The sequence below is a fragment of the Cylindrospermum sp. FACHB-282 genome, assembly GCF_014697195.1.
Classification (GTDB): domain Bacteria; phylum Cyanobacteriota; class Cyanobacteriia; order Cyanobacteriales; family Nostocaceae; genus Cylindrospermum.
The window spans coordinates 57672-115342 of the sequence record NZ_JACJRJ010000011.1; the positions used below are offsets into that span (position 1 = coordinate 57672).

Genomic DNA, 57671 nt, shown 5'->3' on the forward strand with positions numbered 1-57671 from the left:
ATGTAGAGATGTTCCCTGCAACGTCTCTACACTCGCCCTTAGAGTGTCGGGAAGGGGGTTGAGCGATTAGGTCTTTTGTATTCCTTAAAAGCGATCGCACACTTTGAAAAATGGCAGAATTAATGGGATGATCCGCTTGTAGTCGGGTTCGCCCTTTTTCGCCACAACATCTGGAGAGCAACTTGCCAAAACCGATTCATTCCACGCAACCACCACTAAAATTTATTCCTCAGCGTTTTAACCCACTTATACTTAAAACTCTCCATTGGTTGCTGCCATTCTTCCTCAGATTTCGCACTCGGCCTTGGCTACCGGCGGGTATTCTCCAGATAGAAGCTAAGAATGCCGAAGTATTAGCCGAACTCTACCAAAAATTCCAGGCCGGGAAAGTTCGCTTTTTGATTGCATTTCGCCACCCAGAGGTAGAAGACCCCCTATCTATGATGTATCTGCTTTCGCGCATTGTGCCACAGGTAGCGCGTCAGCAAAATATTCCCCTGCAATATCCGCTTCACAGCTACTTTCTTTATGATCGGGGAATGACCTTGTGGGCTGGTAATTGGCTGGGTTGGTTGTTCTCTCGCGCTGGGGGTGTACCAATTCGGCGTGGGAAACGCATAGACCGGCAGGCTATTCAAACAGCGCGAGAATTGTTCGCTAATGGGAAAATGCCGATCGCAGTTGCACCAGAAGGCGGTACTAATGGACATAGTGGGATAGTAAGCCCCTTAGAACCTGGTGTAGCCCAGTTGGGGTTTTGGTGTGTAGAAGACTTGCAAAAAGCTAACCGTTCCGAAGAAGTTTTCATTTTACCTGTCGCCATCCAGTATCGCTATGTGGAAGCACCTTGGGGAAAACTCGATTGGTTATTGAGTAAATTAGAAGCTGATAGCGGCTTATCAGTCCAGGAAATTGATGAATCTGCCAACCAAAACCGCGAAGACATTTTCTATCAACGCCTCTGTCGCTTGGCTGAACATCTAATTTCTGAGATGGAAGAGTTTTATCGTCGCTTCTATCATCAAGACATCCCCAAAACCATCTCCATTGAAGCATCTGCCAGTCCCAATGAGGTATTAATTGCCCGACTACACCGCTTAATGGATAAAGCCTTACACGTCGCCGAGCAATATTTTGGAATCCAGCCACAAGGTAATTTTATTGACCGTTGTCGCCGCTTAGAAGAAGCAGGATGGAGTTATATTTACCGGGAAGATTTGGCAGATATTCAGGCTTTATCACCCCTCAAACGCGGACTTGCAGATTGGATTGCTGAAGAAGCAGATTTGCGACTACAGCACATGAGATTAGCAGAGAGTTTTGTGGCAGTTACCGCCACCTATATTCAAGAACAGCCTACAGCAGAACGGTTTGCGGAAACTGTTTTACTCATTTTCGATATGCTTTCCCGCATTAAAGATTCAACCCTTCCAGGGCGTCCCCGGTTAGGTTGGAAAGGGTCACAAATCACCATAGGTAAGCCAATTTCTGTTACTGAACGCTGGCTAAATTCTCAAGCCGACCGTCAGGCATCTAGGCAAGGTGTGAGCGATTTGACACAAGAATTACAACTTGCTTTAGAAAGCTTGATTAGGTGAAATGCCCTATTCCCCTTCCCCAATAGAGAAGGGGAAAATTTCCAGCCTCTCTCCCTATCCCCGAAAAAAAAATCTACGATTCATCTAAACTGATCTCTGAGTCGTCATCATCATGATCGTAAGGGATATCATCAAGATCAATCATCTCTGAGATTTCTTCTACTTCATTGAGATATTCAGATTCTACAGGTTCACGCGGTATTAAACGACCGGTAGACTTTAGCCATTCTAAAAGAATAAACTCATTACTTGTACGAATTACAGTGGCTCGTTGGTTACGAGGTTCTTCACGCAAAGGACCGTTAGGCATAATAAAAATTCACTTTGAATTGGGAAAAATTAGAGTGGCTGAAACTATTGGGCACTCATCAGTATAAAAAGCTATGAAGAGCAAGGTTTTCAGCTTTTACCCCCGTCACTTGCCTACTTGGCATTAAAAAAACCTGACAAGTGGATAATACTTTCAGTCTAAATCATCTTGACAAAAAAATCCTAATTTTCATATCATTACCAGCTTTGCTGATCCATTGCACAAGGGCGGGCTGTCCGTCCCACCCCACAAGAGGTATACTGATCTTCTTAATGTATAAGGATTTTGGTATGTCGCCCTGGACTAGTTTAATAACTGCTCTTGCGCTCTTGCTCTACTTTGTGGTAACAATTAATGTCGGCAGAGCCAGAGCTAAATACAAAGTGCCGGTGCCGCAAATGACGGGAAATCCCGACTTTGAGCGAGTGTTGCGCGTCCAGCAAAATACTCTAGAGCAGTTGGTTTTGTTTTTTCCCGCTCTGTGGCTGTTCTCTTTCTACGTTAACCCATTGTGGGGTGCTGGTATTGGTGGGGCTTGGCTTGTAGGTCGCGCTGCTTACGCCTGGGGATATTATCAGGCTGCTGAAAAGCGGGTAATTGGCTTTGCTATCAGTTCTCTCAGCGGTATAGTGTTACTTCTGGGTTCGCTGATTGGGATTATACAATCTTTAGTGCGGGTGTAGTTTGATCTTAGCAGTGGACTCTCGTGACCCCTGTCCTAAGGGATATCAATTGCTGAGGAAGGGGAAGTGCAAAAAACTAACTCGCCGCTAATTCACCCCATCCAATATAAGGTAATTTTGTGGCGATCGCCTTAACTTGATCAGCATTGGCTACCAACTGTCCGCAAGCGTCCCAAGTCCCAGAAATGAAGGTACTTCTTGTGCCTTCACCAATTGCAACTGGGGCTGTGTAATCACCAATTTGCACTTGCAATTTTTCTAAATCTATGGTGGTTGGGGCTTGAGGATTAGCTGCTACTAAATCTTGTAGTTGTTTGACTATCGCCGCCTCAGAGGTAACGCAAGGTATCCCCATGGCGACGCAGTTACCAAAAAAGATTTCGGCGAAGCTTTCACCGATGACGGATTGAATTCCCCATTTAGCCAGGGCTTGGGGTGCGTGTTCTCGTGAGGAACCACAGCCAAAGTTACGATTGACTATTAAAATTTTCGCCCCTTGATATTGGGGTTGGTCAAAGGCATGTTCGCCGTTTAGGGCTTTTCGGTCATCGATAAACACGCCTTCGCCTAAGCCATCAAAGGTTACGGCTTTTAAATAGCGGGCGGGTATGATGCGGTCTGTATCAATATCGTTACCGATTAAGGGGACACCGCGACCGGATACTGTTTTAACTTCACTTACCATAATTTTAAGTTTTAGTTGAATTTTTACCCCCCTTGATGAAACAGCGGGGAGGGGTTGGGGATGGGGTTATAGTAAGTCGCGCACGTCGGATACTTCGCCTTTGATGGCGGCGGTGGCGACCATTGCGGGACTCATCAATAAGGTACGACCGGAGGATGAACCTTGTCTACCTTTAAAGTTGCGGTTGGAGGAGGAGGCGCTGATTTGTCTTCCTTGAAGTTTGTCGGGATTCATGGCTAGACACATGGAACATCCAGGTTCGCGCCACTCAAATCCAGCTTCTTGGAAGATTTTATCTAGTCCTTCGGCTTCGGCTTCTTTTTTGACTCTTTCGGAACCGGGGACGACGAAGGCTTTGACTCCTTCGGCTACATGACGACCTTTGGCGATTTTGGCGGCTTCCCGTAGGTCGCTAATGCGTCCGTTGGTGCAACTTCCAATAAAGCAGACATCAATTTTAGTCCCTTGGATGGGTTGACCGGGGAACAAATCCATGTAACTGTATGCTTCTTCGGCAATAAATCGGTCTTCTTCTAGGAGTTCGTCGGGTGTGGGGATTTTTTGATTGACGCCGATACCTTGACCGGGTGTGATTCCCCAGGTAACGGTGGGGGGGATTTCAGCGCCGTTGAAGACTACAACATCGTCATATTCAGCATCGCTTGCACTGCGGATGGATTCCCACCAGGTGATCGCCTGATCCCAATCTGCACCTTTGGGGGCAAAGTCTCTATTTTTCAGATAATTGTAAGTAACTTGGTCGGGATTGACGTAACCGCATCTAGCACCGCCTTCTATGGCCATGTTGCAGACTGTCATCCTTTCTTCCATGTTCATTTGCTCAAAGGTGGTGCCGGCAAATTCATAAGCGTATCCTACACCACCTTTTACGCCAAGGGTACGGATGATATGCAAGATTACGTCTTTGGCGTAGACACCAGGTTTGAGGATGCCGTTAACTTCGATTTTCCGTACTTTTAGTTTAGATAAGGCTAGGGTTTGGGAGGCGAGTACGTCCCGCACTTGGCTGGTACCAATGCCAAATGCGATCGCCCCAAATGCTCCATGACTAGAAGTGTGGCTATCTCCACAGGCGATGGTCATTCCTGGTTGGGTAAGTCCCAATTCGGGGGCGATGACGTGTACTATACCCTGATTGCCTGAACCAATGTTATAAAAGGTAATTTTATTTTCTTGACAACTGTTTTCTAGAGCCTGGATCATTTCCTCTGCCAAGCTATCGACAAAGGGACGTGCCTGGTTCTCTGTGGGCACTATATGATCTACTGTGGCTACAGTCCGCTCTGGGAAAAGTACTTTTAGATTGCGCTCCCGGAGCATGGCAAAGGCTTGGGGACTGGTAACTTCATGAATAAGATGTAGCCCGATAAATAGTTGTGTCAGCCCTGATGGAAGTGTACCAACGGTGTGTAAGTCCCAAACTTTATCAAACAGGGTACCTTTGCTCATACGCCAAATCAATATTTAAGGAGTCGAATCTTTGATAATATCAAAGAATGTATTGTATTGGACAATTTATTAAAATCTTTTTCGCCCGCCAAAACCAGTATATATAAATTTAGAGCAGACCAGAAGCTTGCTCTAAAACAATTAAACTTATTCACTTAAATGGGCAGTACCAGACTCGAACTGATGACATCCTGCTTGTAAGGCAGGCGCTCTACCAACTGAGCTAACCGCCCGTTTTTATCACTTATTTAATATAGCAAAGGATTGTGCGATCGCGCAAGTATTTTGGGAAAATATTTTTTCTCCTATACTAACTCAGTACTCTGCACTTAGGACTTAGGACTTAGTAGGATGCCCTCTGGTAGAACCCATGATCGCATTACTTTGTATGCTCTGCCGGTGGTGGCGGGTGTGAGTTTCTGGCAGACTCGCAGTGGCAATATCACTTTGTTGGTTGCGGGGGGGTTTTTGTTTGGGGGGCTGATGTTTGGCCCTGATTTGGATATTTACTCTTTGCAATTTCAACGCTGGGGGTTTTTGCGCTGGATTTGGCTACCTTATCAAAAAAGCCTGCGCCATCGTTCTTTTTTATCCCACGGGCCAATTATTGGCACGATGCTGCGGGTTGTTTATCTGGGGAGTATTCTGGGAATTTTGGCGGTTGTTGGGGCTAAGTTGGGGAATGTTACTTTTAATTGGGCGGATTTGGGGCGATCGCTTTTTCTTTATCATGGAGAATGTTTCGCCCTGTTTTTGGGGTTGGAATTTGGCGCTATGAGTCATTCTCTGAGTGATTGGGGTAATTCGGCTTATAAGCGGGTGCGAAAACAAGGAATCCAAGCTTTGCTGCCAAGTGGCAAAATTAAGAAGCGTAAAGTTAAAAGTCGCAGTCGTCGTGCTACGGGAAAGCGGCAATAGTGCTTTAAGGCAGAGGAACGCTGAGGGAAACGCAGAGTAACGCAGAGGTTTTTTATGGACTCTCATCAAAATCAGACATTAGGGGCATTGCAAGAGTTAATTGAGGTGGTGGCAAAATTGCGATCGCCTGATGGTGGTTGTCCTTGGGATTTGGCACAAACGCCCGAAACGCTGACGCCTTATGTGATTGAGGAAGCTTATGAGGTGGTAGATGCGATTAAGAGTGGTGATCAAAAGGCGATCGCAGAGGAGTTAGGTGATTTACTATTACAAGTGGTACTGCAAGCCCAAATCGCCAGTGAATCTGGGCAGTTTTCTCTGAAAGAAGTTACTCAAGGCATTTCTCGAAAGTTGATTCGTCGTCATCCCCATGTTTTTGGTGATGTGACGGTAGCGAGTATGGATGAGGTGCAGCAAAACTGGCAACAAATCAAAGCTGAAGAAAAGGGGGAAGCATCCCCAGAAGCGCAAAAACTCAGTGACAAACTCAGTCGTTATGGGCGTACTCTTCCCCCGTTAACAGCGGCGATGAAGATATCTCAAAAGGCTGCTGCTGCTGGTTTTGAATGGCAAAATATTGATGAGGTATGGGCAAAGTTTCATGAGGAATTGGGGGAGTTCCAACAGGCTTTAGCTGAAGAAACCCCAGCACGACAACAAGCTGAATTAGGGGATTTGCTATTTGCGATTATTCAGTTAGCCCGTTGGACTAATCTTGAACCAAGCGCGGCTTTACAGGGCACAAGTCAGCGTTTTATCCAACGGTTACAAAAAATGGAGGCAGTTGTTAACCGCCCCTTTTCTGAGTACAGCTTGGAGGAATTAGATGCTCTGTGGCAACAAGCAAAGGCTCAACTTGCTTGATGAAAATCAGGTAAATTAGGAACTGGAGACTGGGTAATAGTTTTTACCAATTACCAATTACCAATTACCAATTACCAATTACCAATTACCAATTACCAATTACCAATTACCAATTACCAATTACCAATTACCCATTACCCATTACCCATTACCCATTACCGCCCATTGACAAAATTCAAGACTCTTTAGACTTAAACCACTTCTCATAGAGGGTTTGATAAGTGCCATTTTCTCTGAGACTCAGCAATGCACTATTGATTTGTTTGCGGTAGGGGCTGTTATTAGGTAGGACAATGCCATAACTTTCTTCACGGAAGATGCTGCCAACAACTTCTACTTTTCCTTTGCCTTCATTGGCGGCATAAAAGAGGATCACGGGAGCGTCGAATACTACAGCATCGGCTTTTTTTTGCAACAAAGCATTATAAGCTTGCTCAATTTTGGGGACTTCTAAGACGGAAATTTTATTTTCTCGCAGGTATATTGCCGCTGTGCTGCCAGATGTTGTGGCCACTATTTTGCCGGGGAGATCGCTGATACTTTTGATATCTCCCTGAAGCTGCTGCACGGTTAGGGAAGTGGTAGCGATCGCTGTAAAGTAGGTGACGAAGAGAACTCCGATAAACATCCAGATAATCGCTATTAGCCTACCAAGTGGGCCTTTGGGCATTTCGTCGGCTTGGGTGGCTAATGTTGCAGCTGCCCACCAATAAGCTTTAAAAATGCCAGGAAAGTATTCTTTAGCAATCATTCCGTCTTCGTGTCGGCGCTCAAACCACCAAATGATGTGGGCGGAAATGACAATTAGCACCAAAGCAACCACAATTAGCTGCAAGAAGGCGGCTGAGAAAAATATTTGTAAAATATTGGGGACACCACCGCTGTTTGCTTCTGGGTTTCGCACTAGAATCTGAAGTCCGGCTGCAAACATTGGTAAGGAGAAATCAAAATTCTGCTGTCGTTCGGCTGTAATGGAAATGGCAGAAATCCCCAAGTTAGCTGTGCCGTTTTTTACGGCTGAGAGTAAATCGACTACGGTTGGATATTCAATAAACTTAGACTGCAAACCTAGCTGTTTGGTGATGCTGCGCCAAAGATCGATACTGAATCCCGATAGCTCTCCTTTTTGATCAAAGACAAAGGGTGGTATGGCCCGTGTTGCTACTAGTAAGGGTTGTGTAGGTTGGGGTGTTTGGGCGAGTACTGGATGCCCTACCAGCAATAGCACCAGCAGTCCGGCTCCTAATCCTAGGCAAATATGCGGTATTAGGGAATGGCTGTTTTTGTTTTTGCTGTGATGTCTGAAAAAGTAGGTAATAAATCTGTTCCACTTAGCCATGACTTGGCGAAATTTACTAGCGATCGCATTTACCATAATAATTTTTTTGGGGTTGCAAGCAATACAATATCTGTAGTCGCTACCCCATAGCAAATATCATATTTTTATCCCCCCTTGATTCCCTACAACAAGCAGAATCAGGGGGGATATTCGCTAGTTAAGTCTCAAAAAAGCGCCTGAACATTCCGCCAGTGGCTCTACAGTTTGATGGTCACAGTTTTGACTTCGGTGTATTGTTGCAGTCCATATTCGCCCAATTCCCGACCAATGCCAGACTGCTTAAACCCGCCAAAGGGTGCAGCGGCGTCAAATACATCGTAGCAATTAACCCAGACTGTACCAGCACGAAGGTTATTGGCGATCGCGTATGCCTTGGTAATATCCTTAGTCCATACACCCGCTGCGAGTCCGTACATCGTGGCATTCCCTCGTTGAATTACCTCATCAATGTCTTTAAATTTGATGATGCTCATCACAGGGCCGAAAATTTCCTCTTGGGCAATCTTCATCTCATCGCGGACATCGGCGAAAACTGTAGGTGCGATGAAGAAACCCTGTTCTCCCACTCGATTACCACCACAAAGCATCTGGGCACCATCTCGCATCCCAGACTCAATGTAACTCATCACTTTGTCAAATTGTTCTTTATCTACTTGGGGCCCTTGTTCTGTTTGCGGATCGAAGGGGTTGCCGACAATGCGCTGCTTGGCATTTTCTACAGTCCTGTCCACAAAATCGTCGTAGCATTTTTCTTCGACGAATACCCGCGAACCGGCACAACAGCACTGCCCTTGGTTCAGGAATAAGCCATTATAAGCACCTGCAATTGCTGCATCCATGTCAGCATCGGCAAAGATGATGTTGGGACTTTTGCCACCGAGCTCGAGAGTAATGCGCTTGAGGTTGCTCTTGGCAGCTGCTTCCATAATTAGATGCCCTACCTCTGTGGAACCGGTAAAGGCAACTTTGTCAATATCCATCTGGCGGGCGATCGCACTTCCCGCTGTTGGCCCATACCCTGATAAAATATTCACCACACCAGGGGGGAACCCAGCCTCAATAATTAACTCACCCACTCGCAACGCCGATAAAGGCGTCTGTTCAGCGGTTTTGAGAACCACAGTATTGCCAGTTGCCAAAGCCGGGGCTAATTTCCAGGCTTGCATCAATAACGGAAAATTCCAAGGTATAATCTGACCTACCACACCCACAGGCTCATGGCGAGTGTAGCAGAAGTACGACCCGCTAATTGGGATCGTTTTACCTTGGACTTTGTCAGCCCAACCAGCATAATAACGGTAGCAGGCAATTACTAATTCTAAGTCGTCCAAAGACTCTTGTAGTGGCTTGCCATTATCTAAAGTTTCCAACCGTGCCAACTCATCAGTATTTTGCTCAATTAGATCAGCTAGTTTGTAGAGTAACTCACCGCGATCGGTGGCTGACATCTTTCTCCATTCCCCACTCTTAAAGGCATTACGGGCTGCTTGTACTGCGTTATCTACATCCGGGGCGTCTGCTTCTGCCACGGAGCAGATTACTTCACCGGTAGCAGGGTTGATGGTTTCAAATCGTCGCCTGCTGACACTTTCTACCCACTCATTGTTAATTAGCAGCTGAGTTGGGCCGATTTTTACCTGTTGTTCTGGTACTGTTGCTGTAACCATCAGGTTCTCCTTAAGCTTTTTTAGGAAAAATTGCTTAAATCTATTAATTATGTTTCTTCAAATTCAACATCTCGGTGGGATTTGTTGATAAATTTTCACATCACGATTTAATTACCATTCCCGCAGCCGGTTTAAAATATCGTCGATTCCTTGGTTCCCGGTGACACAAATAGCCTTGTCAAATTTGCTGAGGTTGTAGAGAATGCGATCGCTTAATTGTGGTGATTGTGAACCCATACCTTGATAAAAAACTAAAACCACACATTTGTCAGTTTTGAGCAAATCCCAATAGGTTTGAAGTTCCGTCATTGTCGTTGGTGTGCCATCTTCGCACTTGGGACAGCCAGCTTTGACGATTTCAGTATAAATTTTAGATGCTGGGTTATTGGGGTCAATAAACTTGTTAGTGTCGATGCAGATGAGGTGGATGGATTGACTGAGTATGCGATCGCTATTAATGGCAGCTTGCAGGCGTTCTGCACTTCCTGCAATTCTCTTTCTGGCTGACTGCTACCAGATTCTTTTTGGCGCTGAGGCAGTTTTAAGGTTTTGCGTACCGTTGTCACAAGCTTGAGTAAATTGTCCTTCTTTGTGCCAACTTCAACGGTTCTAGCTATTTTTCCTGTCGATTTGGTTTCGTATCCTGTAACGCGCAGTTTATCAGCTTCCCACTGAACATAAAGCGGGGGTTTTGGTTGTAAGTTTTCTGGTTGCTGTTCAGACAGTTGCATTAAAGCTTCTACCAAAATCAGCGCATTCTCTAAAACCGATTCATCCCAACGAATATTCCTTGGCATTTTATAAAGACAATCTTAAGAAACTAGCATTACCCAAACAGAGAAGTTTCCCCAAGCTGCAAACCTAAGTCATACAAGCATTATAGACATTGCGGGGGTAAGGTGTCTGGGGAAATACCCAAAAAAATAATTCACCTAGTTAAGCAAAAAGGTGAATCAAATGTCAGCTAAAAAATCTACTTCCCGCCTCAATCAAAAATTAATCGTTGTGTTGCTAAGTTTGAAAATTCTACTGGCTGGTATCGAAGCTACAGAACGCATTCAACAAGGTGACTCGGTGACAGAAACGCTGATTTGGCTGATTAACCAGTGCATCCCGGTACTGCAACTTACTAGCCGCCGAGAGGAGGAAGAGAAAAAAGGCGATGGGTTGCGCCCAGGTGGAAGCGATCGCAATTCCACCAAAAAATAAACTCATAGGATTTACTTCCTTTGGAAATTCATCCTAATTTTGGGCTTTTTTAATGGTGTTTTGATGCGTCTCTTTACGCATCCTACCCGTAGTTTTGATGCGTCTCTTTACGCATCCTACCTGTAGGGTTGCTGCCCAGCACGGATTAAGATTTTCTATGAATAAAACAGAAATTCATATTCAGGACTTACGCAAGTGTCACAAAAAATAAAATTTTTTTGCTTGTAGTAAGGGCTTCAGCCCTTATTTTGAGGACTAAAGTCCTCACTACAAACTTAAAATAATATGCCAGTTGCGTAAGTTCTAATATTGTCCAGTTGAGGATTACCCAAAAAAAAAGAGGCAGTTGCAAACCACCCCCTAACAAATCACATTTGGAAAAATTAGAAATGGTTTGACAGCAGACTATCAGCTGCTCAAATAAATCGTCAAAACCATTCCTAAAATAATCGAGCCACCACCAAGGATAAATGACCAAAAGCGATGATAACTGTTGACAGTGGTGCCGTTTTCACTTTCAAGTTGGATTAAATCCATCCAAGGTGCAACCCCGCGACGGAACCAACCCACAGCCCCAACCTGTTGACCAATTAAACTCTGCACTCGCTTCATGCCAAATAGGAAGTTACCTAGGGGGCCAAAGCGTGAGGCGTAATGTAAATAAAGCATTCCGCTGGGGTCTTGAATTTTCAAGTCGGAACCAAACTTATAACCGGAGTCACCACGACCAATCAGTTGCCCTTCTAGTTTTGCAGGTTGTCCACGCAAGGGACTGGCATAGGGGTCTGACATCAAGGTGAGAATGTCAGTTGCTGGTGCTTGCATATAGTTGGGGAACATGACAAAGGCTTTGATAAGAATTCCTATTCCTAAGCCGATGAATGGCGCACCAAAAATCAAACCGGAAGTGGGGGAAGCTGACCAGAGAAACACACCAACAACCAAGCCAGCGAAGAAACCGATGGTTTCGGCACCATACAGCACAACATCTAACAAGAAGTTGCCATAAAGCTTAGTCTTATTCAGAGTTTTGCCTTCACCCATGACTCGCCCCATATCAAATTCAGTCGCTAAACCGAGTTGTTCGGAGTATGTGCTGAGGGCACGAACTCGTTTACCAGTCAGGGGATGGGTGGAATTTAACTCCATCCACCAGCCCCAAGGGTTAAACATATCCCACAAAAAGACGCGACCAATTTTTTGCGGGTCGGAGGCTATGCGGTAAGCTGTACCGGTGGAAGCCGCGGCTTTATGGTCATAGATGCCCAAGGCGCGGGTGCCTTCTATCAAACGGCTGGGTTCTTTTGTCCGGGAACCTTCTTCTAAAATTCCGTAGGCAATTTTCACTAAAGCGCGGGATAGTGCATTGGGGTTGCCTGTGCTTTCTGCGGCAAAGTGGTCTGCAAAGTATTCTCTGGTGCGGGAGAGGTACAGTAGCAGATAAGTGCCAATGATGTAAAACACATAGGCAACTAAACTAGCAGTTTGCAAAGCATCTTTAACTTTGTTATCGCCACCGCCACGCCCAAATCTGCTAGCTGTGCTGTAAATCAGGTAGCATATTTGCACTAAGGTAGAAGCCGCTGTCATGACTGCAAAGTCCCAATGGACGATGTGCCCTAGTTCGTGGGCGTAGACGGTAGCGATTTCATCATCGTCTAGATAGGTAAAAAGTCCTTGGCTGACGACTAATCGAGCGCTGTTAGGTAATGAGCCATAGGTAAAAGCTGTGGGGTTTTGGTCGTCTATGATTCCCAGTCGGGGGATTTTTAGGTTTTTCTGCTGACAGATGTTGCGAAGAATTCTTGCTGTTTCTGGACTGAGGGCTTCAACTTCTGCCAAGTCTACCCAACGGGTTTGGTAAAGCCAACGTTGGCTTAAGTCCATGAGGAAGGGGGAGAGGAAAAAGGAAGCTAAACTGAAAATTAGGGTGATGGCGATCGCGATCGCTAATCCGGTCAGTGGATCGTTACTATCAAAAATCAATACTAGGCTCAAACCTAAAACGAACACCATGCCAAACATTAAGGCAATGGTGACACCAGAGGCTAAGGCTAAACTTCCACCTACACCCCCCATTGCTAATGCCACACCAGTTGTAGCAGCACGTCCAGCTTTTTGGAAGGCGCTAGACTGGGTTGGAGCTTGTTGAGGTAAGGATTTGCCTGCCTGTTCTGCCCAACTGCGAATCTGTGGGTTTTCGCTGTTGATTAACTTTTGCCACAGGCTGGTGGCTTTTTCGATTTCACCCGTTCCCTGATAGGCTTTCATTAACCACATCTGCGCTGTCAGGTAATCTGGAAAATTATGATCAACACAATTCCGGCAGAATTGCTCCAGTAATTGCACTGCTTCTTGATAGCGCCCTTGTTGAAATGCATCTAACCCAGATTGCAATGACATATAATCTCACAACCATTGGAGTGATATTTGATCCATGAATACTCAATAGATCCAGTATTCGTCATCACTTTTTCGTAAAAGTTTAATAAATCGGACTATTGATAGGATAGAGAGTAAAGATATTCGGCATACTTTAAAGTTATTTTGTGCTATGACTATTGTGCAAGTTGCTTCTCCCCTAACTGCGATCGCTATAAGAACCCGCCAAGCTGCCAGTAAGTTGGCGCTGCTAGGGACTGAGGCAAAAAATCAAGCCCTTGTGGCGATCGCCCAGGCTTTAGAATCAGCAGGAGAGGAAATATTGCAGGCAAATGCGGCTGATTGTCAAGCTGCTGCTGTTGAAGGGATTGCCAAACCGCTTTATAAGCGCTTGCAGTTAGATGAACATAAGTTAAGAGATGCGATCGCCGGAGTGCGCGATGTCGGCAAGTTAGCTGATCCTGTAGGTAAGGTGCAAATTCACCGCGAACTCGATACTGGTTTAACTCTCAAGCGGATTACTTGTCCTTTAGGCGTTTTGGGGATTATTTTTGAAGCACGTCCAGAGGCAGCAATTCAAATTGTTTCTCTAGCAATCAAGTCTGGTAATGGTGTCATCCTCAAAGGTGGCAAAGAAGCTGTCCGTTCTTGTGAAGCGATTGTCAAGGCGATTAAACAAGGGTTATCTCACACTGCTGTTAACCCTGATGCGGTGCAGTTGCTAACAACTAGAGAAGAAATTCAGGAACTTTTGCAATTAGATAAATATGTAGATTTAATTATTCCTAGGGGTTCTAATTCTTTTGTTAAGTATGTGCAGGAAAATACGCGAATTGCGGTATTAGGTCACGCTGATGGGATTTGTCATCTATATATAGATCAAGCCGCTGATATTGACAAGGCTGTTACTATTGCAGTTGATGCAAAAACTCAATATCCTGCTGCTTGTAATGCTATTGAAACTTTATTAGTTCACAGCAATATCGCCGCTGAATTTCTCCCCCAAGTTGCCGCAGCTTTGCAAAAAAGCCATGTGGAGTTAAGAGGTGATGAACGCACCCTAGAAATAATACCTCATATCGCCGCTGCTATAGCAACAGACTGGGAAACAGAATACAGCGATTTGATTTTAGCAATTAAAATTGTGGATTCCTTAGAAGATGCGATCGCTCATATTGCTGAATATGGTTCTCGTCACACAGAGGCGATCGTCACTGAAGATTTAGCAGCAGCTGAATCCTTCCTCGGACTGGTGAATGCAGCAGGAGTTTACCATAACTGTTCTACCCGCTTTGCTGATGGTTTCCGCTACGGTTTCGGTGCAGAAGTCGGAATTAGTACCCAACAAATGCCACCTCGCGGGCCTGTTGGTTTAGAAGGATTGATAACATATAAATATCAAATGGTAGGTGACGGTCATATTGCCGCTACTTACACCGGGGCAAATGCTAAAGCCTTCACTCATCAAGATTTGGGATAAAAGATTCTAGAACTTACCCAACTTTCCCCGTAGTGTGCGTTCCCTAACGCACAATCTATAGGACTTTCAATGAATAAAACCGATTTCCATTTTTACCATTTTTTGTCAATTAGTAAGTCCTAGATTCGTACAAAATACCTGCTGAGAAGGCTGTAATTTCACCTCAAAATATGGTGTATTTTGCCTATCAATATGAGGATGTACCATGACTGCTGATAACACAAGTTGGTTTCAAGCTGTTTGGCAACTAAAAGGTTCTATCCTTCCTGCTATTTTTCCGCGCGTTTTATTATGTAGTGGATTGGGGTTTCTCATATCGCTTATCCACTACTATGGTTATTCTCTACCAGAGCAAATCTTCGGCAGCGTAATTACTAATGTAGCCTACAATCTGGTTTTAGGTTTATTAGTAGTATTTCGGACAAATACTGCTTATGACAGATATTGGGAAGGTCGAAAAATTTGGGGTGGAATAATTATCAATAGCCTAAATTTAGGACGGAAGATTTGGATAGCAGTTGCCGAAATAGAACCTCTAGATAGAGAGCATAAAATAGCAGCATTAAAGCTATTGGGTGCTTTTGCCATTGCCACAAAATTACAATTACGTCGTTTACCTGTAAATAGAGAACTAGAAACTTTGCTCACTCAATCGCAATATTTACAACTTCAAGAGGTGAAAAATCCGCCACTAAAGATTGCTTTATGGATTGGTAATTATCTCCAACAACAGCAGATTCACAATCGCTTAAGTATGGATGAATTGCTAGCAATGAATACTTCACTAGACGGCATGGTAGAAGCTTTCATAGGTTGTGAACGAATTTTAACAACACCAATACCCTTAGCTTATGCCATTTATCTCAAGCGGCTCTTGTTAATATATTGCTTTGCACTGCCGTTAAAACTTGTTCATGATTTGCATTGGTGGACAGGAGTAATTGTAGCTTTAATTAGTTTTATTTTGCTGGGTATTGAAGAAATTGGTAATCAGATAGAAGACCCTTTTGGCAATGATCCTAATGATTTGCCTTTAGATGCAATTTGTAGTAATTTAGTCAGCACTTTAGGAGATTTAAGTAAGTAGCTGCGACCACATGAGAAAGAGAGGGCTAAAGCCCTCACTACCAATCTTGAATTATTTATGCTAACCTACTTAATCCCAATTTTGAGAAACGAATATTTGCGAGAGTTGGATATTTGGAAAGCTTATTTGCTAATTCTTGCAGAATATAAAAGAGCAAATTTAGAAGGGAAAATTTAGCTCATATTGTTGCCGCACAAAAGCTATTGTTACTGAATATTTAGATGGAAAAGGAAAATTTTTTATTTTGTTAATCGCCAATAAAAATTATTAAAACTAAATATTTAAGATTTATATATAAATGATAACGGAAGTTATGAAAGAAACTAACTTTAGTAAACATTATTGTGTTCTTCAGTAAAGGTGTGTTAAATCGTCCTAATATGATGATTGAGCGAAAGTGCTGAAGATACCCAACGTTGAGATAATTACTACGTTTAATTCCTTCAGTAAATGACTCCTCGTTTCATTTTGCAGCCTTTTTAATTCTCAAATATTTTTGCAGGAAATAACAAGATATGGCTAACGAAGCGCAAAACCCGATTACCCAGCTTGTTGGTGACCCAAGAGTTAGGGATATTGAGCCAAAGTTTTCTAAAATTATTTCTGATATTGCTCTGGCCTTTGGGAAATTGGCCCAGATGAAGGGAAAACGAGCTACCCATTCCTATGGAACTGTAGCTAAGGGAGTGCTGGAAGTTGTCAAGAAACCTGATATTCCCGCTCATCGATTGTTTGCATCAGGACAAAAATACCCGGTGCTGTTACGCCATGCGAATATTAAAGGGTTTCGAGATGATGCAATTCAAGATGGTCGTGGGGCTACTCTGCGGATTTTAAATGGTAAATCTAACGCCCCCATAGACGAACTCGACTTGAATGCACCTATATTAGATGTGTTAATGAGTACAGGGCGTTGTTTTATCTTACCCGATGCAGTTTCCTTTGCGGGTTGGGTTGCCAGTTCTATGGCAGATCGTGCCAAGATGTTGCAACAGTTCCCAAAGATCACGCCGATTTTTCAAGAAATTATTCGTAATCCCGATTCTTACACTAAACTCCACTACTATTCTGAGACTACATATTTGTTTGTGGGAATCGATGGCAAAAAGTATCATTTACGCTATCGTCTGATTAATGCTGATCGTTCCCCAGATACTGGTTTTATCAATCCGGCGGATGTCAGGATGCCTCTAGATTACCTACCTCGCTTAGAGGACGATACCCGACCAGAAAATTACTTGCAACTAGACTTTCGCAAAAAGGTGAAGAATAAAGAAGCAAAATACCTTTTGCAGTTTCAGTTGCGTGAAGTTTTAGCAGATCAGGCAGCCAATGAAGTAGCGAAAGATTGCACCATACCTTGGGACGAAACCCAGTATCCCTGCAAAGATGTGGCGGTAATTTCCTTAACTTCCATTGTCCCTGATGAATTGGCTGAACCATTGGAGTTCAACCCTTACCATGCTCCTGCTGACCTGTGCCTAATTCTGGCTCACTCTATTAATGAGACTGCTTCAGTCAATCACTTGCGCTCGATTGTCTATCAAATCTCGGCTAATATGCGTAAGTATCAGTTACCCAGTGCTGAACTGGTGAACTGGGGCATCAAGGGGAATCAACCTAACCCTAAACAGCTTTTTACCTACTTCGGGCAGCCTGGTGTAGATATACCGCGCTTTGACTTCAACCGTGATTTACCTGCCCGTGTCCAACCTAAGCCACGCTACATAGTAAACTTTGGGATTCACCTCTTCCCTGCGCGGGCTTTTGGCCCAAGTCCGAACCTGGGTATCGCTGGTGTTGCTGAAATAATGCAAACAACTGGACAAACTGTTCCCGAAGCGATGCCTTCTAATCTCACCCGTTGCCGTCCTGATAAGTTTGAGGATAAGTTTTTTGTCGAACGCCGTCTGAATGGCTTTAATCCTGGCAAATTCAACCCAGTGAGTGGCGAGGCTTGGCAGTATGTTATCCGCTACGATTGTAGTGATTATGTCCTGAATCCGGCGGGTATTTTGCCTACAAAAATTGAGGCGCGGTTCACACTGGAAGACCAAGCTTTAAGCCTTCACTCAATCCAGTTTACCCTGGATGATCAGAGTAGTTCGGAGACTCATTTCCCTGGTGATGGGGACTGGGAGTGGTCAAAGCGGTTATTTCGGAGTGCCGAGTTTGTTTTTCAGGAGATTCAGACTCACCTCGGACGCACCCACATGAATATGGATCAGTATGGGATGGCATACTACCGCAATGTGGTCAATAACCCGATTCGTCTGCTTCTGGAACCGCACTTTGAGGGTCTACTCAACATTAACAAACTAGGCGATGCGCTGATTCTTGGTGAGAATGGCTTTATTCCCACAGCTTCAGCCCTGAATCCAGCATCTGTAAAAGATGTGCTTAAGAAAGAGATTACCCAACTCTCTTATCGCAAGTGGACTCCTGCTGTTCAGGCATTAAAAGATGAAGTTAAGAATAACTATTTTGACCGGGCAGCGGCAAGTGTATGGGAGGTTTTGGAAGACTATCTGTCAGATTTCTTTGTGGAACACCAAGCAGGCATTCAGTCTTATTGGTCAGAAATTGAGGCTATGTCCGAGGATTTAGTTAGCCATTCAATTCTTGATCCAAAATTGGGGACGCTGGCGATCGCAAATATTACCGACCTCAAAAAGCTGTGTGTCTATGTAATTTACCATTCGACGTTTTTGCATTCCTGGGTGAATAACAAACAGTATGACGATGGTGGGGATATAGATTATGCCACTATTGGTCTTTGGGACGGACATGATCCTCAATACGACCCTAATTTAGTGGCTCAGAAAAATAGCAGCCAAGTTTCTCTACTTTGGACACTTTCCAATGTGCGCTATAACCCAATCATGGAGTACGGCCCCTCTGGACTCAAGGATCGGCTTTGGAAACGTCGAACCGCTATACAGCCGGGAATACCTGTAGAGTCAATTATGATGAGCACCAATATATAAGGATAAGGATAACCCCGTCTCTTGAGGCGGGGTTTTGTCAAACTAATGCTTTTAGCAAAGCTTGAAGTTTGAGTTGCACTTCAGCAAATTCTTTTTCAGGGTCGGAACCGGCGACGATACCAGCACCTGCATAAAGTCTAGCGCGATCGCCATTGATCAATGCAGAGCGAATTCCCACAATAAACTCACAGTTACCTTCAGCATCTACCCAACCCAGTGGCGCCGCATATAAACCCCTCTCAAAGCTTTCGTAACGCCGAATTTCTGCACAAGCAATGTCTCTGGCTGCACCGGCAACTGCTGGTGTAGGATGCAGTTGGGCAACAATCTTTAATGGGTGGACATTAGCAGGAACTACGGCGCTGATGGGTGTCCATAGATGCTGGATGTTAGATAATTGTCTGAGGCGCGGTGCTAATACTTGGGGTAATAAACCTAGCTGAGATAGACGTTGAGTAATGAAATCAATTACCAGTTTATGTTCATGCCTTTCTTTGGTACTATTCACTAGGCTATTAGCAAGATCGGCATCTTCGGTAGGTGTTTTACCTCGTGGTGCCGAACCTGCTAAAGCATCAGTGATTAATTGTTTTTTGTGAATACTAATTAAGCGTTCTGGACTAGCACCAATAAAGCTTTGCCCCTGTCCGTTACTTGTAGAAAAAACATAACAATTAGGATAGAGTTGTCGCAGATTATTTAAGGATTTACCTAAGTTAAAATGTTTGCTTGACTTAACATCTAGAGCATCTGCAAGAACAATTTTACTTAAATGATTAGATTGAATTTGTTCCAAAGCTGATGATACTGAACTCTTAAAACAAGCGGCGTTAGTGACTGGTTGTTTGTGGAAATTTTCTGGTAAACAATCAATCTTGGGAGAAGAATATTCTAAAGAATTAATAATTTCGATTTTGTTCTCCCAGGTTTGCAATATTTTAGTAATATTGGCGCTGGCATTGATCATTGTATTTGTTACTAATATACAGCGCTGATTTTTTACAGCAATTTGCCAACGTGGGAGAAAAATGGTTGCAGATGGAAATGGATAATCTATTTGAGTATTTTGATGAAAAAAGCTGAAGTAACAAAAAAAGTGCGGCCCAGCAAAAGGTAAATTGGCGTTACCAAAATTAATAATATTTTTTAGACAAGTCTTGATAAAATGCTCAGTTTGAGTAAAACGCTCTGCTCCATCACTATGTAATTTGGCTACAGCATCAATGGCGGCGATCGCTTCTTGTCTGCCCTTATTCTCAAAGTAAAAATTTATTTCATTTACTTGCGCTAGTTTCTCTAATACAACTAAGGGGTCAACTAAGTTAATCTCCTGGGAAATACTCACAATTTGCCGGGAATTATTGTGGAGGCAATTTTCCTGAACTGCTGACAGAAATTGATATAGGTCTTTGTGATCTACAAAGAAGTTACTGCGACATGGTGAAACTGTCATAGATATAGTAATAGTAAATTTTTTTTAAGTTATCTTCCTAAAGTGTAATTAAACGTGGTCGTATTTCTACAGGTAACATATTCAGTCGCCATTTCACCAGAGTATGGTTTATTTTGCTCTTGGTGTTCTCAGAACCTGACAAGCCAGATCCAGTTTTTGGCTGCAATATAAGGGGAAGTGTTACCATCACAAGGTTAAGCAGGTACAGCAAGAATAGGATTTTTTGCCTTTGAGCAACATTTGGTGTCTTTCAAAATCATAAAATTTAATGTATGTCTAAAATTTCAGCAATTTAATTAATCACCGCCGATGACTACCAAGCAGATTTTATATTATCCCAACACTAAGTTATGGATGGCAGCGATTAAACCGCCAATGTACAGCGTTGCCATAATGCCCATTTGGGTAGGGACAGCGGTAGCCTTTGCGGAAACCAAAATTTTTAATGGTGTAGTATTTTCTATTTTTGTAACTGCCGCGATTTTAATTCTGGCATGGGAAAATATCAGTAATGATGTGTTTGATTCAGAAACAGGAATTGATCAAAATAAACATCATTCTCTGGTAAACCTAACCGGTAAAAAGTCATTAGTATTTTGGTTAGGAAATTTGTGTTTAGGATTGGGTTTGCTGGGGATACTCGCGATCGCCTTTTGGCAAAAAGACCCAACGGTTATTGGCATAATTCTGGTTTGCTGTGGTTTGGGCTATATGTACCAAGGGCCTCCCTTCCGCTTAGGATACCAGGGTTTAGGGGAAATTCTTTGCTTTTTTGCCTTTGGCCCCTTGGGTATGGGGGCAGCATATTACAGCCAAACTCAAACTTGGTCAATCACGAATTTAGCAGCTTCAGCGGTTGTGGGCATTGCCACAAGTTTAATTTTATTTTGCTCACACTTTCACCAAGTTAAGGATGACATCGCCGCAGGTAAGCGATCGCCTATTGTCCGTCTCGGTACCGCCAAAGGAGCCCTAGTCCTAATTTGGTTTACAGCCAGCATTTATCCTCTGACGCTGTTGTTTGTCTTGTCGGGGCTGTTCCCAGTATGGACATTGTTGAGTTGGGTGAGTTTACCCTTTGCGATCAAATTATGTCGCCATGTCCAGGAAAATCATAACCAACCAGAAAAAGTCAGTAACTGTAAATTTATCGCCGTCGCTGTGCATTTCTGGGCTTGCTTGCTGTTGGGTGTGGGATTTATGCTTGGTTAATGCTTTATCAGTTTGAATTTCGTCCTTACACGCGTAAATTTACGCCGCCCCTAACCACCAATCATGGCATCTGGGAACACCGCGAAAGCATTATTCTGCGCCTCACAGATGCCAGAGATAGAGTTGGTTGGGGAGAAATAGCCCCCATCAGTTGGTTTGGTTCGGAAACCCTAGAACAAGCTTTAGATTTTTGTCGCCAACTTTCAGGAGAAATTACCGATGAGGCTATTTTCGCCATTACCGATGATTTACCAGCCTGTCAATTTGGCTTTGAATCAGCCTTAGAGAGGGTAGGGAAAGAAATGACGAATCTCCACAACCTGACTTACAGCGGCTTATTACCGGCTGGGGAAGCGGCAATACATGTATGGCAAAGCTTATGGGAACAGGGCGATCGCACATTTAAATGGAAAATTGGCGTTGATGCCATAGCCAAAGAACTAGAAATTTTTGACTTGCTGATTCGCAGCTTACCAAACTCGGCAAAACTGCGATTAGACGCTAACGGGGGACTCAGCTATGAAGAAGCTCAATTATGGCTGGAGACTTGCGACAAGTTCAAAGCGCAGATTGAATTTATCGAACAACCCTTATCGGTTGGAGGTTTGGCGGGGATGTTGAGGTTGAGTGAGTGTTATGAGATTGCGATCGCAATAGATGAATCCATCGCCACAATAAAACAACTCAAAAGCTGCTTCCAGCAAGGTTGGCGAGGCATTTTCGTCATTAAACCAGCCATAGCCGGCTCTCCATCGCGTTTGCGCCAGTTTTGCCAGCAGCATCAAATTGACACAGTGTTTTCCTCCGTCTTTGAAACCGCAATTGGTAGACAAGCAGCCCTCCAGCTAGCAGCCGAATTATCCTCCCAAAATCGGGCAGTAGGTTTTGGAACTAACCACTTTTTTGCCCCAGAAAAATCAAACTGGCTTCAAAGTCTATGGAACGAGTTTTAGACTATCTGAAAAACTTAGAAAATCATGATTGCCTGATTGCTGATAACAGCGATAAATTTCAGCAAATAGCAGCAGAATTATATTTAGAACTAATACAGAAATCCCCACAAAAAATCATCTTAGCCGAACGCGAACCAGTGCAGTTTTTAGCAAGCTTTATCGCCGCTTGTGCCGCTAACTGCCCAGTTTTTCTTTGTAACCCCGATTGGGGAAAACAAGAATGGCAACAAGTCTTCGATTTAGTACAGCCAGATATAATTTTGGGAATGAGGAACGAGCATAATTACCAATTACCAATTACCAATTACCAATTACCAATTCCTCACAGTATCATGATTCCCACAGGTGGCTCATCAGGACAAATTAAATTTGCCATTCATACTTGGGAAACTCTCATGGACTCAGTGCAAGGATTTACAGCATATTTCCAGCTAAAGCAAGTTAATTCTGTGTGTGTATTGCCGCTATATCACGTTAGCGGATTAATGCAATTTATGCGCTCTTTTACAACTGGTGGTAAACTAGCTATTCTCCCATTTAAATTATTAGAATCTAGTAAAATAGATAATATTCAAACCGCAGATTTTTTTATATCTTTAGTTCCAACTCAATTACAACGTTTATTAGAATCCCCAGAACTAACTCAATGGCTTAGACAATTCAAAACAGTCCTTTTAGGAGGTGCGCCAGCTTGGGAAGAACTTCTAGAAAAAGCAAGATTCCACAACATTAGATTAGCACCAACCTATGGGATGACAGAAACAGCCTCTCAAATTGCCACCCTGAAACCTGATGATTTTCTCAAAGGTAAAATTAGCAGTGGTCAAATTCTCCCCCATGCCCAAGTAACAATTCACAATCAAAAAGGTGAAATCTTACAGGCAAATCAAACAGGAAATATCACTATTAAATCTAAATCCCTAGCCCTAGGCTACTATCCGCAAATATGGCAAAATCAGAATAAATTATCAGTAGATGATATAGGATATTTAGATGAAAAAGGTTATTTAAATATTATCGGGCGTAGCAGCGACAAAATAATTACAGGTGGAGAAAACATCTATCCCGCAGAAATTGAATTAGCAATTAGACAAACAAACATAGTTGCTGATATTTGCGTCATTGGTATCCCAGATAAACACTGGGGACAAGCCGTAACAGCGATTTATATTCCCAAAAACTCAAATACACCAACCTTAGAAATCCAAACACTACTCAAAGACAAACTCAGCAAATTCAAAATCCCTAAATACTGGATTCCCCTCCAAACCTTACCTCGTAACGCCCAAGGTAAAATCAACCGTCAGCAACTACAACAAATCGCCCAAAAATTCCTCTCAAATCCCATCACATAATCTCCTCCCTTAACTTTCTTCTCTCCGCGCCCTCTGCGTCTCTGCGGTTCGTTTCCAACCACTGACTAATATCATCAGGCAATTCTTGCTTAGTTCTAGTACCCGCATCAATACAAACGTGTCTAGTAATTGCCTTAGCCACTACAAACTCATCCACTGTAATTTCATAGGCAATTTCAAACTTACAAACCCCTAACTTTTGGAGTAATAAACTAACTACCAAATTATCTCCACAAAACATCGGGCGAAAGAAATCTACATTAGCCTGAACAACAGGAAAAGCCACAGATGGATTAGTAAAAAACTCTTTGAGATTAATACCAGATACCCCTAAAGAGGCTTCATAGGCTTCATGACAAATGCTCAAAACATTAGCAAAATAAACTACCCCAGCAGCATCAGTATCTTGAAAGTGTACGGTGCGGTTATATGTAAAAACCATTTTGCAAAATTTCCAAATTCAAACAAAAAACAGGTAAAATGCTTGCTCTAATTTTACCAATAATCATAATCAGTTTAAAGAGATATATGTTCATAACTAGGATTGAGTAGCTGTAGAATTATCAAAAATTGGAGGATCAGAGTTCTATACTTCTATCCACCACGCAGCAACTTGTCATACTCCGCGTGTGAACCAATCCAAAACCAGGCAAAATCACCATCCTCCTCTACCGCAAGCGCCCGATAGTGTATACCAACACGTACTGACCAAACCTGACCTATTTTTTTGAAATGTAATGATGGATTGTCTGGGATCTGCCCTAAGCAACTCATAACAGCGATTTGCAAGTTCTTGAATATCACTCGGTAACTGGCGATAATAATACCAAAAATCCGGGGTTGCTTGATGTCTCACAGGTCAGTACAACGCCCTTCTCTCAAATCTTTGAGTGCTTTCTTAGCCAGCTTCTCTAAGCGACCTGCTGCTACATCTTCCTCAATCTGCTGATCCCAAACTGCTGCATCGAATTCTGCAAACCAGGCACGAAAAGCAGCAAGTTCCTCTGGTGAAAGTTGACTAACAGCGCGTTCGATTTCGTTGAGGGTACTCATATCTATGGAGACTAAGCTTTATACTTTCTAACTCAACTATACAAGAACTGCCGATGGTGGGGCGTAACTAGAAGATTAGCGATGGGCTACACCCCACCGCAGGTGAACCCACTCTTGGTACGTTTTACGTTCTATCTTCATACAAACATGAGTTTGTCAAATTGATAGTACAATTGTAGTATAAAATAACAAGTATGGACTAAGTTATGACTCAAGCCTTAACGAAACCGATAACCTTTAATGAATTTATTGCTTGGTATCCAGAGAATACGGGACAACGCTATGAACTACATGATGGGGAAATTGTAGAAAAGCCTAAGCCAACTGGTAAAGATTCAAAAATAGCTGGGTTTATCTCTGGCAAGCTATTTATAGAAATTGAACGCTTGCAACTGCCTTACTTTATCCCAAAAGAATGCGTCATTAAGCCAGCGCAAGAGTCAGGATATGAGCCAGATGTAATTATTTTAGATGGGCAAAAAGTTGACAGGGTAGAACCTCGATGGGAGAGGGAATCTATCATTACATTAGGAACATCTATTCCTTTAGTTGTAGAGATTGTTTCCACCAATTGGGAAGATGACTACGCCAGAAAATTGGAAGATTACGAGTTATTGGGTATTCAAGAATATTGGATTGCAGATTATTTGGCATTGGGTGGTAGAAAATTTATCGGCAATCCCAAACAACCAACTTTCTCTGTTTACTCATTATTTGATGGTGAGTATCAGGTTAGCCAATTTAGAGGTGATGACAGAATAATATCACCCACTTTCCCAGAATTGAGTTTAACGGCTAGACAAATTTTTCAAGCGGGTGAACTTAAGTCCGCCTCAGAATGAATTCTGATTCTAATAGCACTCATTCGTTTTAACGACGACTAAAAATAAATTTCTAGTCCGTTTTAACGGACTTTAGTTATTAGCCCTGAACTTTAGTTCTGGGCGGGGTATGTCTAAAACTAAATCGTGATCCCAGCCCGAAAAATCTCTTCAGCAGTCAAACTCAACCCTGGAAAAGTTGGTGATATTATCTGGTCATTACCCCTAAACAGACTAACTTGGTATTCACCCTCAATAAAAGAATAAATTGATATAGTTGGCTGTTTGGGATTACCGATGAAGCGCCTACCGCCCAATGCCAAATAATCAACAATCCAGTATTCAGGGATACCTATTTCCTCATAGTCATTCACCTTAGTTAAGTAATCAGTTCTCCAGTTAGTGCTGACAACCTCAACTACCAAAGGAACTGATGCCGCTTGGCTAACTGTAGATCCTTTCTTCCAAAACGGTTCGTTAACCAAGTTGGAGCGATTTAATAGCAGCACATCTGGTGAATAAGCAGAGTCTGCTTCAGGGGGTTTAACAAATGCGGTTTTAGGAATGATGTAGGGTAGATTAAGTCGGCTGAACTCTAATGTGATTTTTGTAGCCAAAAATCCAACAATCTCTTCATGATCTCCTACTGGTGGTGTCATTTCAACAATTACCCCATCGTGCAGTTCGTAGCGTACCCCTGTCTCAGGATACCAGTCTATAAATTCTGCAAAGGTTACTGGTTTTGTTAAGGCTTGAACCATAATTCACCTCTCTCGGTGGCTGCTATTAAGTAGAGGAACGTAAATAATTAAAGGTTTGTAGTGAGGGCTTTAGCCCTCTCTATCTCCTGTAGTAGACGCTAGGCGGTAAGCGCAGCTATGCCCGGAGGGCTTTACAAAGTAGGACTGAAGCCCTCACTACAAGCTAATTTCAACTTTTGTTACTTTACTTAACATAGTTTGATTTCTTTTCGCCTACTTACTTATTGTAAGTCCTTTCCGTTAGGCGCTGTTTGAGTTTTAGCAGTATATCATTTCTCTACTATACCAGCCTTTTTGTGTCTCCCAATGACAGAAGAATCAGCCACCCAGAAATGTTGTTAACGCTAACTGTCCAGACTTTTAGATTGCTACTCAATTAAGGGGTTATATATATCCTCAGAACTGGGATTGAGGTAGGGACGTTGGACATCAATTAAGTGTTGTGCAAAGTGTTGATCAATAGTCCGCATCCGTTCTTCAAGAGCATTTTTACCTTTTTGCCAAGCTTCTAACAAAGCATTAGCGACAATTTGGCAACGGTTCATCCCAAAACTTTCTTCTGTGGCAAATTTTTGGTTTGGTTCTTCAGCTAAACTCAATCCTGGGGCTAAAAACTTGGTAAATAGGGGGATTTCCGGCTGAAAATGAGATTGATGTTCTAGATAAACAACTTGAAGGATTTTGCGAATAGCTGGATAGTCGTGACGTTCAAAATGGAGAATCCCTGAATCGTAGCGTCCATAAGCAGCGGGATTGTAGAGAACCTGAAAGCTGAAGGGAATAGAGGCGGCGTTTAGTTGCAGTGTTAAGCTATCCATGAGTGCGATCGCACCAGCAGGGGTAAAATTAAAGTAAATTCGCCCTAATTCTAAATTCCCGTCTGTTTTACCCAGGCGTTCCTGTCCAATATTGCTAGCTGCAACATAACAGCCATTGTACAGTCGATTTTTGGGCATCCAAATTGCAATCAATTCACCCACCTTGGCAGATTTTTTACTAGATTTGAGATGACATTCTGGCTCAACATACAATGTCAAATCGCCTTTAGTCACCGCCATACTACCATCAGGTTCTAACCGCAACACCTGCCAACTAGAATCATAGTAACCAGCGCCGTGATTGCAATTATGAAGTTGCTCATAAAATTCCCAATCAATCCCCAAGCTGGAATTATTTTCTAAGCTTTGGTGTGGCAAACAATTAGACTGATCACCATTTACAGCTAAAGTAGTTTGCAAGGAACCATTGTAATAGATCCCATAAAGGAAATTTCTCAGTAATAGAGTCAAATACTTATGTTGTAAAGCTGCCGAATTTTGCTGAAATCTGTCTGCTACTTTAGTCGGCAGGGCAAAAGGTTGATAATTGGGATGATAGATACAAAAGTTTGACTCAATCTGGATATTACTGGCAATGTCGGACAAAGAATTAAGCAGTTGCTTGGTAGAATAATCTAGCATTAATCAATTCACAAATCAAGATTCAGGATGATAAAATTACTAGCGAGCAAACATTATGCTTGTTTACTAGGCTGCTTGCAAAAAAAAGTGAAATTGCCTATTCAAGTCAGAGGCATTTATTTATCTCAAATTTAAATTTATACATATTAACAACCACGCAGACGGGTTTTTTCGTAATAAATCCGAAGCAATTGTTGCTCCCTTTCAGGCTCAGGAAGTTTGTGTAATTTCACCACAGGTTGGATAAGTTCTGACTCAGATATTCCCAAAATAGTCAGTAAGGCTTGCTCAGGCATAGTCAATAAAGTTTTGGCAACTTTGAGCATACAAAGCTCGCGATTATCAAAGTATTTACGGCACTTAATCATGTCCTGAATTTGATGAATGAGTGCCAACCCTGCAAACTGGACAACGCGCAAAATAAAATCTTGGCGGTACTCTAAAATCATGGGGAAAGCATGGAGATAAGCCTGAATCAAAGCCACTATCAAAGGTTGAATAACCTCTAGGGGAGTTACTGCCAGACGCAGAGATTCTTCTAACTCAATGGTGGGATCTACAATCAGACTCGAAAGCCAAATTTTTAAATAGCTTGCCACGAGAGTTCCCAAATCAAAAGCTGGATCTCCCCAACTACAAGCTTCCCAATCAATCAGCCGGATTAAGCAATTATCTAGCTGTTGCCACCGGGAATGAACTAAAATATTATTTAACTGCAAGTCATTGTGAGTTAAGCAGCAAGGTTTCCATTCATAAGACAAGTCTGCAATTGCTGATTCCAAACTTTCGTGGCGCTGATAGAAAGTATAGAATTTCAGGGCATCGGTGGGAACTATGCCAAAAATGTCTGGGCCAATTGAGTTTATCCCTTGGGCTGGGTTGTAGAAGCTATAGCGAAACTGTCCTTCGGGAGCAGTTGCCATAAAATCACGATACTCTCGACGCTGGAAGGTAGTACGATGTAATCCCGCCAATGTAGTGCCAATAACAGCAGCTATCGATTCTGGGAAAATCTCGGTTTTTTCGTAAAAGCTCCCCAGTTCTATGTATTCAGTCAGGTAACTGCGGACAAGGATGGAGTTTTCCTCATCAAAATGTAGCACCAATGAGGCGATCGCAGAAATGTTGCCAAGAACTGGAAACTGCTGTAGTAATTGCTGAAACAGCCACTCATTAAAAAACTCATGGGGAGTTCCATCATTATTAATGTTACGTTCTTGTTTAACCAGCAGTTTACGATTACCTGCCAAAGTCACCAGTAAATTGAGATTTTTATTACCGCTTTCTGGCAACTCAGATTCATAAGATGCGCCATCTTCTGAGCTACACAGACCTGCATCTTGCAGATACTGGATAACATTGTGAGAAGACAGTGATAATAACATGTATTATTTCCTAGTTCCTTAAATTGCTGAGAGAATCACCTATGTCAGGATTGACTTAGCCTTAGCAGTTTTCGGTAGATACCAACAATAGTACGAATATCAATAATGATTGGTACTATCTACTAATATCCCATTTGCACCAGAAAAACTTGCCAATATGGCAATATAGCCTTGAATATTCCTTTAATATCTGTTGAAGCTCACATAAAGTGTTTACATCTTTGAGATGATTAACTCCGATACAAGCAATCTCTTGTAGTTAATCTTTTTGATGCAGTTCCGCCTTCCAGTTTATGGGGTTTCATTAAAGTTATCCTTTCATTGGCGGTTCCTGATCCAAAATCTACTCGTTAGATGGGTAAACTCGGTGCGCCGCGCGGCATCACCCAAGATATTCTGTGAAAACGAGATTTTCAAGCCGCTTTCCTTGCATTGGCTGACCAATTTTGTCCAGGTTTTTCCCAAGGGAATCAACATAATTAGCGCAGCGTGGCAGAAATAATTATCCAGTAGAAAAAAGTTAAAAAGTTAATCCTAGAAGCTTGATTTTTTGCCTTCTACCTCCTGCCTTCATCCACTCGTAATCTTGTTTGCTCTCTTTGCAGTCATTTATCAATCTAGGATGTTTACTTCTCTTGATATAATTGAGGAAAATATAGTACCCATAACAACTATCTCATCCTGACACCAGCATCGAATCTCAAAAATACTTCGCTGAAATCAGCATGACATTCAACATTAATATCTTTATTTATCATCACAAAACCAAGATAACAGGACATTTTAGGCAGGTAGAGAAGAATTTTTTGGCTCAGATGCTCATCATCAATGCCTAAAAACCTCAGTATCACCTAGGTTTTGTCACCGCCACCTTTCAACCTCCTTGCTCCTTGCCTGCGGTAATATAAATGTACTAATATAATTACTTAAGGCAGAGAGAGTTATGCTATGTCAAAAAAACAGGAGGATACTACCTGAAGACCAAAATTTGATTCACCATCGCTGCCAGTGCCAGCATACCCAAAATAATCATCAATCCCCCAGGCATAAATTTGCGTGTTTTAGCCAATCTAAACGCAAAGAAAATTACCAAAATAGCAGTAACCAAAGCTGCTAAGATCAAAGCCCAGGTTTGTCCTTGGAATTGCAAGTAAGCAGCAAAAATGAGTAATAAACCGCTAATGCTACCACTCACCAGCGAAACCTTGCTATTAGCTTGAATGTAGCCAATAATGCCACCAACTATAGCTAAAATACCGTAAACAAGGGCAGCGATTATACCTAAATTCATTTGTTAACACCTGTGTAGATTTTCATTTTACTGCCAGTGTCAGCAGACAATTTACCATAGCTTAGTAGCTCTCATCACCCAGTTGATTGATGGATAATCAAGCGATGCATACAGGAAGTACTTCGTCCTACACCAAAGTTCAATTCCTCCAGCGCCAAGCAGCTTCACTTTTACTGTACCAATCTGTCCTCCAAAGTGAAGTGGGGAGTACATTTCTTGACCTGTTACAAGCTATACGTTACACTAACGCCGATGCACGGGGTTGCCTCCAAGCCTACGGCAGTTATTTTCAAGCTTTGGCTGCGAGAAATCAAAACTGGGAGGAATACTTAATTACTCAAATACTGATTTCCGACAATCCCTTTACCAAGCTTGCTCAACGGCGAGAATTTGCTAATTTGCCCCCAGCTTTAATAGCAGCCGTTCAGCATGATTTACAAGTATTGCAAAGTCTCTATGAATGTAGCAGCGCTTCTTTAAGCGAGTGGGTACAAGACGTAGCCTATCTACCTATTTCACCCATAGTCTGGTATCAGGAGCCAGAAGAGGTAGAAGTAACCAAGGGATTAGTTACATCTCTACAACAGTTAGAAAACTGGGCTGATGCTGTAGAAGATTTAGCAGCTTATTACCGCCAATTTGGCACAGGTCTATTTGCTGAATATCGCGCTTTACGCTGGCAAGCTGGACATTTTGTTGGTATCCAGTATCCTGATACAATCAAGCTAAATTTACTAGTAGGTTACGAATCTCAGCAAGATGCTTTGTTAAAAAATACAGCATTTTTATTATCAGGAGAGGCAGCACTTAATGTATTGCTTTATGGTAGTCGTGGGTCTGGTAAATCTTCTTTAGTTAAAGCTTTGTTAAATGAGTATAGCGATCAAAATCTACGCCTAATAGAAGTAGCAAAATCAGAATTGCAAGACTTACCGAAAATTGTCGAACATTTGCGGGGAGTACCCCAGAAATTTATCATCTTTGTCGATGACCTTTCTTTTGATGCAGATGACGATGTCTTTAAAGCACTCAAAGTAGTTTTAGAAGGCAATTTGACCCCACGACCCCAAAATGTAGTTGTCTATGCCACTTCTAATCGCCGCCACTTAATTCCGGAGTTTTTTGCCGACCGCCCTGCTCCCCAGGATAACAATGAAATTCATGCTTGGGACACGATGCAACAGAAGCTCTCATTTAGCGATCGCTTTGGTCTAACCTTAACATTTGAACCAGCAGATCAGAAGACTTATCTAAAAATTGTCCAGCATCTAGCAGCACAAGCTGACATTAATATTACCCCAGAAGACTTAGAATATCAAGCTTTGCAGTGGGCAACTCGCCATAATGGTCGTTCTGGCAGAACAGCGCGGCAGTTTATTGATTTCTTAAAAGCCGACTTAGCCCTGTTTGGTGCAAATAAAAATATACCTGAAACTTGATCATGAAATTAATTTGCTAGTGAATTAAGTTTCTGATTACCCACAATACCATGTTATATACACTTACTTACAACCGTACCTGCAAAAGCGATAACGTGAGGATTAATGGCCTTAAAGACTACTTATTCTGAAAACTTTACTACGCTAAGAACAAGCAATATGCAATCAGCAATAGTAAGTAATCGATTGATTCTCGGTCTAGCTGCCTTTAGTGTGAGTTTTGGTCTGAGTCTCGTTCCCAACTGGGATTTTACTAAAGCCTTTCTCACAGGCATAATTACCGTATTAGCCACCTATGCAGCTGCATTATTTGTTGATAAACGGCGCAGAAATTATGAAATGCTGATTTTAAGTTCCCTCCACAAGCGAATTAAAGAGCTTGAGGGATTAAAATCTCGTATTTTCCGAGAAATCAACCAAATAGAGCAGCATAATAACTTATTATATGCTGAGTCAAAGCAACTGCAAAATCAAATAGCAGAATGTCGCAGCCAAAGAGATAGCCTTCATCGGGAATTAAGCACTTTTATTGGACAAAAAAAGCAGCTAGAATCTGAAATTTTTATCCTAAAAACCGAATTTAATAGCCTGGAAAAAAATAAATTAGAACTCAATAATTCTGTTTCTATCCTCACCTCTGAAAAACGCCGACTAGAATTAAATTGTCATACATCTCGCGCAGAACTTACTCAGTTGCAAATGCAAATTGACGAACTTCAGCAAGAGAGACAAGAAGTTGAGAGCAATTTAACCCTCCTAGGCAGACTCAAACCCCAACTGGAGGAAAAACTTTATGAACTGCGAATTGAAATTCAAGACCTAGAAGCCGACACAATCAAGCAAAATCAATTACTTATAGCTACAAAAACTGAAAAAGAAAATATAGAAATTATCCTAAATTCTTTACAAACCCAAACAGCAGGACAACAAGCCGAACTCGACCAATTACAAGGGCAAGTTGCATTATTACAAGATGAACGCGACATCTTGCAAAGCCAAGTTTGGGAATTACTACAACAAATGGAAACATTCAATCAAGAACCCTTACTTGACACCGCAGAAGAAGATAGTATTGAGTTGTTTCCTTTTGCTGAATTACTCGAACCCTTAGAAACAGAAAATACTCAACTCGATGCATCTGAAAACTTACCCGAAGAATGGACAGATTTACTAGAAAATCTACCAGGCTATGAAATACAGATATTAAAAGCCATCGTCGAGAAAAATAATCCCCAGGCTATCATTAAACAAATAGCCGAAGCAAATATCACCATGCCAAATCTATTAATCGATTCTATTAATGAACGAGCAAATGATACTATTGGTGAATTAATAATCCAGACAACCGCAGAAATTCCCGAAGTTTATCAGGAGCATATAAAAAATGTCAAAAAAATGATTGCCATTTATGATGACCTCATGGCTAGATACGCCACACCAAATTAAATTATTCTCGCCCATTGATTGTCAGATAATTAATCAAATGGGTAGAATCAAGCGAGTTCAGTAGTGCTGTTAGCGGGGCACTTTTTAGTTAATTTTATTTATGGCAAAACTCAAAATCTCGAAAAAAGTAACCACTGCTTTAATTAATTCCCTTGGTGCGGGAGTAGTCCCCAGAGTGGGAGTTGAACATATTGCAGTAGGTCGGGAAAAAGAACTCCAAAGCTTATTACAAAATCTCAACGATATCGCTGAGGGTGTTGCAGCATTTCGTTTTATAATTGGTAATTATGGTTCTGGAAAAAGCTTCATACTGCAAATGATTCGTAACCGTGCTATGGAGCAAGGTTTTGTAGTAACTGATGCTGATTTATCCTCTGAACGCCGACTAGCAGGAACCAATAATGAAGGTTTAGCAACCTATCGAGAATTGATGTGTCGCCTCGCTACAAAAACTCGTCCTGATGGTGGTGCTTTAGTTTCAATTTTGGAAGGATGGATTAATAAAATCCAACAAGAAGTGGCTAAAGAAACCGGAACACGCCCCAATGACGAAGGTTTCGATGACCAAGTGGAGACGAAAATTAGAGAAGTAGTTCAATATATTGAAGATTTAGTTCACGGATTCGATTTTGGCAGTATTGTAATTGCTTATTGGCGTGGCTACCGCTTAGATGATGAACAATTAAAAAATGCAGCATTGCGCTGGTTACGGGGAGAATTTAATACTAAAACTGAGGCAAAAGCAGCTTTGGGCGTGCGTGTAATAATTGACGATGATAGCTGGTATGATTACATCAAGCTATGGGCTAAGTTTGTGGCAGAAATTGGCTATAAAGGGCTTTTAGTTTTAGTTGATGAAGCCGTAAACTTATACCAAATATCCACTACAGTAACTCGTGAAAAAAACTATAATAGACTACTAACAATGTTCAATGACACTATGCAATGCAAAGCCGAAAATCTTGGCATTGTCATCGGTGGAACAACCAAGTTTTTAGAAGACCCAAATCGGGGACTTTTTGCTGACCAAGCTTGGCGCAGACGCACAAAAGAAAGCCGTTTTGTCGCCCAAGCTGGTGTACAAGAGTATTTAGGGCCAGTCATTCGCCTCAACCCGTTAACTGAAGTAGAAATCCTCACGCTTTTGCAGCGCTTAACAGAAATTCATGCTCTCAATTTTGGGTATGAAAAGATTTTGACAAATCATCAGTTGAAAGATTTTATCCAAGAAATTGTCAACCGCTTGGGTGCAGCAGCATTACTCACTCCAGGGGAAATTGTGCGCGACTTTATGAGTTTGCTAAATATTCTCCACCAAAACCCAGAAATTGCATTTGGTGACTTAATTCATGGCTCTAATTTTAGACCTACCACTGCGGGTACAGATGCAAATGCAGATGAAGATGATGCAGTAGAATTCAGTCTGTGATTAAGGAATTTTTATTAGTTTTTAGTAATTGGTAATCCTAGCCAATCACTAATTTGTTCAGCCAACCAATCAAGTTCTAAGGTATTAACAGAAAAAATATTATTTTCACCAGTATGAATTTTATACTTTTGCATTCCTGACCAGATTATTAAGCAAGGTTGAGGTTTATTATTGTAGTAAGTATAAGTTTTTTCTAAGCGGACAATATATTTTTTGAGGCTAGGAAGTGGATAATGACGCTCAATGCCAAATAATTCATAACATAAAGAAATTTGCCTACTATTGATGTGAAGTGTTTTGTTTCCAAATAAGCACATAGATACGACAAAAAATAATATTAATAAACTAACTGGAAGCAGTAAAGGTGACATCATGTTAAATATAGGCAAAATCATTAAAAAAGAAAGCGGCAAAACTATCCTAAAATACCAAGAGAACATCACCATCATTTTTGAAACTCCACCCACTGGGGGAATGATAATTTCTATAAAATCTGTATTTTTATGCAAAATAACTTTACTACCAAAAGGCTTTCCCAAAACTGAATTAGATGCCTTCACTGGAGTCTGAGTTTTATTTATAGGTATTGCTAAAGCTTGCAAAGCTTGTTCAGCAGAAGCCAACCGTCTACTCAAAATAGGTTGTGTCATCTTCCTCAACCAACTGCTGAAACCAGGGGTAATATTGGCTGCTTGTTCAAATTTAATTACTAAGTCTTGTTGTGGTAAGTCTGCTGGATGCTGACCTGTCACTAAATAAATTAAAGTTGCACCCAAACCGTAAAGGTCAGAAGCAGGAGTAGCCCTACCATTAAATTGCTCTGGTGGCATATATCCGTAGCTACCAACAACTGTCATGGTGCTGTTTATTCTGACAATGGTCTGCACTGAGCCAAAATCTACCAAGTAAACCTCACCCACACTATTGCCAGAACGATTTGTCAGTAGTATGTTACTGGGCTTGATGTCACGATGAATTACTGCTGGTTGACGACCATGTAAATATTTGAGAATTTCTAGAATGGCTGTTGCTAGCTGTTTGACTTCTTCTTCACTGAAACTACGTCCTGCTTTGAGTTGTGTTTCTAAAGATTCAGCGGGAATATAGCTTTGTACGAGTGCAAATCCTTTGCTGCCGAGTAAATTTAACTCAAAGTAGTCTAGGTAGCTGGGAATAGCAGGGTGGGAGAGTGCTTTGAGAGTTTCGGCTTCCCTCTCAAACAGCTTTAAGTCGTGCCATTCAAACTCATCACCAAAAGAAAGTAGTTTAACTACTACTAGTTCTTGGGTTTGCAAATCACGAGTTAGCAGCGTCCGTCGTCCTGCTTTTTTACCCAGATGCTGCTGCACTTCGTAGCGTTCTGCTAGTATCTCTTTGGCAAAATCACCTAAACCCTGACTTGTCATTTGCTGTTTACTTCAAAGCTTTGTTGCTTTTATAACTTTATTCTTTGCTCTTTTACCACTGTAAGCTTACTTAAGCCAACAACAAGTATGAGTCTCAGTATTTTTTATGAGATTCTTCTTTCACACTCTGTACAAAATAGCCAGCTAAAATCAAGAAAATGTATGAGCAACAGCACTTTTTTTAAACTCGCACCCTTTATTCAAGAATATATTTATCATCATGAGTGGACTGAATTACGACCTGTGCAAATCGCCGCTTGTGAAGTTATCTTTGACACTAATGCTCATTTATTAGTTACCGCTGCCACAGCTGCGGGGAAAACAGAAGCGGCGTTTTTGCCAGTTCTAACTCTATTACATAAAAAGCCGGCGGCAACGATAGGTGTATTATACATTAGTCCCATTAAAGCTTTAATTAATGACCAATTTGAGCGTCTTAACGACTTGTTGAAAACAGCAGATATTCCAGTTTGCCATTGGCATGGTGATGTTGCTCAAAATCGGAAAAACAAGCTTTTAAAAAATCCCCAGGGCATTCTGCAAATTACACCTGAATCTCTAGAAAGCTTGTTAATTAATAAAAATCATGACCTAATTCGCTTGTTTGGTGATTTACAGTTTGTCATCATTGATGAAATTCATGCTTTTATGGGTTCGGAACGCGGTTGTCAAATTATTTGCCAATTACAGCGTTTAGCAAAGTTGACGCAAAAACAACCCCGCCGTATTGGTTTATCAGCAACTCTTGGTGATTACTCAATGGCTGAAGATTGGTTGAGTTCTGGAACTGAACAGCTAGTAATTACTCCAAAAATTGAGGGGGCAAAACGTCAAATTAAACTGGCGCTAGAACACTTTTATCATGAAGTTGATGAATCAGAGATAACTGATTACGAACAATATATTTTTAATCTCAGCAAATCTCGTAAATGCCTCATTTTTGCAAACAATCGCACGCAAACGGAATCTATAATTGCTTCTTTGCGACAAATTGCCACAAAAGAAGGATTTCCAGACATCTATCATGTACATCATGGCAGTATATCTGCTAGCTTGCGGCAAGCTGCGGAAGATGCGATGAGGGAACCTAGTAATCCCGCTGTGACTGCTGCTACGCTAACTCTAGAATTAGGTATAGATATCGGTCATTTAGAGCGAGTGATTCAGTTAGAATCACCTCTGTCTGTAGCTAGTTTTTTACAACGTTTAGGACGCAGTGGGAGAAGAGGTGAAGCTGCGGATATGCGCTTTGTTTGTGCTGAAGATAAACCATTATCAGAAGCGTCTCTACCGGAACAAATCCCCTGGCAACTTTTGCAGTGTATTGCTATTATTCAACTTTATTTAGAGGAGCGTTGGCTGGAACCGATAAAGCCTGTCAAATATCCTTTGAGTTTGCTTTATCACCAAACAATGAGCATTTTAGCTGCTACGGGGGAACTTTCACCGGCTGCTCTCGCTAAACAAGTTCTAAACCTGCCACCATTTGCTGCTATTACTCAAGGGGATTTCTTGATATTGCTACGCTATTTAATTGATATTAATCATATTCAAAAAACTGAAGAAGGTAAATTAATTATAGGCTTGGCAGGGGAAAAAGTGGTGAGGAAATTTCAGTTTTACGCTGTGTTTGCTGATAGCCAGGAATATGTGGTAAAGCAAGGTACAGTGGAAATTGGTAGTATTATCACACCGCCTGTTGTTGGTAATCAATTTGCTTTGGCTGGGAGAAGTTGGGAAGTTTTAGAAGTTGATTTTAAAAAAAGGTCTGTTGCTGTCAAGCAAGTTGAGGGAAAGGCTAGTATTTATTGGCGTGGTGGTGGTGGCACTATTCATACAAGAGTTTTGCAACGGATGCGGCAGGTTTTGCTGGAAGACACAGAGTATAGCTATTTGCAAAAAAATGCTCTACATCGTTTGCAGATAGTTCGCCAACTGGCACGCAAGACTGGATTAAATAAACAAAATATTTTGCTATTAGAAAAAGGTAAATGCTGTATTTTTCCCTGGATGGGTACTGTGGCTTACCGCACTTTAGAAAGATTGCTTAATTCTTGCTGTCGGGAGTCTTTGGAAATCATCAGCATTGGTGGTGTAAATCCATATTATTTGACTATTAAATTAGGCAAGGGTAAGTTTGAGTATCTTTACCATGAAATTGTGTCTTTATGTGAGCAAAGAATTACTCCAGAAGATTTAGTTGGTGATGCGGAAGCCCCAGAAGTTCAAAAATACGATAAATTTATTCCGCACTCGCTTTTACGTAAAGCCTATGCTAGAGATTGTTTAGATTTGGATGAAATGAAACAGCAAGTTGCTTTTTGGACAAGTTGTTTCGGTTAGTATGGAAGTGCAATTAGTGACCCTATGAATTATCTGTATTGCACACAAATTAAAACTGCTATATCAAAGCTTTAATATTACCAAGAGATGGTAATTTATGACGTTATGCGTAAATCCTTATAATACCGCTGAGAAATTACCATTTATTAAAATGAGATATGGCGGATCTGATTCTGCGATATCCTAATAAAAAATTAAGTGTAGTATAAAATGATTAATTCCCATAGTGGCTCATCCACAGAAAATAAGGCTGTTGTGATTGGGGGAAGTATTGCTGGACTGCTAGCGGCTCAGGTACTGACTAAGCATTTTGACCATGTAACAATTGTGGAACGCGATCGCCTGTCTAAAGAACCAGAACAGCGCCAAGGTGTACCCCAAGCACATCATTTGCATGTGCTACTCACGCGGGGTAAGCAAATTCTGGAGCAGCTATTTCCTGGTATCGAGGCTGAATTAACTGATTCAGGAGCACCCGCTATGGACTGTGTAGCAGACTGTCCTTGGTTGGGTATTGGTGGCTGGGCACCCCGATTTCATTCTGATCTGATTAGCCCCACCTGTAGCCGAAATCTGTTGGAGTCGACAATTCGCCGTCGCTTGGCTGCTAATAACCGTGTTGCATTTATGGAAGCAGGACAGGTAACTAGCTTACTGTCTAACGCCGATAACACTAGCATTACAGGTGTGCGGGTACGTTTGGATAAAGAAGCAGAAACAGATATCTTTGCTGATTTAGTGGTGGATGCCAGTGGGCGAAATTCGCGATCGCCTCAATGGTTGCAAGCAATGGGCTATGAGCCGCCCCAGGAAACAATTATCAACTCTTTTTTGGGCTATGCCAGCTGTTGGTATGAACTGGCTCCTGAAAAGGAAATTGACTGGAATGCTGCCTATATAACAGCACAAGCACCAGGCACTCGCGGCGGTGTGATCTGTAAAATTGAAGAGAATCGCTGGATTCTTACATTAATTGGCGTAGGTCGTGATTATCCATCTACTGACGCGGCGGAATTTCTGAATTTTGCCCGGAGTTTGCGATCGCCTATCATCTACGAAACTATCAAAAACGCCAAACCCCTTTCTCCTATCTACGCCTATAAGCGCACAGAAAATTGTCTCCGTCATTATGAACAACTTTCTAAATTACCAGAAGGCTTGGCGGTATTAGGTGATGCCGTCTGTGCTTTTAATCCTGTGTATGGTCAAGGCATGACTACTGCGGCTTTAGGTGCTTTGACTCTGGATGAGTGTTTAACCAAACAATTATCTCAGCACCCAGACGGTAATTTAATCGGTCTATCCCGACGCTTTCAAAAACAACTCCACAAGGTAATTAATGTACCTTGGCTAATTACAACAGGGGAAGATTTACGTTGGTCTACTACCGAGGGCGCGAAACCCAGCCTGATGAACAAAATTATGCAGCTATATCTAGAGCGAGTGTTGATGCTGCAAACTACAACTCCTGAAATCCATCAGGTTTTCTTAGAAGTAATGCACATGATTAAGCCACCCACCGCATTATTTCACCCTACTATCCTCATGCAGGTGTTGAAGCAAGTGTTCAATTTCCAGCCCTCAGAACAACAACTTAATAATCTACAAAATTTTCCACAACCTCTACCTGCTGTTGCTGAGTAAATTTTGAGCAGTTCTTAGTGTGGGTAGTTGTGCAGCCAAGCGATCGCTAACCAACCTTTCTCCTTCAGCTTTAGCTTGCGCTGCTTCCCATGGTAAAAACAGCAAATTTTCCCGTCCTACTGTTCTACTTTTTGGCAGATTGTCTCTGTCAATTCTCAGAAATTTGGCAGAAGTACTTCTTTTTGTGTTCTTATTTGTGTCTTTGCACGAAACAAAAAATATTTATGTCCAAAATATATAGCAATCCTATTTGATTTGTGAACATAAACTGAGTCAGATACCCGACTTCTTAGAGAAGTCGGGTATCTTTGTGTTCACAAATGATTTAGGACTGCTATAGTAAATTTACGGTTAATTAAACCAAGTATAAATACGCCAAAATCAATAGTTTTCATGAAACTTTCAACAAGTTATGCGGTTTCTACAGGCAACCAGAAGAATTTTCGTTAAGCTATAAATCCGACCATTAAAGATTATTAAACGCCTTATGCACAGTTTATTATCTGGGCCGTTGAGTACAGAGAGATTAACGGTCAAGATTGCAGGATTACCTGCATCATTACAAGGTAAAAAGCTGGTGCAGATGTCAGACTTTCACTACGATGGTTTGCGGCTGACAGAAAAAATGTTAGATCAGGCGATCGCAATTAGCAACCAAGCCCAACCAGATTTAATTCTCTTAACCGGTGACTACGTAACCACCAGCCCAGAACCCATTCATCAACTAGCGCTACGACTTAAAAAACTGCAAAGTAACTGTGGTATCTACGCCATACTTGGTAACCACGATATATGTTACAAACAATCAAAAGCAAAAGTCACAGCAGCCCTTACTAACATTGGCGTTAAAGTCCTATGGAACGAAATCGTCTATCCACTAGGGCAAGAATTGCCACTAGTAGGACTAGCGGATAAATTCTCAAAAGAATTCAACCCCGCACCAGTGATGAACCAGCTAGACCCCGCCACACCCCGCATAGTTTTATCCCATAACCCAGATACTGCCGAGATATTGCAATCATGGCGAGTAGATTTGCAATTATCTGGTCATACTCACGGCGGGCAAATCGTTATTCCCGGAATTGGCCCTATCGGGCACTATTACAAAAAAATCGTACGAAAAATACCTTTAAAACTCCGGCGTCGAGTCCCATTCTTGCGAAAAGATTATTCTGTAGTCCGCCATTGGGAATGGGCAGAAGGTTTACATCAGCTAGGCAAAAATCAGCTATATGTTAATCGTGGCTTGGGCACTTATCTCCCAGGACGATTATTCTGCCCCCCGGAAGTTACTATAATTACTCTAGAAAATAACTAGTACCCTAGGGTAGAATTAAAAATTAAAAATTAAAACAGAGTGAGCTTTTCAGATAGCTAGAATCGTTGGTTAATTTACGCCCCAGTGTACTAGTACCGCCTCGCGCGATTCAAAATTTTGTCATTCAAAAAGCTGATGATGTAAGCTTTTAATTGATTTTGAATAGGTAGTGTATTTACGCCATGCTGTACTAGGATAGTGTCATATTTTAAACAAATTTATTAATTTAATTGAGATTAAATTAGGCAAAATATTATATTTAATCAAAATCTATTTTGATTTTTGATAAGCTGTAAACGCTAGTATAAGGAGCATCTTTTAAACTATGCACTGGTTGTTTACAGGACGTTTAAGAGTAGATAAAATAACGGTTAAGATCGCAGATTTACCGGCATCTTTACAAGGCACAAAGCTGGTGCAGCTATCAGATTTTCACTACGATGGCTTACGTCTATCGGAGAAAATGTTAAAAAAGGCGATCGCACTTACTAACGAAGCTGAACCAGATTTAATTCTCTTAACAGGTGACTACGTAACCGACGACCCCACACCAATTCACCAACTAGTAATACGACTCAAACATCTGCAAAGCTTCAGTGGAATCTATGCCGTACTTGGCAACCACGATATCCATTACAGCCACTCAAAAACAGAAATAACAGATGCACTGACTAGCATTGGGGTGCATGTCCTGTGGAATGAAATCGCCTACCCACTAGGCAAAGAATTACCACTAGTAGGACTAGCTGATTATTGGTCACAGCAATTCAACCCCGCACCAGTTATGAACCAACTAGATTCCACCACACCCCGCATTGTTCTATCCCACAATCCAGATACAGCCAAAATATTGCAAAAATGGCGAGTAGACTTGCAACTATCTGGCCATACCCACGGAGGTCATATTGTTATTCCAGGATTTGGCCCCGCAATCCTCTATTACAAAAAGCTATTCAAACAAACTCCCAAAAAATTGCGGCGTTGGGTGTCTTTGTTGTTAGGAGACTGCTCTAAAGTGGTACGTTATTGGGAATGGGCCCAAGGATTTCACAAAATCGCAGAAAATCAATTATATGTCAATCGCGGCTTAGGAACTTATCGCCCAGGACGCCTATTTTGCCCACCAGAAGTTACTGTAATTACCTTAATTAGTCATTAGTCCAGCAGTCAAAAAACTGTAAACTCTAGATTTTTGACTAACTCATAGCAGAAACCGCCCCAAGCTACGATGGATACATATCAGTAGCTTAAAGCGGTTCTTTCATCATGCAATTTTTTAAGAAAATCAGAGAATTCGACTTCACTCAACTAATGTGGACAATATTCGCAATCAACTACTCAGAACTGTGCATCATCTATTCCAAATAGGCAGGCATTTGTCTGGCTGTGCGTTCAAAAACCTCCAATACAAATCAGTGGACTTTCGGCGAAAACACATTTACAGGATGCCACAACTTAACAGTGATTGCGAGAACATTAGAGCAGGAGGCACAGGCTCTAACTGGCAGCTAGAAGGTTTTGATTTAACTTTTAACCTTTTTGTACCTTGCTCTTAATCTAGCACTAAGATTGTTAACCTGTGCCGTAGATTTACTAAACTTTACTACCATTAATCTTCCGTAATATTTAAACAAACTTCCTTATAAACACTGTGTTATTCGCTTTGCTGATGATTTGTGCAAAATCTGGTAGTCACCTCAAATTATCAAGAAGACTACCAAGCCATTACAAACCGCTGATGAACGCATTCGGAAGCTGCTACGGAGTGGAACCGCTGCTACTAGGAGTAGTAGTGGTAGATGAATCACTATCGGATGTACTGTTTGAGGTTTCTGCCTCTTTAGGCGCAGTAATTTTAGAAGTGACGTTCTTCTTTTCTTGAGCAGGAGTATTACTAATTGGAGTTTTTGGGCTTGCTATCTCTTTAGGGATCGTCTGCGTAGCAGAAGGTGCTTTTTGAGCAGCCCCAGGCTGTAGGGGCGGAACAGTCACGTTAACCGCTGGTGGGGAAGGTGCAGCTGCGGGCGGAACAGTCACATTAATAGTTGGTGGGGAAGGTGCAGCTGCGGGACGAACTTGCTGTTGTGGAACCAGAACAGGTACTTCCCTAGTTCTTTCAATAATCGTGGTTTGTGTTTGAGGAGCTTGAGCCGCTGCCGGAGATGGACTAACTTTATTAGGTACAGGAATTACGATAGGGGCAGCATTTTCCACAGCTTCATTATTGCGCTGGTTAGAGTACCAGACTGCACCCACGATCAAACTAATTAGGGAGGTAAAGATAATACCTAACAGCAAACCACGAGAAGCATTGTTATCATCACGCTCGGCTAAATTAGCTTGGGCATTGTTTCGTCCCTGTACGTAACCCTGCTGGTAAGACTGAGGATTAGTTTTGCTATTACTAACGGTTTCAGATTTTCGCGTCAAGCTAGTGTGAGTATTACCATTAATATCCGTAGAAGATTCTTTACTGAGTTCAGTTTTACCGACTTCGCGCTCATTTAGATTAGCCATAAAATTTGATTTCACTCCTCAACATATTGACAAACTAAATCTTTGCAAGAACAAGAGATATGAACAGATTCAAACAATTTTTAGGTAGAAAATGTTCGATTAGCTACCTTTGTCTGAAACAGATATCAGCATAACTTCTCATCGGCAACTATGGCTCTATCTAAATGAAGGAGTTCATACTCTATCAAAAGAAGGAGCATTCAATAAATAAATTTTGCTGGCTATTAGCTAATTGATCGATATATAGTTTATTGCTTTGCTCAAATTATTTGATTCTTACTCGCAAAATAGGATGTTTACCCAATTATTTTGAACGAATAAACCCTAAAAATTATCTTTATCAATACATGATAGATAAAACCTACTTGAGATATTAGCGATCGCCTTTTACCCAACATCGCACCGCCAAATCTTAACTCTCATATCTCGACTACCACTAACAACAATTTTACCATCTGGACTAAAAGCAACAGAATTAACCCAATCGTTATGACTGCCTAGAGTGTAAAGTTGTTCTCTAGTGGTAACTTGCCACAACTTCACGGTGCTGTTAGAAATGGAGCGGCTATTATACACCTGCATATTCGCGGCCATAATGGCGAAGAATGTCTCGATACAGAGCGATATTATGAAGCTATTTCTAAGCTCAAACAGATTTTTCCTACTCCGCTCATCGAAATCACCCCGCGTGGGACAGATAAGTCAGCGCAAGAACCAGTAAAATTTGAACGCGGTAATATGGTGAAAATATCTTCTGCAATGTGGAGAAATAAGCCTGAACTCAAGCCTGAGATGTCTGCGCTCAACCTCTTAACACAGCAGAGTCTATTTTCCTGAAAATAGCTGTAATTTCCCTATTTCCTATTTACTCAGCTGTCAGTTCGCAATTACCCCAAATAATTGGGAATTGTAAATTGCCGATTGAGATGCCCTATACCTCTTTTTTTAAGGATTTCTACCATGACACAAGTAAGTGTTAGCAGTATTTTAAATGTGCTACATTTGTTTCCAATTGGCATAGTAGTTGGAATTATTTCTGCTATCCTTGGTATTGGAGGCGGTTTACTTTATGTTCCCGCACTTGCAGCAATTGGAGCATCACCAATTCAGTCTGTTGCAACTAGCTTAGTTGCAATTAGCCTTGGCGCAATTTCTGGAACAATCCAGAATTGGAAAATGAACGCATTTAAAATTGAAACAGTTTCCTTATTAACATTCCCGGCAATGCTAACAACTGAAATAGGAGTTGGCATTGCTAATGCTTTGCCTAGTAAATGGCTATTATTGAGTTTTGCTGGTCTCCAGATAGCTGCAATTTGGCTGATAAACTTGAAAAATAAACTTCAAAAAGTCGAGAAAAAAGCGGCGGAAATTGAGCTACCTCAATCCACTGTAAATTCAACAATGCCAATTTTAAAAACTCAAGGCATTGGACTAATAGCTGGAGTTCTATCTGGTTTGTTTGGAGTAGGTGGGGGGATTGTAATGGTTCCTCTGCAAGTTCTGGTTCTTAAAATGCCCATAAAAGAAGCTATACAAACCAGCTACGGAGCTATTGTATTAATTTCCTTATGGGCAGTTAGTCGTTATATAATCGTAGATTCTACTAATATATTGATAATACCAGGATTGATGTTGGGTTTAGGATCGTTATTTGGCGCAAATTTAGGTGCTAGGCAGTTGCCAAAATTGTCAGATAATTTAGTCCGAATTCTATTTACATTTTTGTTGATTTTCTTAGCTAGTTATATGTCGTTCAAAGCTTTCGTAGTGTAACTTTGTAACCGTTCATTCTCCCCCCTAACTTCAACGATAAATCAAGGGCTTCGTTAATTTCAAAGGGGGGGGTAGTGAATAATTACTTTAATCACTTTTAATCTTGGCAAGGAAGATATCGGGCGGATACAGCGTCTATGCCTGCAAGCCTAAAATAGCGTTATAACTAGGGCGTATCATCGTTTTTATGTTGTTTATTAGGTGGTGTTGGTGGCGATGTTGGTTTGGGCTGTGCCTTTTTCAGTTTAAATTCCAGTTCCAGTTCTCTAGCCTTTTTCAAATCTGACTTTGCTCTATTTTCATATCCCAGTTTTGAGCAAATCAGCCCCCGGAATTTATAGGCTTCTACATAGTTAGAGTTCCAGCGAATCGCTTGGGTAAAATCTGCAATTGCTTCACTATATTTTCCTTGTTTCTCATTCTCCATCCCCTGGTTGTAGAAACGTTCCGCATTCGATGGAATTGAATCAATTTTGATGGAAGTAGAAGTCGATTGATGTCCAGAGTGATTGGTCTTACTTGGCTGATAAAACTTTAACTTTTCATAAGCCTGATTGATTTCTTTAATTTTTTCTTCTGCTTTTAGCTTTTTTTCAGGTTCCAAAATACTATCTGGATGCCAAATCTTCGCCATTTGGCGATAAGCTTGCTTGACTTCCTCACCCGATGCACCGGGTTTTAAGCCAAGAATTTTATAAGCCTTATTGATATCGAAGGGTAGCCACTCTTGCGGCTTGTCGTTAGACATCGCTCATCCTAAGAAATAGGCAATAAATTAGAATCTATAATTATTATTCCCCTAAATAGCCTCTAATATAGCAGTCCTAAATCATTTGTGAACACAAAGATACCCGACTTCTTAGAGAAGTCGGGTATCTGACTCACTTTATGTTCACCAATCAAATAGGATTGCTATAGTTGATTTATAAACTAAATCTTCAGTAGGATATCTTACAGTTTTAGCCTAACCCACCATTTATATGGTATGGCAGTGCATTAGGCGCTTGAGATAAATTTTTTCGTGACAAATCAGATCGAAATATAGGTATGAGGACTTACGCACCGTACAAATTTATCCTCTTTTCAAGGTTTTTTAATGCGTTCCCTAAACCAATCAGAACCTCCAGCATCTATTTGTTCCAATCGCTGATTAAATGTGTCGATGATTTTATTTCGTTGGTAAAATTCGTTAGTGTGATTGTGCAGATTTTGCTGTAATTGCGAATAATTCAACTTTTGCCGATTAGCTAAATTCAACGCCATACTTAAACTCAGGAGAACAGCTGCATAAACCACCTGCTGAGTTACCCCTGCTGGAATGGTTCCCAATATTGAGAAACCAAGCAATACATACTCGGTCATTTCTAGCCAGTGACGTTTATTCATGGGTTTCTGTCTGGTGCTGAAACGAGAAACTGCCCGTTGAGCGGTAGATATGGGTTATCCTTAGAAATCGCGCATACTGGGAAATAGGTAACAAATGAGAATCTATGGTTAGTATTCCCAGAAACTTTCTGAACACAACCCAAACACCTCATAGCGGCTACCATTGGGATGGTAGAAGCCGACGCTTCTTTGAAGGCTGGTATTATCGCGTTACTTTGCCTGAAATTAAGCAAACCTTCGCCTTCATGTACTCCATCGAGGATCCCATCGGTGGTAAGGCCCACAGCGGCGGTGCAGCCCAAATCCTGGGGATAAATGATGAGTATCTGTGCCGCACTTTTCCCGATGTCAACAAATTTTGGGGTAGTCGAGATGTCCTCGGTTTAGGGCATTGGGGCAAAACCAACTTACAAGTTTCACCCCTTTACCTTCTGCCGACAGAGTTTAACCATCATGTTCAAGAAGGCTATCAAGCTACAGCTACCTTAAATCAAGGGATGATTACTGATCCTGCAACTGGTAATTATTGCCGTTGGCAGTATCAAATTCAGCCAGTATATGGTTGGGGCAATCAAAACAGCATTCAGCAATCAACTGCTGGTTGGCTGTCGTTTTCGCAGATTTTTGAACCCGGATGGCAAATCTTGATGGCTCACGGTTTAGCTAGCGGCCAAATTGATTGGAATGGCAAAATCTACCAATTTACCAATGCTCCAGCTTATAAGGAAAAAAATTGGGGCGGTGCTTTTCCCCAGAAATGGTTTTGGCTAAATTGCAACTTTTTTGAAGGTGAACCCAACTTAGCCTTAACTGCTGGCGGCGGAAGGCGTGGTGTACTGTGGTGGATGGAATCTGTAGCCATGATTGGCTTACACTACCAAGGCAAGTTTTACGAATTTGTGCCCTGGAATTCACAAGTTGAGTGGAAAATTCAGCCTTGGGGTAGATGGGATATGCGAGCCAGAAATTTAGAGTATGAGGTTGAATTGACAGGAACCACCCATCTACCAGGTACTGATTTGCGGGCACCCACTGCCAATGGTTTAACATTTTGTTGCAGGGACACCATGCAAGGGCGATTGGATTTAGAGTTGCGAAAAATAAGTGGGGGTAAATCTAAAATTATCCTGAAAGCACATAGTTATCTTTGTGGTTTAGAGATAGGCGGCGGTTCTTGGAATAATAGTTGGCAGTCTCCCTAAAACTACTGCTATAATAATGCATGCTCTGTAGTAGTTGGGGCTGTAGCTCAGTTGGATAGAGCGAGCGCCTCCTAAGCGCTAGGCCGCCGGTTCGAACCTGGCCAGTCCCGTCGTCAAAAAACAATTGCATAAATGAGTGGTTGGACATTCTTTAAGAATTGTTCGATACAGGTTAATATGGTGCATCAGTTACAGTGATAGCGGTTTAGAGCGTTTAATCGCGTCTACAAACAAAATTACCCAAATTCTTATTCGGGTAACTTTGCGGAAATTTGCTACTCTACATAATTGTTTTTGTTGTTTTTATTCTTGTTAAAGAAAATTCTCGTCTTCACAGACGAACCTATAGAGCCTTGAATAAGCTACTGTTTACAGGTAAATCTTTTCGGTTTATGGCTTTTGTCCTGCCGGTGCTAGTGTGGTGGGGATATAAGGAAGTGCAAAACCAATTTGTTTCACCCCAAGCAATGCTAGTTTTGGGTGGTTCAACTAGACGTTTAGAGCGGGAGAAGTTTACAGCAGATTTTGCCCGTGAGCATCCTAATATACCTATTTGGATTACTGGGGGTAGTCCACCGAGATTCACACAACAGGTATTTTACAAAGCTGGAGTTGATCCCAGACGTTTACACTTGGATTATGAAGCGGTTGATACAGTTACTAATTTTACTACGTTGGTAGATGATTTGCAAGCTCGTGGCATCAAAAGCGTTTATTTAATTACTTCCGATTTTCATATGCGCCGTGCTTGCGTCATTGGCGAGATTGTTTTGGGTAGTCGGGGGATTGAGTTCAAACCAGTACCAGTTCCTTCGGAAAAAAATCCAGAACCAATTCAAAAATCTATCCGCGACGGAGTAAGAGCCATCATTTGGGTAGCAACTGGTTATACTGGTGCCGATGCAGCTAAAAATAAACGCTAAATCATCCTGGGGACTGGATATTGGGAAAAAACTCTTAGCAATTACCCATTACGAATTACCGATTACCAATTGCCCATCCAAAAAACACCCCCCCCAACACGCCCACAATTTGATACCCTAGCTTAAACAGATTTGAGAAAAGTTAAAGCGTGGAAATTCAACTTGGGCGGGGAAAAAAAGCTCGCAGAGCATACGGAATTGATGAAATTGCGCTAGCTCCTGGTAACAGAACACTCGATCCGAGTTTGGCAGATACTAAGTGGCGTATTGGCAATATTGAGCGAGAAATCCCGATAATTGCCAGTGCGATGGATGGCGTAGTCGATGTTCGTATGGCTGTACGTTTGTCACAGTTAGGAGCATTAGGCGTCCTCAACTTAGAAGGTATCCAAACTCGCTATGCTGACCCAGAACCGATTTTAGATCGGATCGCCTCCGTGGGGAAAGATGAATTTGTTTCCCTGATGCAAGAACTCTATGCCGAACCAATAAAGCCGGAATTAATTGAACAACGTATTCAGGAAATTAAACAACAAGGCGGCATTGCGGCGGTGAGTTCTACACCAGCTGGGGCAAGTAAATATGGTGCGGTGGTGGCAAAAGCTGGGGCAGATTTATTTTTTGTACAAGCAACGGTGGTTTCTACGGCGCATCTGTCGCCAGAGTCTTTAGTACCACTTGATTTAGCAGAATTTTGCGCGAAGATGCCCATCCCTGTGGCTTTGGGGAATTGTGTGACTTATGAGGTGACTTTGAATTTGTTGAAAGCTGGAGCAGCAGCGGTGTTGGTAGGAATTGGCCCTGGTGCTGCTTGTACCTCCCGTGGGGTTTTGGGTGTGGGAGTACCCCAAGCAACGGCGATCGCAGATTGTGCCGCAGCACGAGATGATTATTACCAGGAAACTGGTATTTATATCCCCATAATTGCTGATGGTGGTTTAATCACTGGCGGCGACATTTGCAAGTGCATCGCCTGCGGTGCTGATGGCGTGATGATTGGCTCACCCTTCGCCAGAGCCGCCGAAGCCCCAGGACGGGGTTATCATTGGGGTATGGCGACTCCTAGCCCCATATTGCCCCGTGGAACCCGCATTCGCGTTGGCACCACCGGTAGTCTAGAACAAATACTCATTGGCCCAGCAGGACTAGATGATGGCACTCATAATCTTGTGGGAGCCTTGAAAACTAGCATGGGCACTTTGGGAGCCAAAAACATTAAAGAAATGCAGCAAGTTGAAGTCGTGATTGCACCTTCCCTATTAACCGAAGGTAAAGTCTACCAAAAAGCTCAACAATTAGGCATGGGTAAATAAAGGGGTTAGGCATTGGGCATTGGGCATTGGGGACTTTTGACCAAGAAAAAGACTCTTACCGATTACCGATTACCGATTACCGATTAAGGAAATTTTTCTAGAGCTTTAAACAATCCCTGGAAAAATTGCATATGTCGCCTACAATAGGAATAGCGGAGACAAATGTTTCCGTTCACTCCTCACACCACACTCCGCCCGGACTACCGTTCGGGCGGTTCCTTATAAAATGAATAAATTTTAGAGCTTCTTTGCAAATGTACATCCTTCCCAAGCAGATGTTTTTGCTATGGTAGAATTTTCACAAAACTCAGAAATATAATAGGCAAAGGTTTTTAGGCATGTCAGCAGCCGCAAGTGTTACGGATTCGAGTTTTAAGCAAGAAGTACTCGACAGCGATTGTCCTGTGTTAGTTGACTTTTGGGCACCCTGGTGCGGCCCCTGCCGGATGGTAGCTCCTGTTGTCGAGGAAATTGCAGTGCAGTATGAAGGTCAACTAAAGGTCGTAAAAGTAAACACAGATGAGAATCCGCAGATTGCCAGCCAGTATGGTATCCGCAGTATTCCCACATTAATGATTTTTAAGGGCGGACAAAAAGTAGATATGGTTGTCGGTGCCGTGCCTAAAACTACTTTATCTAACACTTTGGAAAAGTATCTTTGAAACTCAATCGGTAACAAAATCCTTTTGAGTTGTCCATTTGCTCTAGTTTTAGGTAAATATTTGTAACTAAGTTTGAGAGGTACGAGCTTTGTGCCTCTACAAAACTTCTTCCCAAGAAAAATTGGCAGTTCATCAGCAACAATGATATATCCTGCTAAAGGAATACATTTGTGCTTTAGATCATTGATAAAAATGACAGTCATCACTAGCGCCTTGGTAAATGGTTAACCAAAGGTGCTTTTTATTGTCATGCGGCAGTTAAAAATCAACAGCTATTAGCTGGGATGATTAACTGATAACTGATGGAAGGCAATTGATAAATTGCACGCTAAATTTAGGTAAAATATAATGCCATTGTTGCGGCGGTTCTCATGACCTCATCTGCGTCGTTTGACACATTAGAGTCTCTCCAAGCGGATATAGCTGAATTAATTGATCGTTTACCGACGTTAAAAAATCGGCAATTGATACAGCAGGCACTTGCCACCATAGTACGTTTGGCTGATAGTGAAATTGAACGTCTCGATTGGAAAATACTGTCTGCTGCTTTAGCAGACATGGAGCGGGGTTTCCAGCTTTTTTATGCTTACCGTCATGTCCGCAAAGTGACTATCTTTGGTTCGGCTCGCCTAGGCTCAGACACCCCAGAATACCAGACAGCAGTTCAATTTGCTCGCGCTATTTCTCAGTTGGGATTCATGGTGATGACAGGCGGTGGCGGCGGTATTATGCAGGCAGGAAACGAAGGTGCGGGACGAGAAAATTCCTTTGGCTTAAACATTCAGCTACCTTTTGAACAACAAGCAAATCCCTTTATTGATAGTGATCCCAAGCTGATTCACTTCAAATATTTCTTTACCCGCAAACTGTTTCTCTTGAAAGAAAGTGATGCTGTCGCCTTGTTTCCCGGTGGTTTTGGCACTCAAGATGAAGCTTTTGAATGTATGACATTGAGTCAGACGGGCAAATTTGGCCCTGTTCCTGTGGTTTTAATTGATGAACCTGGGGGCGATTACTGGCTATCTTGGAGCAAGTATATCGATCAGCAATTGGTGCAAAAAGGTCTTGTCAGTCCTGAAGATCCCAGCCTTTACACGGTGACAGATAACCTGGAAGTTGCTTGCAATGCCATTACTCGTTTTTACCAGGTTTATCACTCTAGCCGCTATGTAGGTGAGCAGTTGGTGATTCGTTTAACAAAAGATTTATCAGATGCTGAAGTTGAGCAACTCAATGGAAACTTCAACGATATTCTGGTGAAAGGACGGATTGAAAAAAGTCAAGCTTTACCTCAAGAAGGGCAAGATGAGACAGTTGAGCTACCCCGTCTTATTTTGTACTTCAATCAGCGAGATTTGGGGCGTTTATATCAGATGATTGCGGTGATTAACCAAATGGGTACTGCTTCTGCAGAAGCAGCAGCGCATCCTGAAAGGAAGTAGGCTATGAGGGTGGAATTTCCCACCCTTGATAAAATTTATAACCCAAGATAGCCCGGTCTATTTACTCAGCTAATTCCCCCATATTTCTATTTATAAAATTTTACATTTGTTGAATTGGTGGTGTTCACCGTAATTAATCAGAGTGGAGACTGCCCAGGCTATTAAATCATCATTATAAATATAATAAATCTGCAATAACAACGATTCTACAGCTATTTTTAGCTGCATGAAAAACACAAAGTTATAGTCTCTCCCTACCTAGAGACTATTCATGAATAGTTTCTATACTGTTGTTGGTTCAAATGCAAATATTTATTATATGTTTCCTGTGCCTAAAATTATAGACTTCCTGAAATTTTACTGTGAGCAATTAAAATGATGTGCTATTACCTACTCCCAGTTATGAAAAATACCAGTTATTATGGCTCAATGCTGATCAGCATAAAAAAGCTTGTATATTAGCACAGGAAACAATATAGGACATCCTAACAAAGACAGAGGAATAAAAGATGCTGGAATTATTGGGTTCAGGTTTGGTTTCCCTTTGGCTGGAAATGGCTGGAGTACAGATCAAGCCTTTAGAGGCGTTAGATACATTGACTTGGCAAGGTAGTCCTGGCTTGATTATTGCCCCTGATCCAAATCCAGTTGGGCCGACGACAGTGCAGGAATATTTGAAGGGACTGATTACTTCAAAGCTTGTGGGGCAGAATTTGATTCAAAGTCAGGGAATTTGGATGCAGTCGGGGCCGATGCTGATGGCTAATCACCAAGGTACGACGCCTCTACCTGCTGCTTCTTTAACCAAAGTTGCCACTTCACTAGTTGCTTTTAAAACTTGGGGGCCAGACCACCAATTTGAAACTTTGGTCAGTGCTACAGGGCCGATAGCCAATGGGGTCTTGCAGGGTGATTTGGTAATTACTGGTGGTAATGATCCGATGTTTGTTTGGGAGGAGGCGATCGCCTTGGGGAATACTCTCAATAAGCTAGGTATCAAACAGGTAAAGGGAAATTTGGTGATCACTGGCAAGTTTGCCATGAATTTTCAACGTAATCCTTTACTAGCAGGTCAAATACTCAAACAATCCCTGAATTCTGCTACTTGGGGCCGTCCTGCTGTTTACATATACTCGATTATGCCCAAGGGGACACCTAAGCCCCAAGTCGTCATCGCTGGTACTGTCAAAGTAGAAGTTCAGCCTAAACCCCAACAAACCTTGCTTGTACGTCATCGTTCTTTACCTTTGCAGCAATTAATTAAGGAGATGAACGTTTTCAGCAACAACGATATGGCAGAGATGTTGGCTGAATCTGTGGGGGGATCAGCTGTAGTCCAATCAACAGCTGCTAACTTGGCTAGAGTACCGCAATCAGAAATTCAGTTAATCAATGGTTCTGGACTGGGGACAGAAAACCGCATTTCTCCCAGAGCAGTATGTGCTATGTTCATGGCGCTGCAACAGCAAGCAGTTGCCCATCAGTTGACTTTGGCTGATTTGTTTCCCATGTCTGGGTTTGATCACCGGGGGACAATGCATTCTAGACACCTCCCTAGTGCGACTGTGATTAAAACTGGTACTCTGCGGGATGTAAGTGCTTTAGCTGGAGTCATGCCTACACGCGATCGCGGTTTAGTCTGGTTTGCTATCCTCAACCGTGGCCCCAATGTCTCAGGCTTCCGTACTGGGCAAGACAAATTTTTGCAAAGTCTAATCCAAAAATTGCAAATACCTGCGGTTGTGCCTACTACCCTCACCCCCCATTCAGCAATTAACTCTCTACCCAAACTGGGCGCAACGAGCCGGAATGAAATTTTGTTGAGAAGTTAGTTATTGGTCAGGTAATGGGTAATGGGTAATAGGTAATGGGTAATAGGTAATAGGTAATGGGTAATGGGTAATGGGTAATGGGTAATAGGTAATAGGTAATAGGTAATAGGTAATAGTTATTAGTTATTAGTTTTGACTACCTACTCCTTCTTGGGGAATAATTTCTGTCACTACTCTGCCGCCAGAACCGCCACCTTTAACAACAATATTTTCAGTTTCTAGATTACCCTCAGCTGTTGCACCAGTAAAATTTAATGGCGGGTCAACTTGGCGATAAACTACATTTCCCTGAGCTTGCAGCAACTTATTATCCAGATACCAAGTTAGTGTATTCGATTTTAAAGACTGGCGACGCTGTCCAAGGGCATTGACGTTGCCTGTTAAATAAACTGTTCTTTGTGGTATCTTCATTTCGCCTTGGTTGGCACTTACAGTTGTATTTTCGGTACGGTGGAACACGCGCACAGGTGAATTTGTAGCGACAATTTCCCTGCTCATGTTCCAGGTCATAGAGTTACTAGCTATTTGCATTGGTGGGTCTAGTAATTCTAGTCGGGCATTTTGTTTGATAGTGGCAATTTTAGTTTTTAAATTGACTTCGGCAGCATTCCCGCTGCCACGTTCGGTTATTTGTTTATTTTTGTAATGGTCAATTTGTACAGGGCGATCGCCAATTAATTTATTTTCTTTGATTTGCCAGAGCAAATGCTCAGTTCGGATTTGTAGTTGTGGATCGGCAGAGTTAGCTACTACCTTCCCAGAAAATTCCATAATTTGTGCGCGGGTTTTAACTCGCGCTTCCTGGGCCACAGCCTGTAATTGTTTATGAGTTCCGTTTAGCTGATTGCGAACAATTAACAAATCTTCTTGGGGACGCCATTCTAATTCATTGCCTTGCAACACAATGCCATTAACCGGATCGGTGGCGAGGATTTTACCTTTGAGAAACAATTGTTTCCCATTTTGCTCGATATCTGCCTTTTCTGCTTTAATTTGATAAACTACTTTGCCGTCTTGATATAGTTCACCAGAGGGACTTTCTGCTTGACCAATTTGCTTTTCTTTGGTATACTTTGCCTGTTTGGCTTTGACTTTCCAAATCGGTCGCCCCACTTCGTCAAACTGTTCAAAATCAACACCAAAGAAAGTTAAATTGCTATCCGATTTTTGGCTCGCCGTATCTGGTTTAGAGGCTGTGGGGGATTTCCCCGCGCAGCCAGCCAAACCAATTACCAAGAATAAGCTCACAGGCAGGTAACGCCAATTTACTTTTGATTGTAAATAAAAAACAAATGGCAATGTATAGAAGTGGGGCAATTTTGTTTGATTTCCCCCCTTCATAACTGAAGTTCTTCTCTCATTATTCCTGCCTTGTTGATGCTTCATTACTCTTGAATGTCTAGGTGTCCATCACTTAGTCTTGGATCTTCCAAAAAGCTGACGCTAGATAAGGGTCGATATGGATAGCTTTGGCGGGGGGTTTTTTGGATATCTTCTTTGATGGCTTCTAAATCAATATAGCGATCGCTCACATTAATTAAACTATCACTCGTCATCGAACGCAAACTCACCACCTCTACCCGAACGCCGCGATAGCTGACTGAATTCACAGCATAAGCTAAATCCCCATCACCACTAACTAAGACTGCGGTATCATAGGAATCTACCAACGCCATCATATCTACAGCTATTTCTACATCCAAGTTGGCTTTTTTTGAGCCATCTGGTAGCTGTACCAAATCCTTAGCAATGACGCGATAGCCATTGCGACGCATCCACAGCAAAAACCCCTGTTGCTTCTCGTTTGTCCGGTCTACCCCAGTATAGAAAAAGGAGCGCAACAGCCTAGAACCACCAGTTAAGCGACATAACAGCTTCGTGTAATCAATTTCGATTCCTAGTTGCAGCGCCGCATAAAATAGATTTGAGCCATCAATAAAAATGGCAACACGACCCCGATTTTCCAAAACTTGTTCTGGCGTAAATATTGAGTCGTTTTCCAAATTATTCAACATTATTGTTTTACCTCAGTTGTTATTTGTGTAAAATTTGCTACAAATTATCAGCTTTTAGATGCTTGTTAGAGCGGCTTATGATAAGCTTCCGGGGCTAATAAGTTAAGCCCCGAATAAATTTTTTGAAGAATCAAAAATTGAAAGAACTAATCGTTTTTCAGGGTTTCTATGCGTTTAAAAACTGGTTGAGGTGTGCCCAACTGTTGTTTATGGGATAGTAAGCCCCAGGTTGCATGAGTGGCAAAAGGTGCAGCAATTGAACTTTCTTTTTGATTGTTAAAGTTTATGCCAAAGCCCAGTTGTTGATAGATATCGCTACTGATATTTGGAATAATGGGGGAAAACAGATAAGCTGCTAGTCTAACCGATTCTAGAACTGTATACAGTACCGCTTCCACTTCTTGCTGCAATTCTTGTTTATATAATGTCCAAGGGGCTTGTTCATCAATAAACTTATTACTGGCTTGTACCAGCGCAAGAATAGCTTCGCAAGCTTGATTGAAAGCTAACGCTTCATAAGCTTGTTTCACCTGTTCCCCCAGAGGTAAACCAATCCTTTTTAAAGGATTTTCAGCCAGAATCGCTTCATTTGCGATTGATGGCATATTACCAGCACAGTATTTCTTCACCATGTTCAAGGTGCGATTTAACAAATTACCTAAATCATTTGCCAAATCTGCATTTAGAACATTAATGAACCTAACTTCATTAAAATCGCCATCCTTGCCAAATTCGATTTCCTTAAGGAAGTAATAACGAACGGCATCGCTGCCATAACGCTGGATTAACGCTACAGGATCGAGGGTATTACCTAGGGTTTTGCCCATTTTTTGACCGTCTTTAGTCAAAAAACCATGTCCAAATACTCGCTCTGGCAAGGGTAGATTAGCTGACATCAGCATTGCTGGCCAATAAACTGCATGGAAGCGCAGAATATCTTTACCAATCAAGTGCAGGTTAATCGGCCACCATGTCTTTAAGGCATTTGCTAAAGTCGGTTCTGCATCTGGTTCTAGCAATGCGGTGACATAACCTAGCAACGCATCAAACCAGACATAAAGGGTATGTTTTGAGTTAACTGGTACGGGAAAACCCCAATCTAGATTTACCCGCGAAATCGAAAAGTCTTGTAAACCTTGACTCACAAAACTGAGG

General features: G+C 41.9%; 50 protein-coding genes, 2 tRNA genes and 2 pseudogenes (1 of these 54 only partly in view). 28 read left to right on the plus strand and 26 right to left on the minus strand.

Annotation, left to right across the window (positions count from 1 at the left end; genetic code table 11):
• Positions 1-182: 182 nt before the first annotated feature.
• Positions 183-1598, plus strand: coding sequence for a lysophospholipid acyltransferase family protein (locus H6G32_RS08045; RefSeq protein ID WP_190456896.1), 1416 nt, complete (start codon positions 183-185; stop codon positions 1596-1598).
• Between the two features lie 73 nt (positions 1599-1671).
• Here H6G32_RS08045 and H6G32_RS08050 read toward each other — a convergent pair whose 3' ends face one another.
• Entirely contained in the window at positions 1672-1908 is a 237-nt protein-coding gene (locus H6G32_RS08050; RefSeq protein WP_190456898.1) for a DUF3134 domain-containing protein, read from the minus strand.
• A gap of 290 nt (positions 1909-2198) precedes the next feature.
• Between H6G32_RS08050 and H6G32_RS08055 the strand changes: the two genes are divergently transcribed.
• A complete protein-coding gene (locus H6G32_RS08055; RefSeq protein ID WP_190456900.1) occupies positions 2199-2591 on the plus strand; it encodes an MAPEG family protein in 393 nt (130 codons plus the stop codon).
• 76 nt (positions 2592-2667) lie between these two features.
• Here H6G32_RS08055 and leuD read toward each other — a convergent pair whose 3' ends face one another.
• The 3 genes from leuD to H6G32_RS08070 all read right to left on the minus strand — a co-directional run bounded on the left by leuD (position 2668) and on the right by H6G32_RS08070 (position 4979).
• The gene (leuD, locus tag H6G32_RS08060) at positions 2668-3276 is read right to left on the minus strand and encodes a 3-isopropylmalate dehydratase small subunit (RefSeq protein WP_190456903.1); all 609 of its coding nucleotides are present in this window, start codon (positions 3274-3276) and stop codon (positions 2668-2670) included.
• Positions 3277-3342: 66 nt separating this feature from the next.
• Entirely contained in the window at positions 3343-4746 is a 1404-nt protein-coding gene (gene leuC, locus H6G32_RS08065; protein WP_190456905.1) for a 3-isopropylmalate dehydratase large subunit, read from the minus strand.
• Between the two features lie 160 nt (positions 4747-4906).
• A tRNA-Val gene (locus H6G32_RS08070) sits at positions 4907-4979 on the minus strand.
• Between the two features lie 118 nt (positions 4980-5097).
• Between H6G32_RS08070 and H6G32_RS08075 the strand changes: the two genes are divergently transcribed.
• Positions 5098-5664 carry a metal-binding protein gene (locus H6G32_RS08075; RefSeq protein ID WP_190456908.1) on the plus strand — a complete coding sequence of 189 codons (567 nt, stop codon included), beginning with the start codon at positions 5098-5100 and terminating at the stop codon, positions 5662-5664.
• A gap of 54 nt (positions 5665-5718) precedes the next feature.
• Entirely contained in the window at positions 5719-6528 is an 810-nt protein-coding gene (mazG, locus tag H6G32_RS08080) for a nucleoside triphosphate pyrophosphohydrolase (RefSeq protein ID WP_190456910.1), read from the plus strand.
• Between the two features lie 175 nt (positions 6529-6703).
• On the opposite strand, the gene H6G32_RS08085 is transcribed toward mazG, so the two are convergent.
• The 4 genes from H6G32_RS08085 to H6G32_RS08100 all read right to left on the minus strand — a co-directional run bounded on the left by H6G32_RS08085 (position 6704) and on the right by H6G32_RS08100 (position 10331).
• Positions 6704-7903: a transporter substrate-binding domain-containing protein gene (locus H6G32_RS08085; RefSeq protein ID WP_190456912.1), complete on the minus strand. Its 1200-nt coding sequence runs from the start codon at positions 7901-7903 to the stop codon at positions 6704-6706.
• Positions 7904-8064: 161 nt separating this feature from the next.
• Positions 8065-9534: an aldehyde dehydrogenase family protein gene (locus tag H6G32_RS08090; protein ID WP_190456914.1), complete on the minus strand. Its 1470-nt coding sequence runs from the start codon at positions 9532-9534 to the stop codon at positions 8065-8067.
• A 111-nt stretch (positions 9535-9645) separates the two neighbouring features.
• Positions 9646-9954, minus strand: a complete 309-nt coding sequence (locus H6G32_RS27350) for an NACHT C-terminal alpha/beta 1 domain-containing protein (protein WP_375539791.1) — start codon at positions 9952-9954, stop codon at positions 9646-9648.
• Complete coding sequence (locus H6G32_RS08100; protein ID WP_190456918.1) at positions 9840-10331, minus strand: hypothetical protein; 492 nt, start codon at positions 10329-10331, stop codon at positions 9840-9842. The genes H6G32_RS27350 and H6G32_RS08100 overlap by 115 nt, the downstream gene beginning before the upstream one ends.
• Positions 10332-10491: 160 nt before the next feature.
• On the opposite strand from H6G32_RS08100, the gene H6G32_RS08105 reads away from it, so the two are divergent.
• On the plus strand, positions 10492-10743 hold the full coding sequence (locus H6G32_RS08105; protein WP_190456920.1) for a hypothetical protein: 252 nt from the start codon (positions 10492-10494) through the stop codon (positions 10741-10743).
• Between the two features lie 408 nt (positions 10744-11151).
• On the opposite strand, the gene H6G32_RS08110 is transcribed toward H6G32_RS08105, so the two are convergent.
• On the minus strand, positions 11152-13146 hold the full coding sequence (locus H6G32_RS08110) for a zinc metalloprotease HtpX (RefSeq protein ID WP_190456924.1): 1995 nt from the start codon (positions 13144-13146) through the stop codon (positions 11152-11154).
• 151 nt (positions 13147-13297) lie between these two features.
• Between H6G32_RS08110 and H6G32_RS08115 the strand changes: the two genes are divergently transcribed.
• The 3 genes from H6G32_RS08115 to H6G32_RS08125 all read left to right on the plus strand — a co-directional run bounded on the left by H6G32_RS08115 (position 13298) and on the right by H6G32_RS08125 (position 18679).
• Positions 13298-14605 (plus strand): glutamate-5-semialdehyde dehydrogenase, encoded by a 1308-nt coding sequence (locus tag H6G32_RS08115; RefSeq protein ID WP_190456926.1) that lies wholly within the window; start codon positions 13298-13300, stop codon positions 14603-14605.
• Positions 14606-14810: 205 nt separating this feature from the next.
• Complete coding sequence (locus tag H6G32_RS08120) at positions 14811-15692, plus strand: bestrophin family protein (RefSeq protein WP_190456928.1); 882 nt, start codon at positions 14811-14813, stop codon at positions 15690-15692.
• A 515-nt stretch (positions 15693-16207) separates the two neighbouring features.
• Positions 16208-18679 carry a hypothetical protein gene (locus tag H6G32_RS08125; protein ID WP_190456930.1) on the plus strand — a complete coding sequence of 824 codons (2472 nt, stop codon included), beginning with the start codon at positions 16208-16210 and terminating at the stop codon, positions 18677-18679.
• A 37-nt stretch (positions 18680-18716) separates the two neighbouring features.
• On the opposite strand, the gene H6G32_RS08130 is transcribed toward H6G32_RS08125, so the two are convergent.
• A complete protein-coding gene (locus H6G32_RS08130; protein WP_190456932.1) occupies positions 18717-20132 on the minus strand; it encodes an isochorismate synthase in 1416 nt (471 codons plus the stop codon).
• Positions 20133-20441: 309 nt separating this feature from the next.
• Between H6G32_RS08130 and menA the strand changes: the two genes are divergently transcribed.
• From menA to H6G32_RS08145, 3 genes are read left to right on the plus strand one after another with little or no spacing between them, the layout of a single operon-like run.
• Positions 20442-21344 (plus strand): 2-carboxy-1,4-naphthoquinone phytyltransferase, encoded by a 903-nt coding sequence (gene menA, locus H6G32_RS08135; RefSeq protein ID WP_190456934.1) that lies wholly within the window; start codon positions 20442-20444, stop codon positions 21342-21344.
• Entirely contained in the window at positions 21344-22297 is a 954-nt protein-coding gene (locus H6G32_RS08140; RefSeq protein ID WP_190456936.1) for an o-succinylbenzoate synthase, read from the plus strand. Before menA ends, H6G32_RS08140 begins: the two co-directional genes overlap by 1 nt.
• On the plus strand, positions 22282-23652 hold the full coding sequence (locus tag H6G32_RS08145; protein WP_190456938.1) for a 2-succinylbenzoate--CoA ligase: 1371 nt from the start codon (positions 22282-22284) through the stop codon (positions 23650-23652). The genes H6G32_RS08140 and H6G32_RS08145 overlap by 16 nt, the downstream gene beginning before the upstream one ends.
• On the opposite strand, the gene H6G32_RS08150 is transcribed toward H6G32_RS08145, so the two are convergent.
• The 3 genes and pseudogenes from H6G32_RS08150 to H6G32_RS08155 form a co-directional block, all read right to left on the minus strand.
• Complete coding sequence (locus tag H6G32_RS08150) at positions 23645-24094, minus strand: acyl-CoA thioesterase (protein ID WP_190456939.1); 450 nt, start codon at positions 24092-24094, stop codon at positions 23645-23647. The genes H6G32_RS08145 and H6G32_RS08150 overlap by 8 nt on opposite strands.
• Before the next feature lie 152 nt (positions 24095-24246).
• A pseudogene (locus H6G32_RS26680) lies at positions 24247-24508 on the minus strand (ParE family toxin-like protein).
• A complete protein-coding gene (locus tag H6G32_RS08155) occupies positions 24505-24705 on the minus strand; it encodes a hypothetical protein (RefSeq protein WP_190456941.1) in 201 nt (66 codons plus the stop codon). The pseudogene H6G32_RS26680 and the gene H6G32_RS08155 overlap by 4 nt, the downstream one beginning before the upstream one ends.
• A gap of 206 nt (positions 24706-24911) precedes the next feature.
• Between H6G32_RS08155 and H6G32_RS08160 the strand changes: the two genes are divergently transcribed.
• Complete coding sequence (locus H6G32_RS08160) at positions 24912-25547, plus strand: Uma2 family endonuclease (protein WP_190456944.1); 636 nt, start codon at positions 24912-24914, stop codon at positions 25545-25547.
• A gap of 119 nt (positions 25548-25666) precedes the next feature.
• Here H6G32_RS08160 and H6G32_RS08165 read toward each other — a convergent pair whose 3' ends face one another.
• From H6G32_RS08165 to H6G32_RS08180, 4 genes are all read right to left on the minus strand, one after another.
• On the minus strand, positions 25667-26287 hold the full coding sequence (locus tag H6G32_RS08165; protein ID WP_190456946.1) for a Uma2 family endonuclease: 621 nt from the start codon (positions 26285-26287) through the stop codon (positions 25667-25669).
• Positions 26288-26655: 368 nt separating this feature from the next.
• Positions 26656-27747, minus strand: coding sequence for a T3SS effector HopA1 family protein (locus H6G32_RS08170; protein WP_190456948.1), 1092 nt, complete (start codon positions 27745-27747; stop codon positions 26656-26658).
• 146 nt (positions 27748-27893) lie between these two features.
• On the minus strand, positions 27894-29132 hold the full coding sequence (locus H6G32_RS08175; RefSeq protein ID WP_190456950.1) for a phosphotransferase family protein: 1239 nt from the start codon (positions 29130-29132) through the stop codon (positions 27894-27896).
• Between the two features lie 970 nt (positions 29133-30102).
• The gene (locus H6G32_RS08180; RefSeq protein WP_190456952.1) at positions 30103-30423 is read right to left on the minus strand and encodes a TMEM14 family protein; all 321 of its coding nucleotides are present in this window, start codon (positions 30421-30423) and stop codon (positions 30103-30105) included.
• A gap of 89 nt (positions 30424-30512) precedes the next feature.
• Here H6G32_RS08180 and H6G32_RS08185 point away from each other — a divergent pair, with 89 nt between their 5' ends.
• The 3 genes from H6G32_RS08185 to H6G32_RS08195 all read left to right on the plus strand — a co-directional run bounded on the left by H6G32_RS08185 (position 30513) and on the right by H6G32_RS08195 (position 34737).
• On the plus strand, positions 30513-31862 hold the full coding sequence (locus tag H6G32_RS08185; protein ID WP_190456954.1) for an ATP-binding protein: 1350 nt from the start codon (positions 30513-30515) through the stop codon (positions 31860-31862).
• Between the two features lie 159 nt (positions 31863-32021).
• Positions 32022-33308 carry a tellurite resistance TerB C-terminal domain-containing protein gene (locus tag H6G32_RS08190; RefSeq protein WP_190456956.1) on the plus strand — a complete coding sequence of 429 codons (1287 nt, stop codon included), beginning with the start codon at positions 32022-32024 and terminating at the stop codon, positions 33306-33308.
• Positions 33309-33408: 100 nt separating this feature from the next.
• Entirely contained in the window at positions 33409-34737 is a 1329-nt protein-coding gene (locus tag H6G32_RS08195) for an ATP-binding protein (RefSeq protein ID WP_190456958.1), read from the plus strand.
• A gap of 14 nt (positions 34738-34751) precedes the next feature.
• Here H6G32_RS08195 and H6G32_RS08200 read toward each other — a convergent pair whose 3' ends face one another.
• The gene (locus H6G32_RS08200) at positions 34752-36143 is read right to left on the minus strand and encodes a serine/threonine protein kinase (protein ID WP_190456960.1); all 1392 of its coding nucleotides are present in this window, start codon (positions 36141-36143) and stop codon (positions 34752-34754) included.
• A gap of 162 nt (positions 36144-36305) precedes the next feature.
• Between H6G32_RS08200 and H6G32_RS08205 the strand changes: the two genes are divergently transcribed.
• Positions 36306-38486 carry a DEAD/DEAH box helicase gene (locus tag H6G32_RS08205; RefSeq protein WP_190456962.1) on the plus strand — a complete coding sequence of 727 codons (2181 nt, stop codon included), beginning with the start codon at positions 36306-36308 and terminating at the stop codon, positions 38484-38486.
• Between the two features lie 210 nt (positions 38487-38696).
• Positions 38697-40130 (plus strand): FAD-dependent oxidoreductase, encoded by a 1434-nt coding sequence (locus H6G32_RS08210; protein WP_190456963.1) that lies wholly within the window; start codon positions 38697-38699, stop codon positions 40128-40130.
• Here the strand turns inward: H6G32_RS08210 and H6G32_RS27070 are convergent.
• Positions 40110-40235, minus strand: coding sequence for a hypothetical protein (locus H6G32_RS27070; RefSeq protein WP_255502411.1), 126 nt, complete (start codon positions 40233-40235; stop codon positions 40110-40112). The genes H6G32_RS08210 and H6G32_RS27070 overlap by 21 nt on opposite strands.
• Before the next feature lie 382 nt (positions 40236-40617).
• On the opposite strand from H6G32_RS27070, the gene H6G32_RS08215 reads away from it, so the two are divergent.
• Entirely contained in the window at positions 40618-41448 is an 831-nt protein-coding gene (locus H6G32_RS08215) for a metallophosphoesterase (RefSeq protein WP_190456965.1), read from the plus strand.
• A gap of 325 nt (positions 41449-41773) precedes the next feature.
• Complete coding sequence (locus H6G32_RS08220) at positions 41774-42607, plus strand: metallophosphoesterase (protein ID WP_190456967.1); 834 nt, start codon at positions 41774-41776, stop codon at positions 42605-42607.
• Between the two features lie 599 nt (positions 42608-43206).
• Here H6G32_RS08220 and H6G32_RS08225 read toward each other — a convergent pair.
• Complete coding sequence (locus tag H6G32_RS08225) at positions 43207-43965, minus strand: hypothetical protein (protein ID WP_190456969.1); 759 nt, start codon at positions 43963-43965, stop codon at positions 43207-43209.
• Between the two features lie 387 nt (positions 43966-44352).
• Positions 44353-44541 carry a WD40 repeat domain-containing protein gene (locus H6G32_RS08230; RefSeq protein WP_309232573.1) on the minus strand — a complete coding sequence of 63 codons (189 nt, stop codon included), beginning with the start codon at positions 44539-44541 and terminating at the stop codon, positions 44353-44355.
• Between H6G32_RS08230 and H6G32_RS27355 the strand changes: the two genes are divergently transcribed.
• Together H6G32_RS27355 and H6G32_RS08240 are read left to right on the plus strand one after the other, a co-directional pair.
• On the plus strand, positions 44494-44802 hold the full coding sequence (locus tag H6G32_RS27355) for a 3-keto-5-aminohexanoate cleavage protein (protein WP_190456971.1): 309 nt from the start codon (positions 44494-44496) through the stop codon (positions 44800-44802). The genes H6G32_RS08230 and H6G32_RS27355 overlap by 48 nt on opposite strands.
• Before the next feature lie 123 nt (positions 44803-44925).
• Complete coding sequence (locus H6G32_RS08240; protein WP_190456973.1) at positions 44926-45741, plus strand: sulfite exporter TauE/SafE family protein; 816 nt, start codon at positions 44926-44928, stop codon at positions 45739-45741.
• A 166-nt stretch (positions 45742-45907) separates the two neighbouring features.
• Here H6G32_RS08240 and H6G32_RS08245 read toward each other — a convergent pair whose 3' ends face one another.
• Together H6G32_RS08245 and H6G32_RS08250 are read right to left on the minus strand one after the other, a co-directional pair.
• Positions 45908-46489, minus strand: a complete 582-nt coding sequence (locus H6G32_RS08245) for a J domain-containing protein (protein WP_242046526.1) — start codon at positions 46487-46489, stop codon at positions 45908-45910.
• A gap of 335 nt (positions 46490-46824) precedes the next feature.
• Positions 46825-47127, minus strand: coding sequence for a hypothetical protein (locus tag H6G32_RS08250; RefSeq protein WP_190456976.1), 303 nt, complete (start codon positions 47125-47127; stop codon positions 46825-46827).
• 104 nt (positions 47128-47231) lie between these two features.
• Here H6G32_RS08250 and H6G32_RS08255 point away from each other — a divergent pair, with 104 nt between their 5' ends.
• The 7 genes and pseudogenes from H6G32_RS08255 (at position 47232) to H6G32_RS08285 (ending at position 54501) form a co-directional block, all read left to right on the plus strand.
• Positions 47232-48329 carry a tocopherol cyclase family protein gene (locus H6G32_RS08255; RefSeq protein WP_190456978.1) on the plus strand — a complete coding sequence of 366 codons (1098 nt, stop codon included), beginning with the start codon at positions 47232-47234 and terminating at the stop codon, positions 48327-48329.
• 36 nt (positions 48330-48365) lie between these two features.
• Positions 48366-48439: transfer RNA gene (locus tag H6G32_RS08260), tRNA-Arg, on the plus strand.
• A gap of 282 nt (positions 48440-48721) precedes the next feature.
• Positions 48722-49252 (plus strand): YdcF family protein, encoded by a 531-nt coding sequence (locus H6G32_RS08265; RefSeq protein WP_190457052.1) that lies wholly within the window; start codon positions 48722-48724, stop codon positions 49250-49252.
• A gap of 149 nt (positions 49253-49401) precedes the next feature.
• Positions 49402-50565, plus strand: coding sequence for a GuaB3 family IMP dehydrogenase-related protein (locus H6G32_RS08270; RefSeq protein WP_190456980.1), 1164 nt, complete (start codon positions 49402-49404; stop codon positions 50563-50565).
• Between the two features lie 317 nt (positions 50566-50882).
• A pseudogene (trxA, locus tag H6G32_RS08275) lies at positions 50883-51227 on the plus strand (thioredoxin); the annotation flags it as partial.
• Positions 51228-51598: 371 nt separating this feature from the next.
• Positions 51599-52669: an LOG family protein gene (locus H6G32_RS08280; protein ID WP_190456984.1), complete on the plus strand. Its 1071-nt coding sequence runs from the start codon at positions 51599-51601 to the stop codon at positions 52667-52669.
• Between the two features lie 509 nt (positions 52670-53178).
• Positions 53179-54501 carry a D-alanyl-D-alanine carboxypeptidase gene (locus H6G32_RS08285; protein WP_190456986.1) on the plus strand — a complete coding sequence of 441 codons (1323 nt, stop codon included), beginning with the start codon at positions 53179-53181 and terminating at the stop codon, positions 54499-54501.
• Positions 54502-54627: 126 nt separating this feature from the next.
• On the opposite strand, the gene lptC is transcribed toward H6G32_RS08285, so the two are convergent.
• The 3 genes from lptC to metG all read right to left on the minus strand — a co-directional run.
• Positions 54628-55887 carry an LPS export ABC transporter periplasmic protein LptC gene (gene lptC, locus H6G32_RS08290; RefSeq protein ID WP_190456988.1) on the minus strand — a complete coding sequence of 420 codons (1260 nt, stop codon included), beginning with the start codon at positions 55885-55887 and terminating at the stop codon, positions 54628-54630.
• The gene (locus H6G32_RS08295) at positions 55887-56516 is read right to left on the minus strand and encodes a LabA-like NYN domain-containing protein (RefSeq protein ID WP_190456990.1); all 630 of its coding nucleotides are present in this window, start codon (positions 56514-56516) and stop codon (positions 55887-55889) included. Before H6G32_RS08295 ends, lptC begins: the two co-directional genes overlap by 1 nt.
• A 146-nt stretch (positions 56517-56662) precedes the next feature.
• A protein-coding gene (metG, locus tag H6G32_RS08300; RefSeq protein WP_190456992.1) for a methionine--tRNA ligase crosses the window boundary here: on the minus strand, positions 56663-57671 show its 3' portion. It continues 593 nt past the right edge of the window; only the last 1009 of its 1602 coding nucleotides appear in the window; the start codon falls outside the window, past its right edge — the gene reads right to left on this strand; its stop codon occupies positions 56663-56665.

What these genes read in the sequence shown, in the direction of transcription:
- H6G32_RS08050 (WP_190456898.1), bottom strand. Translation starts at nt 1,908, where the DNA reads ATGCCTAACGGTCCTTTGCGTGAAGAACCTCGTAACCAACGAGCCACT.
- H6G32_RS08055 (WP_190456900.1), top strand. Translation starts at nt 2,199, where the DNA reads ATGTCGCCCTGGACTAGTTTAATAACTGCTCTTGCGCTCTTGCTCTAC.
- leuD (WP_190456903.1), bottom strand. Translation starts at nt 3,276, where the DNA reads ATGGTAAGTGAAGTTAAAACAGTATCCGGTCGCGGTGTCCCCTTAATC.
- leuC (WP_190456905.1), bottom strand. Translation starts at nt 4,746, where the DNA reads ATGAGCAAAGGTACCCTGTTTGATAAAGTTTGGGACTTACACACCGTT.
- H6G32_RS08075 (WP_190456908.1), top strand. Translation starts at nt 5,098, where the DNA reads ATGCCCTCTGGTAGAACCCATGATCGCATTACTTTGTATGCTCTGCCG.
- mazG (WP_190456910.1), top strand. Translation starts at nt 5,719, where the DNA reads ATGGACTCTCATCAAAATCAGACATTAGGGGCATTGCAAGAGTTAATT.
- H6G32_RS08085 (WP_190456912.1), bottom strand. Translation starts at nt 7,903, where the DNA reads ATGGTAAATGCGATCGCTAGTAAATTTCGCCAAGTCATGGCTAAGTGG.
- H6G32_RS08090 (WP_190456914.1), bottom strand. Translation starts at nt 9,534, where the DNA reads ATGGTTACAGCAACAGTACCAGAACAACAGGTAAAAATCGGCCCAACT.
- H6G32_RS08100 (WP_190456918.1), bottom strand. Translation starts at nt 10,331, where the DNA reads ATGCCAAGGAATATTCGTTGGGATGAATCGGTTTTAGAGAATGCGCTG.
- H6G32_RS08105 (WP_190456920.1), top strand. Translation starts at nt 10,492, where the DNA reads ATGTCAGCTAAAAAATCTACTTCCCGCCTCAATCAAAAATTAATCGTT.
- H6G32_RS08110 (WP_190456924.1), bottom strand. Translation starts at nt 13,146, where the DNA reads ATGTCATTGCAATCTGGGTTAGATGCATTTCAACAAGGGCGCTATCAA.
- H6G32_RS08115 (WP_190456926.1), top strand. Translation starts at nt 13,298, where the DNA reads ATGACTATTGTGCAAGTTGCTTCTCCCCTAACTGCGATCGCTATAAGA.
- H6G32_RS08120 (WP_190456928.1), top strand. Translation starts at nt 14,811, where the DNA reads ATGACTGCTGATAACACAAGTTGGTTTCAAGCTGTTTGGCAACTAAAA.
- H6G32_RS08125 (WP_190456930.1), top strand. Translation starts at nt 16,208, where the DNA reads ATGGCTAACGAAGCGCAAAACCCGATTACCCAGCTTGTTGGTGACCCA.
- H6G32_RS08130 (WP_190456932.1), bottom strand. Translation starts at nt 20,132, where the DNA reads ATGACAGTTTCACCATGTCGCAGTAACTTCTTTGTAGATCACAAAGAC.
- menA (WP_190456934.1), top strand. Translation starts at nt 20,442, where the DNA reads ATGACTACCAAGCAGATTTTATATTATCCCAACACTAAGTTATGGATG.
- H6G32_RS08140 (WP_190456936.1), top strand. Translation starts at nt 21,344, where the DNA reads ATGCTTTATCAGTTTGAATTTCGTCCTTACACGCGTAAATTTACGCCG.
- H6G32_RS08145 (WP_190456938.1), top strand. Translation starts at nt 22,282, where the DNA reads ATGGAACGAGTTTTAGACTATCTGAAAAACTTAGAAAATCATGATTGC.
- H6G32_RS08150 (WP_190456939.1), bottom strand. Translation starts at nt 24,094, where the DNA reads ATGGTTTTTACATATAACCGCACCGTACACTTTCAAGATACTGATGCT.
- H6G32_RS08155 (WP_190456941.1), bottom strand. Translation starts at nt 24,705, where the DNA reads ATGAGTACCCTCAACGAAATCGAACGCGCTGTTAGTCAACTTTCACCA.
- H6G32_RS08160 (WP_190456944.1), top strand. Translation starts at nt 24,912, where the DNA reads ATGACTCAAGCCTTAACGAAACCGATAACCTTTAATGAATTTATTGCT.
- H6G32_RS08165 (WP_190456946.1), bottom strand. Translation starts at nt 26,287, where the DNA reads ATGGTTCAAGCCTTAACAAAACCAGTAACCTTTGCAGAATTTATAGAC.
- H6G32_RS08170 (WP_190456948.1), bottom strand. Translation starts at nt 27,747, where the DNA reads ATGCTAGATTATTCTACCAAGCAACTGCTTAATTCTTTGTCCGACATT.
- H6G32_RS08175 (WP_190456950.1), bottom strand. Translation starts at nt 29,132, where the DNA reads ATGTTATTATCACTGTCTTCTCACAATGTTATCCAGTATCTGCAAGAT.
- H6G32_RS08180 (WP_190456952.1), bottom strand. Translation starts at nt 30,423, where the DNA reads ATGAATTTAGGTATAATCGCTGCCCTTGTTTACGGTATTTTAGCTATA.
- H6G32_RS08185 (WP_190456954.1), top strand. Translation starts at nt 30,513, where the DNA reads ATGGATAATCAAGCGATGCATACAGGAAGTACTTCGTCCTACACCAAA.
- H6G32_RS08190 (WP_190456956.1), top strand. Translation starts at nt 32,022, where the DNA reads ATGCAATCAGCAATAGTAAGTAATCGATTGATTCTCGGTCTAGCTGCC.
- H6G32_RS08195 (WP_190456958.1), top strand. Translation starts at nt 33,409, where the DNA reads ATGGCAAAACTCAAAATCTCGAAAAAAGTAACCACTGCTTTAATTAAT.
- H6G32_RS08200 (WP_190456960.1), bottom strand. Translation starts at nt 36,143, where the DNA reads ATGACAAGTCAGGGTTTAGGTGATTTTGCCAAAGAGATACTAGCAGAA.
- H6G32_RS08205 (WP_190456962.1), top strand. Translation starts at nt 36,306, where the DNA reads ATGAGCAACAGCACTTTTTTTAAACTCGCACCCTTTATTCAAGAATAT.
- H6G32_RS08210 (WP_190456963.1), top strand. Translation starts at nt 38,697, where the DNA reads ATGATTAATTCCCATAGTGGCTCATCCACAGAAAATAAGGCTGTTGTG.
- H6G32_RS08215 (WP_190456965.1), top strand. Translation starts at nt 40,618, where the DNA reads ATGCACAGTTTATTATCTGGGCCGTTGAGTACAGAGAGATTAACGGTC.
- H6G32_RS08220 (WP_190456967.1), top strand. Translation starts at nt 41,774, where the DNA reads ATGCACTGGTTGTTTACAGGACGTTTAAGAGTAGATAAAATAACGGTT.
- H6G32_RS08225 (WP_190456969.1), bottom strand. Translation starts at nt 43,965, where the DNA reads ATGGCTAATCTAAATGAGCGCGAAGTCGGTAAAACTGAACTCAGTAAA.
- H6G32_RS08240 (WP_190456973.1), top strand. Translation starts at nt 44,926, where the DNA reads ATGACACAAGTAAGTGTTAGCAGTATTTTAAATGTGCTACATTTGTTT.
- H6G32_RS08245 (WP_242046526.1), bottom strand. Translation starts at nt 46,489, where the DNA reads ATGTCTAACGACAAGCCGCAAGAGTGGCTACCCTTCGATATCAATAAG.
- H6G32_RS08250 (WP_190456976.1), bottom strand. Translation starts at nt 47,127, where the DNA reads ATGAATAAACGTCACTGGCTAGAAATGACCGAGTATGTATTGCTTGGT.
- H6G32_RS08255 (WP_190456978.1), top strand. Translation starts at nt 47,232, where the DNA reads ATGGTTAGTATTCCCAGAAACTTTCTGAACACAACCCAAACACCTCAT.
- H6G32_RS08265 (WP_190457052.1), top strand. Translation starts at nt 48,722, where the DNA reads ATGGCTTTTGTCCTGCCGGTGCTAGTGTGGTGGGGATATAAGGAAGTG.
- H6G32_RS08280 (WP_190456984.1), top strand. Translation starts at nt 51,599, where the DNA reads ATGACCTCATCTGCGTCGTTTGACACATTAGAGTCTCTCCAAGCGGAT.
- H6G32_RS08285 (WP_190456986.1), top strand. Translation starts at nt 53,179, where the DNA reads ATGCTGGAATTATTGGGTTCAGGTTTGGTTTCCCTTTGGCTGGAAATG.
- lptC (WP_190456988.1), bottom strand. Translation starts at nt 55,887, where the DNA reads ATGAAGCATCAACAAGGCAGGAATAATGAGAGAAGAACTTCAGTTATG.
- H6G32_RS08295 (WP_190456990.1), bottom strand. Translation starts at nt 56,516, where the DNA reads ATGTTGAATAATTTGGAAAACGACTCAATATTTACGCCAGAACAAGTT.